Source organism: Anaerolineae bacterium (assembly GCA_011176535.1).
GTDB lineage: Bacteria > Chloroflexota > Anaerolineae > Anaerolineales > DRMV01 > DUEP01.
Genome location: DUEP01000012.1, coordinates 1 through 43,480, shown reverse-complemented (window position 1 = coordinate 43,480; position 43,480 = coordinate 1). Strand labels below are relative to the sequence as shown.

Sequence of the window (43,480 nt, the reverse complement as noted above, 5' to 3'; positions counted from 1 at the left end):
GGCCGCCGACGCCGGGCAGGCCGTGGCCCTGGCCGAGCGCATAGGGTATCCGGTGGCGCTCAAGGTGATTTCGCCCGACCTGCCCCACAAGAGCGAGGCAGGCGGGGTGCGGCTGAACCTGGGCGACGCCCAGGCCGTGCGCGAGGGGTTCGCCCAGATGATGGCTGCCGTGCGGCAGGCGCACCCCGAAGCGCGCATTGAGGGCGCCCTGGTGCAGCAAATGGCCCCGCCGGGGCAAGAGGTCATCGTGGGCGTGGTGCGCGACCCGCTCTTCGGCCCGCTGGTCATGTTCGGCAGCGGGGGCGTGGAGGTGGAGGCCCTGGGCGATGTGGCCTTTGCCTTAGCCCCGCTGACCGCGCCCGACCGCGAGCATCTGTTGACCAGCACCTGGGCCGGCCGACGCCTGGCCGGGTTCCGGCACATCCCCCCGGCGGACAGGGAGGCGGTGGCCGAGGTGCTGGCCCGGTTGGCGCAACTGGCCGCCGATTTCCCACAGATTGCGGAGATGGAAATCAACCCCCTGCGGGTGCTCGCGCCGGGCCGAGGCGCTGTGGCGCTGGATGTGCGCGTGCGGGTGGGGGAGGGAGGATAGACCACGGATGACACGGAGAGCCCGGATGGACACGGATTGGAGAATTTTTTCGGATTTCTCAGGGGAAAACCGTCGTAGGGCGGTTTTGTGAATGTGGATGCAGTTTCAACTGCCGAGATCCCCCAACGCTTGCCCCCCAGCGGCTGAAGCCACGGGCCCACTGAGCGTAAGCGAAGCGCCGCCTGCGCGGCCTCCCCCTCGCCAAGCCCCACCCACCAACCAGGCAACCAGGTAACCAAGGAACCAGCGACCCACGACCCAACGACTCACGCTCCCCACCCCACTTCCCCTTTCGTCAAAAATATGGGACAATAGGCGTAGAAAACCCATGCACGAGGTGACCCGATGACTGCTCCTTACACCCCCACCCCCCTCAAACGCCGTTCCCCTGTCCCCTCCGACATCGAAATCGCCCAGGAGGCTGACCTCAAGTCCATCACCCAGATGGCCGCCGAGGCAGGCATCCTACCCGTCGAACTGGAACTCTACGGCCCCTACAAGGCCAAGGTGAGCCTGAGCGTGCTGGAGCGCCTGGCCGACGTACCCAACGGTAAGTACATCGATGTGACCGCCATCACGCCCACGCCCCTGGGCGAGGGCAAGACCACGACCACCGTGGGGTTGGCCCAGGCCCTGGGCGCCCATCTGGGCCAAAAGGTGTTCGCCTGCATCCGCCAGCCCAGCCAGGGGCCGACGTTTGGCATCAAGGGCGGCGCGGCCGGTGGAGGCTATGCCCAGGTGATCCCCATGGAGGATTTCAACCTCCACCTCACCGGCGACATCCACGCTGTGACCGCGGCCAACAACCTGCTCGCCGCCGCCCTGGATACCCGCATGTTCCACGAATGGCGCCAGAGCGACGAAAAACTCTTCGAGCGCCTGTTCCCCAAGGGGAAAGACGGCAAGCGCCAGGTGGCGCGGGGCCTGCGCTACCGCATGGCCAAACTGGGCATCACCGAAGACGACCTGGATCGCCTCACCCCCGAACAGCGGCGCAAACTGGTGCGCCTGGATGTGGATCCCGCCACCATCACCTGGCGCCGGGTGATCGACACCAACGACCGCCTGCTGCGCGAAATCGAGATCGGCTTAGGTCCCGACGAAAAGGGCTTTACCCGCCGCACGGGCTTCGACATCAGCGTGGCCAGCGAAATCATGGCCATTCTGGCCCTGACCACGGGGCTGGCCGACATGCGCGAGCGTCTGGGCCGGATGGTAGTGGCCCTGAGCCGCGACGGGGAGCCCATCACCGCCGAGGATTTGGGCGTGGCCGGGGCCCTGGCCGTGCTGATGAAGGACGCCATCAAGCCCACCCTGATGCAGACCCTCGAAGGCACGCCGGTCTTCGTCCACGCCGGGCCTTTCGCCAACATCGCCCACGGCAACAGTTCCATCATCGCCGACCTCATCGCCCTCAAACTGGTGGGGCCGGACGGCTATGTGGTCACCGAATCGGGCTTTGGCGCCGACATCGGCATGGAGAAGTTCTTCAACATCAAGTGCCGCGCCTCCGGCCTGAAGCCGGACGCCGGGGTCATGGTGGCCACGGTGCGGGCGCTGAAGATGCACGGCGGCGGCCCCAAGGTGGTGGCCGGCAAGCCCCTCGACCCGGCCTACACCCAGGAGAACCTGGACCTGCTGCGCAAGGGGTTGGTCAACTTAGAGCACCATATCGGCGTAGCCCGCAAGTTCGGCGTCCCCGTGGTGGTGGCGGTCAACCGCTTTCCCACCGACACCCCGGCCGAGTTGGCGATGGTGCGCCAAGCCGCGCTGGAATTCGGCGCGTTCGACGCCGTGGTGGCCGAGCACTGGGAAAAGGGCGGCGAAGGCGCGGTGGACCTGGCCCATGCCGTGATGCGGGCCGCTGAGCAGCCTTCCGACTTCCGCTTCCTCTATGACCTGGATTTGCCTATCAAAGACAAAATCGAAATCATCTGCCGCGAGGTGTACGGCGCCGACGGCGTAGACTACGAACCCTTGGCCGAGAAGCGCATCGCCGAATACACCCGCTTAGGCTACGACAGGTTACCCATTTGCATGGCGAAGACCCACCTGAGCATCAGCCACGACCCCACGCTCAAGGGGGCGCCGCGCGGCTTTCGCGTGCCCATCCGCGACATCCGCCTCTCGGCCGGCGCCGGGTTCCTCTACCCCCTGGTGGGCAAGATGCGCACCATGCCCGGCCTGCCCACCCGCCCCGCCTACCTTAATGTGGACCTCGATCTGGAGACCGGCAAAGTGGTGGGCCTGTTCTGAGAGGAACCGCCTTGCCCCTCATCGATTCAGGGAAACCTTCCATCCTCCTGCCAAGAGGTCGCCTTATGTTCAGACCTTCGAAATGGCTTCCACCCCATCCCCGACTGATTCGCCTGTTGAGCAATCTGGAAGATTTGCTTCAATTCCTGGTGGGTATTCTGCTCACCGTGGCCGCGCTGGTGCTGATCGGCTACACCCTCCTCGCCCTGCCTTCCTTCTTCACCGGTGGGCTCAGCGAGGGGGTATCTACCTTCATCCATGACCTCATGCTGGTCATGATCGTGCTGGAGTTGCTCTGGACGGTGGTTACCTACCTACAAGAGCATTCGGTGCCGCTGGAACCCTTCCTCTTTGTAGGCATCATCTCCAGCGCGCGCAAACTTTTGCTCATCAGCGCCCAGATGTCTCTGACCGAACAGGCTACCGAAGTGGCCCGCCTCCAGATGCAGGAATTGATGATCCACGGCGGGTTGATTCTGATCCTGGTGATCGCCCTGGTGCTGGTGCGCTGGACCCGCACCTGGTACCGCCGTCCGGGGAAGCCGCCCAAACCTCCCTCATCCGAATCCAGGACCTCAAGGGCTTAACGCAAACCTCGGGCAAGCTCTCCCGCCCGAGGTTTTTCTTATTGAATACAGCAGATGGCTTGAAAGGGCGAACTATTCCAACGACTTGGCCATCATAGCAGCCAGGTCCGCCGTGCGGCAGGAGTAGCCCCATTCGTTGTCGTACCAGGCCACCACCTTGATAAAGGTGCCATTGAGCACCCGCGTGGAAAGCGCGTCCACGATGGAGGAGCGGGGGTCTCCCTTGTAATCCGAGGAGACCAGGGGCTCCTCAGAGTACCCCAGAATCCCCTGCAAGGGGCCTTCGGCCGCCTTTTTAAAGAGGGCGTTCAAGGCCTCGACGGTGGTGGGTTTTTCGATCTCGGCCACAAAGTCCACCAGCGACACCGTCGAGGTGGGCACACGCACGGCCATCCCGTCAAACTTGCCTTGCAGATCGGGGATCACCTTGCCCAACGCCTTGGCCGCCCCCGTGGTGGTGGGGATGATGTTGATCGCCGCGGCGCGGGCCCGGCGCATATCCTTGTGGGCCAAATCCAGAATGCGCTGATCGTTGGTGTACGCATGGATGGTGGTCATCAGGCCCCGGAGGATGCCCAGATGGTCATGCACCACTTTGGCCGCCGGAGCCAGGCAGTTGGTGGTGCACGAAGCGTTGGAAACCACATGGTGCCTGGCCGGGTCGTACTGGTCGTCGTTGACGCCCAGCACCACCGTCAAATCCTCGTTTTTGGCCGGCGCCGAGATGATCACCTTCTTGGCCCCGCCGTGGGTGATGTGGGAGCGTGCCCCGGGGTCGCTATCCGCATCGCGGAACACGCCCGTGGCCTCGATGACGATATCCACGCCCAGATCAGCCCAGGGCAATTTGCGCGGGTCGCGCTCGGCAAACACCTTAATTCGCTGGCCGTCAATCACCAGGTCCCCATCCACCACCTCCACGGTGCCGGGGTATTTCCCATAGTTCGAATCGTATTTGAACAGATGGGCGTTGGTCTCCGGCGGGAACAAATCGTTGATGGCGACCACCTCCAACTCATCTGGATAGCGCTCGATGATGGCCTTCAACACCTGACGCCCAATGCGTCCGAAACCATTGATACCGACACGCACTTTGCTCATGGCGAACCTCCTCTGTAGCAAAGTAAGAAAGCGCTTCGAGGGACAAAAACACGCTCATGCCAAAGGCCCAGTGCGGCCTTCCAACAACCGGATCAACGCGCGGGCCAATTTGTCCGGATCATGGCGCCATGGGTGAGCTTCCTCCACCAGGTCGGCGCAATGGACCGGATAGGGCATGGGGCGCTGCGGATCCTCGCGCACCCATTGAATTGTACCAGGCAACGCGCCCTCGATGTGCTGGTTGACCAAAACCAGATCGAACAGGCCCTGCCCCACATGGGTTTCCAGCACGGCCAGATGATCCTGGCAGGAAAAACCGTCCGTTTCGCCCACCTGGGTCGCCACATTGCACACATAAACCCGCAAGGCCCGCGTGGCGCGCAGCGCCCCGGCAATATCGGGCACCAGCAAATTGGGCAACAGACTGGTGAACAGACTACCCGGGCCCACCACGACCATGTCCGCCGCCAGGATGGCCTGAATGACCGCCGGATAAGCCGGCGGGTCGTCGGGTTCCAGCCACAGCCGACGAATGCGGCCCGGCACTTCCGGGATGCGGCTTTCCCCTTTGACTTTCACCACCTGGCCCGGCTGGTTGGGCAAAGCCTTCTCGGCCACCAGTTGCACCTGGCGCAGTGTGGCCGGGTATACCCGGCCATGCACGGCGAGCACCCGCCCCGACTCGGCGATGGCTTCCTCAAAACTGCCGGTCAGCGCCGTCAACGCCGTCAGGAAAAGATTGCCAAAGGAGTGCCCCTGCAAATCACCCGCCTGATCTGAAAAGCGAAACTGGAACAATTGGGAAAGCAAGGACTCGTCTTCGGAAAGGGCCGCCAGACAGTTGCGAATATCACCCGGCGGCAGAATGCCCAAATCGCGGCGCAAACGCCCCGAAGAGCCGCCATCGTCGGCCACCGTGACCACGGCGGTCAGGTTGTGAGTGTACGCCTTGAGCCCCCGTAACAGGGTGGAAAGGCCATGCCCGCCGCCGATGGCCACGATGTGCGGGCCGTGCTCCCGACGCCGGTACTCTGCCAGGGCCTGAGCCACCGAGCGGTTGGGCCGCAGAAAGGGGGCCAGCAGGGAACGGTGGAGCCCCCACAGGCCCAGGCCCAGCAGACCCACGCCGATCCCGCCAAAGATCAACGCCCGCAAAGGCCGGGGCAGGAAACGCAGCGAAGCCGTGGAAAGCAACGGCAGCCACCAGGTTTCCGGCGCCGTGCGGTAAACCTGCAACACCAGCACGGCCACCCCCAGACCGAGGAACATGGTGCCCAGCAGGATCAGGCCCAGCCAGCGCTTCACGCCCAGACCCGGTGTGAGCCAGCGCCGCAATTCCCGCGCCCAGGTCCACAACACTTTCTTCGTCGCTTTCATACCTTCATCATACCATCACGGCTTATAGTTTACCTGCCGTCAGCCCCCAGGTGCGTCTCCAACGGCAGGGAAAAGCAAATGCGCGCCCCCTTTTCGGGCGTATCGGCCCAAATGCGACCGCCGTGGGCCTCCACCACGGCCCTGGCCAGGTAAAGGCCCAGACCGGCCCCTTTGGTGCGATTGGTGACCTCTGAGGCCCGGTAGAAACGGTCAAAAATGTGCGGCAGGTCGGCGGGGGCGATGCCCGGCCCCTCATCGCTCACGCAGACCACCACCTGCTCTCCGCGCACCTGCCCCGACACGACGACCTTGCCCCCGGGGGCGTATTTGATGGCATTGGAGAGCAGGTTGCTCAGCACTTGCTCCAGGCGGCGCTCGTCGGCCCACACCAGCGGGAACCCTTCGGGGAAGTGCACCTCAAAGGTATGCCGATCGCTCTGGGTGGCGAAACGCTCCACCAGCCGACGGGCCAAAGCCGGCAGGTCCACCTCGTTTTTTTCCAACGCCACGCCGCCAGCCTGCAACCGTGAGGCCTCGAGCAGATTTTCCACCAGTTCGGCCAGACGGTCGGCCTCTTCTTCAATGATGCTCAGGCTCTCCTGGACGAATTCGGGGTCCCAGGTAGCGTCCTCGCGGCGCAGGGTGCCCACATAGCCCTTGATCAGGGCGATGGGCGTCTTCAGTTCGTGGCTGACGATGGAAACAAAAGTGGCCTTGAGTTCATCGGCCTCCCGAAAGTGGGTGATGTCACGCACGCTGGCGATGATGTTGAGTAGCGAGCCTTCTGGGTTCAGCAGAGGGGCATAGGTGATCCCCACGGGAAGGGGAGGCTCCACGGCCCGGAGCAAATCCCCCTGGGTGTAGAAGGTGGCCTGAGGGGTCAGCGGCCATCCCCCGGCCACGGCCTCTTCCAGGGTCATCCCCTGCTCGATGCGTTTCCAGCGGATGATCTCCTCGTGCCGACGCCTCACAATTTGCGCCACGGGCAGGCCGTACATCCGGGCAAAGGCCGGATTGCAGCGCTCGATGCGGTGATCTGCCCGCAGGATGAGGATGCCGTCCGCGACGGCGTCGAGCAGGGCTTCGGTGCGGCGCTTTTCGCGCCACAACTGGGTGTAAAGGCGGGCGTTGCGCACGGCCACGGCGGCCTGGTCGGCAAAACTCTGCAACAAAGCCTGCTCGTTGGGGGTAAAAAGGGCCGGGAAGGAACGAAAGACGAAAATGGCCCCCATGGCCTGTTCCTGCACCTGCAAGGGCAGCCCCACCACGCGTAGCAAGCCCAGACTGGCCACATGGGTCAGGGTTTCCATGCGCCGTTGGAGTTCGGGCAACTCGTAGCGCGCGTCCTCGTGAGGAGGCACATCGCGCACCAATCGCTCCAGTGAGGAACGGAAAGCCTCCGGGATACCCTGCACGGTGGCCAGGGTCCATCCCCCTTCCTCGCCCCGCAGCACCACCAGGCCCGCCTGCCCGGCCAGCAACTCCACAGCAAAGCCCAAGATCTGCTCCAGCACCCGCTCCAGGTTGAGTTCCTGGGTCAGGATGCGAGCGATGGCCAGCAGGGCGTCTCGTTGGCGTACGCGATAATCAGGCAGCATCATGCTTTGGGGGCTCAACATCGGGGAAGGTTCCACAGTCCATCCAGCCAGGCGCTTCCTCAGGGAAAATCGTCCGCCAGGCCTGGATGAAACCGCAACAGAAAAGAAAACCCCGCCCCCGCCTCGCAAAGCAGGTCGAGGGCGGGGTGCGGATGGGTGGCTACAGCATCTCTTTCTCGGCCAGGGTGATGGCCTCATCCAGAATCTTCAGCCCCTGGTCTATCTCTTCCCTGGAGACACAGAGGGGCGGCGCCAGACGCAGCGCGCTCTTGCCGCAGCCCATGGTCAACAGCCCCATGCGGAAGGCGTTGAGTTCCACGGCGCGGCGCAGTTCGGGGAAGGGTTCGCGCGTTTCACGGCTGCGCACGAAGTCGATGCCGATCATCAACCCCTTGCCGCGCACAATGCCGATGGAGGGATGGCGGGCCTGGAACTCCTGCAAAGCGTCCAGGGCATAGGCGCCCACCTCGGCGGCGTTTTGCATGTACTCCTTCTCCACCAGTTCCAGGGTGGCCAGAGCGGCGGCGCCGGCCACCGGATTCCCGCCATAGGTGTTGCCGTGGGCACCGGTAGGCCAGGTCATCACGCTCTTGCGGGCGATCATCGCGCCCATGGGCATCCCCGAGGCGATGCCTTTGGCCGAGGTCACAATGTCGGGTTGCACGCCCCAGTGCTCGATGGCCCACCACTTGCCCGTGCGCCCGATGCCGGACTGCACTTCGTCGGCGATGAGCAGGATACCGTACTTGTCGCACAGGGCACGCAGGGCCGGGAAGAAGCCGTCCGGCGGCACCACATACCCACCCTCGCCCTGGATAGGCTCCACGATGACCCCAGCCACCTCGTCAGGCGGCACCAGGCGATCCAAAATCTGCTCCTCAATGTAGCGCACTACCGTCTCGCCGTAGTCCTCACCGGGGCGGGAAGCCAGCACCGGGCGATAAGGGTCGGGGTAGGGCACATGAATCACCCCAGGCATCCAGGGGAAGAAGTCGGCGTGGTATTTGGCCTTGCTGGCCGTAAAGCCCAGCGAGCCCATAGTGCGCCCATGAAAGGCGCCGAGGAAAGCGATGAAGAACTTGCGTTTGGTGTGCGCCCGGGCCAGTTTGATGGCCGCCTCCACGCTCTCCGTGCCCGAGTTGGTCATGAACGACAACCCCGGCTCATCACCAAAGGGGGCGATCTGGCTCAACTTCTCGCCCAGTTCCACCCAGATGGGGTGATAGTAATCCGAGGAAATGTGGAGGAACCTCTCCACCTGTTCCTGAATGGCCTTCACCACCTTGGGATGAGCGTGCCCCGTGGCGACCACCGCGATACCCGCCACGAAGTCCAGATACTCGTTGCCATCCACATCCCACACATGGACCCCTTTGCCATGGTCCATGACGAACTCATAAGCCCGCGGGTACGAAGGAGAAATGACCCGCTTGTCCCGTTTGATGATGGCTTTGGCCTTAGGGCCAGGGAGATTGCGCAATGCCATGGTCTGCCTCTCCTGATAGGGAAGATGATATGCGCCTGCAAGGGAAGGTTCAGCGGGGGTTGCCCTGGACGGGTGACAGGCCGTGAGGCCGTGGGATACCCATCGCCAGATGCATCGCCCAATGTGATTATACATCACTCCGGGGGGATTTTTTAAGGTGCCTCAGGTTGCGCTCCTGGCGAGTTCCGCTAAAATTAAAGAAGGTGCTTTGAGGAGGTGCCCCCCTGTCCCCATCGCTTTCAACACCGTCCCCGGGACAACCCTTGACCGAGGAGGAAAGCCGTGAAAACCTGGTGGCGCGTAGGAATCGTGTTCCTGGCGCTGGTGCTGGTCCTGGCCGCCTGTGGTCCCAAGGCCACACCAACGCCCGAAGCCCAGGCCAAACCCTTTGTCTTTGGCATGCTCCTGGTCGGCCCGTACAACGACCACGGCTGGAGCCAAGCCCATTATGAGGCCGGCAAGTATGTCGAAGAGAAACTGGGCGCCCAAATGCTTTATGTGGACAAAGTGAACCCCGCGGACCGGCCGGGCACCACCCCTGAACAACTGGCCGAGGACCTGGTGAGCAAAGGCGCCAAGGTGATCATCTTCAACTCCGACGACATGAAAGACGCGGCGCTGGCCTTTGCCCAGGCCCACCCCGACATCTATGTCATTCACGCCTCGGGCGACCACTCCTGGAAAGAAGGCAAGGATTACAAGGAGGTGGCCAACCTGTCCAACCTGATGGGCCGCATGGAGTACGGCAAGATGATCGCCGGCTGCGCCGCGGCCCTGACCACCCAGACCGGTCAAATCGGCTATCTGGGGCCCCTCATCAACGATGAAACCCGCCGTCTGGCTTCCAGCGCCTACCTGGGCGCCAAATACTGCTGGACGCACTACCTGGGCAAGGACGCCGGTGACCTCAAATTCAAGGTTACCTGGATCGGCTTCTGGTTCAACATCCCCGGCGTGACTTCGGACCCCACCCAGGTGGCCGACGACTTCTTCAACAGCGGCTACGATGTGGTCATCTCGGGCATCGACACCACCGAGGCCCTGGTGGAAGCCAAGAAGTTCCACGACCAGGGGAAGGCGGTCTGGGCCGTGCCCTATGATTACAAGGGCGCCTGCGAGGAAGCCCCCGATGTGTGCCTGGGCGTGCCCTATTTCAACTGGGGCCCGGGCTACCGCGACATGATCCAATCGGCCATGAACGGCACCTGGCAGTCCCAATTCGTCTGGGCCGGACCCGACTGGAAGGACATCAACAACCCCGACACCTCGGCGGTGGGCTTCATCAAGGGCCAGGGGTTGAGCCAGGAGGCCTCCGCCCAGGTGGACAAGTTCATCGGCGAACTGGCCAGTGGGCTGAACCTGTGGGTAGGACCCCTGAACCTGCAAGACGGCACGACTTACCTCAAAGAGGGCGAAGTCGCCACCGACCAGCAAATCTGGTATCTGCCCCAACTGCTGGAAGGCATGGAAGGGCAAAGCGTCCCCAACGAGTAAACACCCGGGGGGCCTCCCGCTGCGTCGGGCAGGCCCCCTGTCCGTATCCGCCGGGGCACCTCCTCCCCCCTGAACAGCGGCTGCGTTCCCACATCTCCTTCCACAGGTAACGGCTCATGCACATCGAACTACGCCACATCCATAAGCACTTCGGTCCGGTTCATGCCAACAACGACATCACCCTGACCATCCCTTCGGGCACCATCCAGGGGCTTCTGGGGGAAAACGGCGCAGGCAAAAGCACCCTGATGAAAATCCTCTCGGGATTCATCCACGCCGACAGCGGCGAGATTCTTTTGGACGGGCAACCGGTGGAGATCCACTCCCCCGCCGACGCCCTGCGGCACGGCATCGGCATGTTGCATCAGGACCCCCTGGACTTCCCGCCCATGCGGGTGCTGGACAACTTCATGGCCGGATACCCCAAAGGGCTGCTCCCCCCACGGGAGGAGGCCCTACAAGCCCTCACCCGCTTGAGCCGGGAGTTCAGCTTCGATCTAGACCCCAACGCCGAGGTGGGCACCCTGACCGTGGGCGAACGCCAGCAACTGGAGATCCTGCGCCTGCTCTGGTTGGGCGCGCGGGTGCTCATCTTCGACGAACCCACCACGGGCATCAGCGCCCAACAAAAGGAGCGCCTGTTTGCCACCCTGCGCCGGTTGGCCGACGAAGGGCGCGCCATCATCTTCGTCACCCACAAACTGGAAGAGGTGCAGGTGCTATGCGACCGCGTGGCCGTGCTGCGGGCCGGGCGACTGGTGGGCGAGGCCGAGCGGCCCTATGACCTGGACGAACTGGTGCGCTGGATGTTCGCCAAAGACATTCGCATCGGCGAGCGGCAAGGCATCCCTCTGGGCAAGCCGGTGCTGCGCCTGCGCAACCTGGCCCTGGAAGACCACCGGTTGCGCATCGAAGGGGTCAACCTGGAGGTGCGCGAAGGCGAGGTTATCGGCCTGGCGGGCATGGAAGGCAGCGGGCAGCAGCACCTACTGCGCGCCTGCGCGGGGCTGACCCGCCCCGTGGAGGGGGAAATCTGGGTGGACGGGCACAACCTGACCGGCAAACCCTATCTCACCTTCATGCGCCACGGCGTGGCCTACCTACCCGCCGCCCGCCTGGAAGAGGGGCTCATCCCCACCCTGACCCTGATGGAGCATTTCGTGCTGGCCCGCGAGCAGACCGGGCTGGTCATCGACCGCCAATGGGCCCAGCAGATCACCCAGGATGCCATCGCCGAGTACCACATCCGGGGATATCCCGAATCGCCGGTGGAGGCCCTTTCCGGCGGCAACCAGCAGCGCGCCCTGCTGGCGCTGCTGCGCGCCAACCTGCGCCTGCTGCTCCTGGAACATCCCACCCGGGGGCTGGACATGGAGTCGGCCATCTGGGTGTGGCAGAAACTGAAAGAACGCTGTCGGCAGGGCACAGCCATCTTTTTCATGTCCTCGGACTTGGAAGAACTGCTCCACTATAGCGACCGCATCCTGGTGTTCTTCGGCGGCAAGGTGTCGCCGCCCCTGGATGCCCGGCACACCACGGTAGAGCAATTGGGCCAACTCATCGGGGGGCGCGGCTTTGAAGAAACCTTTACCCCAGCGAAGGAGGCGAGTCCGTGAGGCAACGCAGCGACGCCAGCATCGCCTGGCTCTTCCGCTTGGGCGCGGTGGTCATGGCTTTGCTCCTGACCACCCTTGTGCTGTGGGCGGCCAGCACATCGCCCGCGCTGGCCTACCGTCATCTGGTATTGGGCGCCATTGGCTCTTGGACCAAGGTAGCCGACACCTTGGTGGCCTGGGTGCCTCTGCTTTTGGCCACTTCCGGGCTGCTTATCACCTTCAGCGCCGGGTTGTGGAACATCGGCATCGAGGGCCAAATCGTGCTGGGGGCCATCTTCACCACCTGGGCGCTCCGCCTGATGCAGGATAGCGGGTGGGCCCCGGCGCTCATCCTCGTTCTGGCCATCCTCGCCGGAGCCCTGGGCGGCGCGCTCTGGGCGGCTCTGGCCGGCCTGCTCAAGACTTTCGGCGGGGTCAACGAAATCTTCGGCGGCCTGGGCCTGGACTTCGTGGCCATGGCCCTCACCCTGTGGTTGATTTTCGGCCCCTGGAAGCGTCCGGGGATCGGCTCGATGAGCGGAACCGAACCCTTCCCCCGGGAGCTGTGGTTACCCATGGTGTCCGGTTCGCGCCTGAGTTTGTGGGCCCTGGGTCTCGGCCTCCTGGGGGCCATGGTGGTGTACTTCCTGCTCCAGGGCACTTACTACGGCCTCAAACTGAAAGCCGTGGGGCGCAATCCCAAAGCCGCCCATTTGCTGGGCATCCCTACCCAGCGCATGATGATGGGGGCTTTCCTGGCCTGCGGCGCGCTGGCCGGGCTGGCCGGAGCCGTCCAGGTGACCGCCGTCTATCACCGGCTGATCCCGGCCATCTCCAGCGGCTACGGCTGGCTGGGGCTAATGGTGGCCATGCTGGTCAATTACCAGGCCGCCTGGGCTCCGGCTGTGGCGCTCTTCTTTGCCGCGCTGAACATCGGCAGCATTCAACTGCCCATTGTGCTCAAACTGGACTCGTCCCTTTCCGGCGTCATCCAGGGCACGCTGGTGCTTTCCTTCCTCATCATGGAAGGGGTGCGGCAATGGTGGGAGGAGCGCCGCGAGGCGTTGCAGGAAATCCGGGCCCACGCAGGAGGTGAGGGATGACCCTGGAGCAAATCCTCTTCGGTCTGGCCGGCGTGCTGGCGGCCGCCGCGCCGGTCATCTTCGCCACCATTGGCGAAACCCTCACCGAGCGCGCCGGGGTGATCAACCTCTCGGTCAACGGCACCATTCTGCTGACCGCCATGGCGGGCTTTGCCGTGGCCGTACGCACGGACAACCTCATCCTGGGCTTCGTGGTGGGAATGCTCATCGGGGCCCTGGTGGCGACCATCATCGCCTTCGCCAGCATCTCCCTCAAGGTCTCTCAGGTGGCCGTGGGCTTCGTGCTCACCCTGACCACCCGCGACCTGTCCTACTTCCTGGGCAACCCCTACATGGGCCTGCAAGGGCCGCGGGTCGGCCAGTGGCCCATCCCGGTTTTGAAAGACATCCCCATCCTCGGCCCGCTGTTCTTCACCCAGGATCCACTCACCTATCTCAGTTTTCTGCTCATCGGGCTGGCCTGGTGGTGGGTGTTCCGCACGCTGCCGGGGCTGACCCTGCAGGGCATCGGCGAACGCCCGGCCGCAGCCCACGCCCGCGGGGCCAATGTGCGCCTGCAGCGTTACCTTTACACCCTATTGGGCGGCGCCCTGGTGGGTCTAGCCGGTCCTACCTACTCCCTCAGCGTCAAAGCCGGTTGGAAAGGCACCATCTCGGGCCTGGACGGCATCGGCTGGATCGCCCTGGCGCTGACCATTTTCGGCGGCTGGAGCCCCCTGCGGGGCGCTTTGGGTGCCTACTTCTTCGCCCTGCTCCAGTGGCTGGGGCTGGTGTTGCAGCCCTACCTGCCAGGCGTCCCCTCCCAGGTGCTGCAGGTGGCTCCTTTCCCGCTGATGATCCTCACGCTGCTCTTCGTGAACATCGGCAACACCGAGTGGGTCAACCGCACCCTGACCGGGCTGCCGCCCGACCTGCGTCACTTCCTCTTGCGACTGCTGCGGGCCATGCAGGTCACCCCTCCGGCGGCCCTGGGCACCCATTTCGAGGAAGAATAGCCGCTCGACCCCATGCCTTCAACCGCCAGGGGAAGGCCTTCCCTGGCGGTTTTCCATCTTGGTAAAGGAGAAGTTGCCCCATGCCCATCACTTTGATCTGGGGTTTGCTCGTCCTCCTGCTCTTCATGGTCGTGCTCACCCTCTATCGACGCCTGCGCGCCGCCGAAGCGCGCTATCGGGAGGAACTGGAGCGCATTCGCAAGGAGCGCTTAGGGCGCAGCCGCGCGGCTTTACGCGGCCAGGTGGCCGAGCGCCTAGCCCCCTGGCTGCCGGGCTTCGCGTACTCGCCTTCCGACGCCCACTTTTTAGGCGATCCGGTGGACTACATTTTGTTTTCCGGCTATGCCGACCTGCGCGACGGCATCGGCCATCCCGATAGCCTGGAGGTGGTGATTCTGGACATCAAGCGCGGCCCCAACGCCCGTCTGAGCGCCACCCAGAAAGCCATCGCCCGCGCCGTGGAAGCCGGACGGGTGCGCTTCGAGGTGCTGCGGGTGAGCGAGGAGGGCATTGTTCAGACCCTGGAGTGGCGGAAGGGCAAACTGCGCCGCAAGGCCACCCCACCGCTTTCCTCCCCGGCGGGCAGTACCGCCCCAGGGGCGAAACCGAACCCCCGAGACGCGGCCCGGAAAAGCCATCCAGACCGGCACCCCCCGAAAAAACAGGAGCGCCCTGCGCGCAGCGGGCTCCCCTGGGATCCGCGCGAGGAGGCCTACCTGCTGCGCAAAATCCGCCAGGGGGCATCCTACGAAACCCTGGCCGACATCGTGCGCCGTACCCCGGAAGAGGTCCGCACCCACATAGAAGCCCTGCTGCGCCGGGAAGAACCCTCTGTGGGCGGGAATGGGGTATGATTAGACCAAGGCAGGTCGAATCGAGGAGAAAACGCCATGTTTGCGAAAAAAACGATCCGTAATGTGCAAGTCAAAGACAAAAAAGTGTTGGTGCGGGTGGATTTCAATGTACCCCTCAAAGAGGGCCGCGTGAGCGACGATACGCGCATTCAAGGGGCGTTGCCCACCCTGCGGTATCTGCTGGAACAGGGCGCGGCGGTGGTCTTGATGAGCCACCTGGGCCGCCCCAAAGGAAAGGTGGTGCCCGAACTTTCGCTGCGGCCGGTGGCGGAGCACCTAAGCCAACTGCTGGGCCAGCCGGTGGCCTTCGCACCCGACTGCGTGGGACCGGAAGCCCAGCAAGCCAAGGCCGCCTTGAAGCCCGGCGAGGTGCTGTTGCTGGAAAACACCCGCTTCCATCCTGAGGAAAAAAAGAACGACCCCGACTTCGCCCGGCAACTGGCCGCCGGATGCGACCTCTTCGTCAACGACGCCTTTGGGTCGGCCCATCGGGCCCATGCCTCCACCGTGGGGGTGGCCCAATACCTGCCTGCGGTGGCCGGCTTTTTGATGGAAAAAGAACTGCGCTACCTGGGCCAGGCCCTGGAAAGCCCCGCGCGCCCCTTCGTGGCCATCCTGGGCGGGGCCAAAATCAGCGACAAAATCGGCGTGGTGCGCAACCTGTTGGGCAAAGCCGATCGGGTGCTCATCGGCGGAGGCATGGCCAACACCTTCCTCGCCGCCCTGGGCTACGCCATGGGCGATTCGCTGGTGGAACAGGAGGCCATCGAGACGGCCAAAACCCTGTTGCAGGACGGCAGCGACAAACTGCTGCTCCCGGTCGATCTGGTCATCGCCGAGGCCTTTGCCCCCGATGCTCAGCGCCGGGTGGCGCCCGTGGGCGACATTCCGGCGGGCTGGCGGGCCTTAGACATTGGCCCCGATACGGTGGACGCCTTTGCCGAGGTCATCCGTGAAGCGCGCACGGTGGTGTGGAACGGACCGATGGGCGTCTTCGAGATGGCCCCCTTTGCCCAGGGCACTTTCGGCATCGCCCGCGCGGTGGCCGAGAGCGACGCGGTGAGCATCGTGGGCGGCGGGGATTCCGTGGCCGCGGTCAAGCAAAGCGGCCTGGCCGACCACATCACCCACTTGAGCACCGGCGGCGGCGCCTCGCTGGAAATGCTGGAAGGGAAAATGCTCCCCGGCGTGGCAGCCCTGCTGGACCAATAGCACCCTTCAACCTGAAAAAGCAACGCCGCCCTGGCAAGTTCTCTTGTCAGGGCGTTTTTGTTTCAAATCTCGTCCCATTCGGCGGGGAAGGGGAGATTGGGGCCGCGCAGGACCACCTGGGCCAGCACCCCAGCCTCGGAGGGCTGCTGGACAGGCCGGCCCTGGGCTTCCTCCAGTTCCTGGCGCATACCCAACTCCTCGAAGAGAGAAGTGGCCCGAAAGTGACAATCCACCGCCCAGGCAATTTGCCCTGCCCGGTCGTAAAGTCGTCGCAGGGCCAGATAGGTTCGCGCCAGGTCGGGCCGCGCCCGTACCCGCCGCAGGACATGCATGGACTGAATGAGCAACATCTCCACCTGCTCCCAGGGCGGCTCAGGCTGGCGAGACAGAATGGCCGCCCGGACCCGCAACGCCACGCCGTAGGCCCAACGATTCCCGGCCTGCTGCGCCTCGTCCAACGTACGCCGCGCCTCGCGCTCGGCCTGAGCCCACTCCGCGGCCAACGCCAGCGCCTCGGCGTAGAACAGGCGCGGCAGGTAGTGGAACACCCGATAGTCCACCGTCTCGGCCCAGGCCAGGGCATGGGTGATGCGCTGCAGGGCTTCCTGGAGGCGGCCCAAATGAGCCAGCGCGCGGCCCTGCAGGCCCAACAACATGAAGCCCCAGGGCGTCAACGGCTCGTCTTGCGTCAACGGGTCGGGGACGGGGGAAGTGGCCTCCAGCACCTGTTCCCAGGCGCGCGCGTCGGCGTGGACAAAACCCAACTGCATCCGGGCGAAGGCGATTTCCTCGGCCACGCCCCGCGCCTCGGCCAGAGCCACCCCTTCTCGCGCGGCCTCCAGCGCGCGGGCGAAGGACCCCACGCGGGCATAGGCCACACCCAGATAGCCCAGCACCGCCGGGCGTTGAGGAGGCGGCGGCGTGTGCTCCAAACGCAGATAGCGTTGCAAATAGGCAATGGCATCGTCGAACGCTCCGGTGGCGATGCTCACCCGCCCCAGCATGCGCAACGCCGCCTGCAAAAGCGTAGGGTTGCCCGTCTCCTCGGCCACACGCAGGGTGCGCCGGGCGTAGTCCCCCGCCACCCGGGGTTCGCCGCGCAGCCAGAAAATCTGCGCCGAGCGATAGAACACCCGCCCCAGGCGCTGCTCATCCTCCAGGCTGGCGGCCAGGTCCTCGGTCTGGGTGAGGATATCCAGGGCGCGGCTCAAATCCCCGGAGAAGGCGTACGCCTGAGCCAGTTGCAGGTTGAGGTCCACCCGCTGGGCACGTTCCCGGGGGCCAGGCAGACGCCCCAACAGCCGAATGGCCTGCTCGCCAAACTGCCGCGCCTCGTGATAGGAACGCACCCGCAGGGCCTGTTCTCCGGCGTGGGTCAGGTAAGGCAGCGCCTTCAACGGTTCGTCCGAGCGGGCGTAATGGTAGGCCAGGGTGGCCGCGTCGGCCGGGGGGACGGCGGCTTCCAACACCTCGGCCACGCGACGATGGAGGATCTGCCGCCGCGCCCGGCTCAGGCTCTGATAGGCCACCTGGCGGATTTTGTCGTGACTGAAGGCAAAACCCAGGGCCTCCTCGCGCACCAGCCCGCGCTGCATCCAGGTCTCGATGGCCGCCACCAGGTCCTCATCCTCGGCCTGCGTCAAAGCCCGCAACATGGGCAGGGTGAAACTGTGGCCCAGCACGGCCGCCGCGCCGATCCACTCGCGGTAGGTTTCAGGCAGGCGAGAAAGGCGCGCCTGAATGACCTGCTGCACCGTGCGGGGCAGCCAGGGGCCATCGGCCGAGGCCAGCATCTTGGGGGCTTCCAGGGCTGCCTGCGTCATCTCGATGATGAAAAAGGGGTTGCCCTCGGTCTCGCGGTAGAGGCGGTCGAAGAAGTGAGGGAAAGGCTTTTTGCCGGCCAGTAACTGGCGAGCCAACGAGGCGCTCTCCTCCGGGGTCAGGCGGCGCAAAGGGAGTTCCACGGCCAGCCGGTCGCGGCGCATGATATGTAGCATCCGCGCCCGGGGCATGGGCAAATCCTCCAGGCGGAGCAAACCGACGATCAACAGCGGTACATCCCGGGCCCGGCGGGCCAACTGGGCCAGCAATTCCCAGGTAGGGGTATCGCTCCAGTGCAGGTCGTCCAGCACCAGATGCAGGGGGCCGTTGGGCAGGGAGGTCACCAGGTCCAGCAACATGCGATACAGCGCCTCCCCCAGCCGCTCCGGCGGAGGAATTTCACCGGGGGCGGGCAGGCTGAACTGCACGGCCAAATCTGGGGCCAACCCCAACAGAGGCAACAACCAGAGGGGCGGCGGTTCCAGCATCCCCGGAGGGAACAGGGTCAGGGCCCGTTCCACCATGTGCCGCAGCGGCCCGTAAGGCACCAGGGCCTCCAACTCGCTGCACACTGTGTCCAGCACGGGCACCTCGGGGTGGCGCCGGCGATACTCTTGCAGCAAACGGGTCTTGCCAATGCCAGCCTCGCCCAGGATAAGCACCCAGCGGCCTTGCCCCTGCTCGGCCTGGGCCAGCATCCTTTCCAGAAAAGCCAGCTCCTCCTCCCGGCCCACCAACGGAATGCGCGGGGCCGCCCCCAAAGGGGAAGAAGCCCTGGGCCTGGGCGGCGTCACCGGCATCGAGCGCGGGCGTCCCCCCTCCCCGGATTGCAACTCCGCGGCCAGAGCCTGGGTCTCTGGCGAGGGGGCCACTTGCAACTCCCGCTCCAACAACTCGGTGAGCAACCGATACTGTTGCAGAGCACGGCTGCGGTCCCCCATCTCCAGATACAGCCGCATCAGCAGCCGGTGGGCCGCTTCGTCCAGCGCGTCGGCGGCCACCCAGCGCTGGGCCCAGGTCAACGCCTCGGCCGCGGCACCTTGGGCCGCATAGCCGCGGGCCAGCCGCTCCAGGGTGCGCAGGTAGCGCTCCCGCAGTTCGGCCCGCGGCTCCTCTACCCAATCCTCGTACACATCCTGCAGCAAATCTCCCCGATACAGGGTCACCGCCTGCTGCAACAATTCCAACGAGGCCTGCGCCCCCGTCTGCCGCCGGAACTGCTCCACATCCACCCACAATGGGAAGTCCGGCTCCAGCATCACATAGGAGCCGGTGGCCTGCACCAGGTTCGGCGCCACATCTTCCAACGCCCGCCGCAGGCGGTGCAGATACTGGCGCAAATTGCGCCGGGCCGCGGCCTCGGTCCCCCAGGGCCAAAAAGCATATGCCAGCCGCCGACGATCCAGCGGCTGGCCGCGATGATACATCAGATAGGCAAACAACGAACGCGTGGTGGGCGATCCCAGGTCCAGGGGCTGGCCCTGAGCATCGGTGAGCAACAGATCGCCCAACAGGTGCACCCGCAAGCGCTCGGCCATCATCCCATGGGATAACGCATCTTATGACCGCCCAGCAAATGCATGTGCAAATGGAACACCACCTGCCCTGCATGGGGGCCGGTGTTCACGATGAGCCGATACCCGTTCTCAGCAATGCCCTGCGCCTCGGCAATCTGACGGGCCACCACGAAAAGGTGCCCCAGCAGGGCCTCCTGACCCAGCTCCACCTCGTTCACCGAGGCGATGTGCTCATTGGGCACGATGAGGATGTGCACTGGCGCCACCGGATTGATGTCGTGAAAGGCGGTCACCCTCTCATCCTGATACACCTTTTTGCTGGGGATCTCGCCAGCGATGATTTTGCAGAAAATGCAATCCTCACTCATGGCAACCTCCTCCTCTTGGATAGCCCGGGCGACAGAGGACTTCGCCCACTTCCCCAAGGGGCGGTCTCCTCATCCGGCCCATCGGCCCTGGCCGGACCCAGCCCCTCAGGGGATGTTCAGCAAATGACCTTCCAACACCTCGCCCTGTACCCGCTCCAGACGCACCGGGGTCAGGCGATTCCACAGGTTCTTCGGGGCCACGGCCCGCACGCGCAGGTAATTGTCCGTCATACCCACCAAAGTCCAACCTCCCGGGCCCAGCGTAGTCGTGCTCTCCCAAAGCACCTGCAGGGTGCGACCCACGAAGCGCCGCCGATAACGGCGGGCGCCCTCCTCCAACACGGCACGCATGCGGGCGTTACGCTCCTTGCGCACGGCGTGCGGGACGGGGTTAGGCATCCGCGCGGCGGCCGTGCCGGGACGCTCGGAATAGGTGAACACATGGCCCCCAGCAAAATCCATGGCGCGCACAAAGGCCAGGCTCTCCTCGAACTCGGTTTCGGTTTCGCCGGGGAAGCCCACGATGATATCGGTGGTGATGGCCACCTCGGGGATGAGACGGTGGGCGCTTTCCACCAGGCGGGCAAAGGCCTCGGGGGTGGTCTTGCGGGCCATGCGGCGCAGGGTGGCCGCGCTGCCCGATTGCAACGGGAGATGCAGGTGCCGCGCCAAACGGGGGTCCTCCCACAACGCAAAGAAGGCCTCATCCAGGTCCCATGGCTCCAGCGAGGAGAGGCGCAGGCGAGGCACATCGGTTTCCCGCAGCACAGCCTCGACCAGATGCCGGAGGTGCAGGGGCGGGTTGAAATCCTGGCCCCAGGAGCCCAGATGAACGCCGGTGAGCACCACCTCCTGGGCCCCGCCTTGCAACGCAGCGCGCACATCGGCCAGCACTTCGGCCAGCGGGCGACTGCGGCCGGGCCCGCGTGCGATGGTAGTCACACAAAAAGTGCAGCGATTGTCGCAGCCGTCCTGCACTTTGATGAAAGCGCGGGTGCGCAAACGCGCTCCAGGTAGGGGTTCGCGGGCCACCGGCTCCAAATCGAAGGCCTCCGCCGGAAGCCCCAACACCCGGAAGACCAGGGCGTCCTTATCCGGGTTGGGCACCACCTGGGCCACCCGCGGCAAAGCGGCGGCTCCCTGCGGTTCCAGCGTGGCCCAGCACCCGGTGAGCACCACCTGCCCGGCCCCGGCGCGGGCCGCCTGCCGGGCCTTCTGGCGGGAATCGGCCACCGCCTTCTGGGTCACCGCGCAGGTGTTCAACACCACCAGATCCGCCTCTCCCGGGAAGGCTACCAGGGTATGCCCCGCCGCGCGAAACTCGCGGGCCATGCGCTCGATCTCCGCCTGATTCAACCGACAACCGACCGTATCCAGGTAAACCTTCATCGCTCATCCAAACCAGGGGGTGCAGGGTACAGACTTCATTTTACCATCAAGGCGCGGGGCGCGAGGCAAACCCGGGCCAGACAAGGCCCGCTGGCCTCCCTCACTTGGCGGCAAAGCCGGTATAATGAAAAAAGCCCATCCCACACTCAAGAGGAGGATACCATGAACATCCAGGATGTGTTCCAGACCGCCGATTGGAAAAAAGAGAAACACACGCCGGTCATTGAGTGCCCGGACGCCGTCAAGGCCAACGAGCCTTTCACCGTGACCGTCAGCATCGGCAAGGAAATCCCTCATCCCAACACCACGGAGCATTTCATCGCCTGGATCGATGTCTTCTTTGTGCCCAAAGGCAGCCGCTTCGCCCACCATGTGGCGCGCTTTGACTTCCGCGCCCACGGGGAATCCACCAAAGGCCCCAACAAGGGTCCCGTGTACACTCATCCCATCGCCACATTCTCCATGCAGATCAACCAGCCGGGAACCCTGCTGGCCACTTCGCATTGCAACATCCACGGTCTGTGGACCTCCCAGAAAGCCATCCAACTGGCCGAGTAAGGGAACATAAACCAGGGGCGGGATTGCTTCCCGCCCCTGGGCTTTTTTGCCGGGCAGAGGGCTCATGGGGCTTGCAGCGTGTAGGTATCAATCACCTCACCCTAAATGTTGATGAACTGGAAAGTGATGTGGGAGACGTCGCCCTCCACCAGCATGGCACCGTAATCTCCATTGTAGCGCACCACGCTGCCGGAGCCATTGCGCCTGTTTGGAGTTGGCCCCGATACCGCCGGGTTCGTGCCAGTTGCTGTCCAAAACGAGCAGGTGCACCGGGCCCCAGACCACATCGTAATACCGCTCGTTGCCCGGGAGGTCAAAGATCGCCAGATGAGGTTCGATGCCGCTACGCCAGTCGTGGTTGCCCAGGGGCGGAAAAAAGCGCCGCTGCTCCACATCGTCGCCGTAATACTGCAGCACATTGGCCGCCATGACGGCCATGGCGCCGTTGGGGTAGTTGTTGTCGCCCGTGGTGACGACGAAATCGGGATGCCAGGAATCCACCAACGCGGCCACGGCTTGCTCGTGAGGCCCAGCCTGACCGAAATCCCCGATGACGGCAAACCGTACCGGGGGCCCCAGGGTGGGCGAAGGCTGCGGGGACGGCGTGGGCGAGGGAAGGATGGGAGGCAAAGGCACCAACGGCGACCAGGTCGGCGTCACCCTCGAAGCCGCCGCAACCGCCTCCGCCGTAGCGGGGGAATCCAAGGCAGGGCGCGGCCCCTGGCCCACGCAGGCGCTCAAGACGACCAGCCCAATCCATCCAACAAGAAGCCATCGTTTGGACAAGGATTTCACGGACGCTCCAGCAAACGAGGAGCTATGTTCTCTGCAAAGGGGTTAGGAAGGGCGCCTTTCCAGCGCGGCTTCAACAGCCGACGGGCAGGCGGAAAGGTCAGGGAAGCAAATCGGCGTCTTCCGGATGCCGTTTGATGTAAGCCGCCACAAAGGAGCACAACGGCACAACCTTGTAGCCCTCACTCCGGGCGTAAGTCAGTCCCTCTTTGACCAGGGCGCTGGCAATGCCCTGCCCTTCATAAGCCGAGGGGCACGCCCGTGTGCGTAAACACCAGGCACCCTCCCTGGGGCATGTATCCCAGCACCACCACCGCGTCCCCCAAATCCACCTCAAAACGCTGCTGTTCCGGGTTATGTTTGACCTGCCAGGCCACAAAACACCTCCTCGTTTTCCTTTTCCAGATCGGCAAGTGCCCCTATCTACCAGGATTTGCCCCAGCCCCACCCCGCGCCAAAAAAAGCCTTGCTCCTCAGACACCAGGTGGGCTTTCAACCCTGCTCTGTCCGGGCCCTGACCCCCTCCACGATCTCCGCCACCAAATCATAGCGCCGGAACTGGGGCATGAGATACACGCCCTGGGCCCAGGAGCGGATACGCTCGATAAGTTCCAGCGCGATGCGCACGCCCTCCCAGGGCGCGCGTTCGCCAGCCTGCTCCAGACGGCGCATGATGGGCTCAGAGATGGTAATGCCGGGCACCTCGTGGTGCAGGAACGCAGCGTGGCGCGGGTTGTTGAGCGGCAGGACGCCCACCAGGATGGGGATCTCCACAGGCCCGTAGCGTTCTGCGTAAAAGTCCAGGAAGCGCCGTGCCGCTTCGGGATCGTACACCGGCTGGGTGAGGGCGAAGTCGGCCCCGGCGCGAATTTTGCGGCGCAGCACCCTGGCCTCGCGCTCCGGGTCCTTAGGGTTGAGGTTGAGGGCACACCCAACGAAGAAAGAGGTGGGCTGCCCGATGTCGCTCCCGGCATGGTCCACCCCAGCGTTGAACTTTTGCTTAATGAGTTTGATCAGGCCGGAGGGCACCAGGTCGTAGTTGTCCATGGCCTCGGGATAGTCGCCAATGGCCGTAGGATCGCCCATGACCACAAAGACATTGCGCACCCCCAAAGCGTGGGCGGCCAGCAAATCCCCCTGCACCCGAAGCAGGTTGCGCCCCCGTGTGGGGAAGTGGAGCACCGTCTCCACGCCGACTTCACGCTGGATAAGGTGACACACCGCCCAGGGGCTCATGCGCATACGGGCCATGGGGCTATCGGCCACATTGATGGTGTCGGCCCCGGCCTCGGCCAGGAGATGGGCCCCGGCCAGCACCTTGTGGGCCGACAGACCGCGGGGAGGGGTCATCTCCACGGTGATCACAAACTGCCCATGCTGCAGTTTCTGGGCCAGTTGGGTGGGTTCGTCGGGGGGCGGCAGTTGCTCCCGCCGTTGGGAAAGGCTGACAGTGAGGCGCGGCAGGGCCTCGCGCGGGGGCGCCTGTTCCAGGCTGTGGTGCATCGCCGCGATATGCTCGGGCGTGGTGCCGCAACAGCCTCCAACCAGCGTGGCGCCGGCCTGGTAAAAGGCCAGGGCGTACTCGCCGAAGTAAGCCGGCCCGGCGGGGTACATGATCCGCCCACCGGGGAGCCGCTCGGGCCACCCGGCGTTGGGTTTGACCCAGAAGCGCGCCTCAGGCGCCACGGCCCGCATGTGCTTCAGAATGCGGAGCAACTGCGCCGGGCCGCCGGAGCAGTTCACACCGATGACATCCACTTCCAAATCACGCAGGGTCTCGGCTACTTTTTCCGGCGCGTCGCCCAGTAGGGTGCGGTCGTCGCGGGTGAAGGTGACCGAGGTGACGATGGGCAGGTCGGGGGCGACTTCCCGGGCGGCCAACACGGCCTCGCGCACCTCGTAGAGATCGCTCATGGTTTCGATCACGATGAGATCAGCGCCCGCTTCGGCCAGAACGGCCATTTGTTCCCGGAAGGCAGCACGGGCCTCTTCCGGTTGCACCCGCCCAAAAGGGGCCAGCCGAACGCCCAGGGGACCCACATCCCCGGCCACGAGCACCTCGCGAAAGGATGCCAGCACCACCCGGCGCGCCAGTTCCACCCCGGCGCGGTTGATGGCAGCGACTTTGTCCTCCAGGCCGTGTTCGGCCAGGCGGTAGCGGTTGGCGCCAAAGGTGTTGGTGAGGATGACCTGGGCCCCGGCTTCAATATAGCCCCGGTGCACCTCGGCCACCAAAGCAGGGTTCTCCAGATTGAGGGCGTCGAAGCATTGGTCAAAGCCGATACCTTTGGCGTGCAGCATGGTGCCCATGGCACCGTCCAGCAGAATAGGGCGCTCGGCGCGGGTGATCAAGTCGAGAAAGCGTTGGCGGGGTGTGGTCATCGACTCCCTCGCGGCTGGAAGATGGTGGTACAATCGGTTATACCCGAGTAAACACCAAGAGGAGGACAAAGGATGACCGTCAAGACGGCGGTATCTTTGCCTGAGGAGTTGTTCGCCGAAGTAGATCGGCTGGCAAAAGAGATGGGCGTGCCTCGGAGCCGGGTGTTTGTCATGGCGTTGGAGTCTTTTTTGGAACGGAAGCGCAATCAGGCGCTTCTGGAGGCGATCAACCAGGTCTATGCCGAGGACCTGACAGAAGAAGAACAACGTCAACTGACCGCGCTCAAACGCCTACAAGGTGAGGCGGCTGACCCATGGTGATCCGCCAGGGCGACCTGTACTGGGTGGATCTGGACGAACCGCGCGGTGCAGAGCCAGGGTATCGACGCCCTGTGGTGGTGATCCAGAACAACCTGTTCAACCAAAGCCGCATCCGCACGGTGGTCGTCTGCGCCATCACCAGCAACCTGAAGCGGGCCGCAGCGCCGGGCAATGTGTTGCTCAAGGCAGGGGAAGGCGGCCTACCCAAAGCCAGCGTTGTCAATGTGAGCCAGATCTTCACCCTGGACAAAAAGGACTTGAGCGATTACATCGGCACACTTTCGCCTCGGCGGGTGCGGCAGATCCTGGACGGCGTGCGGTTGGCGCTGGAGCCGCGGGATGTGTAGGCGCACCCAGTGAGCGAAGACGCCGACGCTGCTCCAAAGCAGTGCCGAGGCACCACACTCCGCAATTTACCGCACGGCGAAGTATTTGGCCTGGGGGTGGTGCACGATGATGGCCGCTGTGGATTGCTCTGGCACCAGTTGATAGGCCTCGGTGAGCCGCATACCCAGGGCTTGCTCGGCGGGCAGCAGGCGGAACACCTCGGCGTGGTCTTCCAGATCGGGAATGGCCGGATAGCCCCACGAGTAACGTTTGCCTCGTCCGGGAGGCAGGCCCAACTCGCGGCGGATATGGCGGTGCAGGTACTCGGCGGCGGCTTCGGCGGTCTGGACGGCCAGGCCGTGGAAAAAGTAGGCTTCGGTGTACTCCCCAGCCTCCTGCAGCGCCTCGAAGCGCGCGGTAGCTTCCTCGCCCACGGTGACGATTTGCAGGGCGACCACATCCATCACGCCAGAATCCACGGCAGCGAAGTAGTCGGCCAGGCAAAGCCCCTCGCCGCCCGCCTGGCGTGGGAAGGTAAAGGTGACCAACACCTCAGGCTCTCCGGCCGCGACCGAGGCCGGGTCATAAACCAACAGCGTCTCGCCCTGGGATTGACAGGGCCAATAGCCGTAAGCGCCCCGCGGACGAAGCCAGCCGTGGCGCAGCGCCTCCCGTTGCATACGGGCCAGGCGTTCCTCGAACTCGGCCTGCAGGCGCTCCCATTCTTCACCGTGGGCGTTCTTGGCGCCCCAGGAGAGGCGGAACAGGTCTTTCTTGAACAGGTGTTGGAACACCGCTTCCAGGGGCATCTCCCGGACCACGCGGGGGCCCCAGGAGGGCGGTTGGGGGATATCCGGGGCCGGGGGCACCTTTCGGGACCCCGCAGGCCGTCCTCGGGGTCCGGAGGGGCGTTGCCGCCCCAGGGCGCGGGCCGCTTCCCGGAGCAGGCGTTCCAGCAGGCGCTCCCGTTCCCGGGTGTCCATCAACGCGTCCATGACTTGCAGCCCCTCAAAGGCATCCTTGCAGTAAAAGACGCCCGGTTCGTAGGGTTTGCCTTCCTCCGTGAAGAGGGTGCGATAGCCAAAGCGGCGGTTGATGGCCGCGCCGCCGATGAGCACCGGATAACGCAACCCGCGCCGATGGAGTTCGTTGACGATGAGGGGCATTTGCTTGCTGGTGCTGACCAGCAAGGCGCTGAGGCCGATGGCATCGGCGCGGTGCTCTTGAGCGGCCTGAATGATGGTTTCGGCAGGGACCTGTTTACCCAGGTCGATGACGGTGTAACCGTTGTTGCTCAGGATGGTTTTGACCAGATTCTTGCCGATATCATGCACATCGCCGTAAACGGTGGCGAGCACGATGGTGCCCTTGGTCACCCCTTCCTGGCGCAGCAGGTAGCGCTCCAGGTGAGCTACGGCGCGCTTCATCACCTCAGCCGATTGCAACACGAAGGGCAAGATGAGTTCGCCGGCGCCGAATTTGTCGCCCACTTCTTTCATGGCCGGGAGCAGCACCTCATTGAGGATGCGCACCGCGGCCCGATGGGTGGCCGGGGTGGGGGAAGTGCCCTCACCCCCTTCCCCTCTCCCAGTGGGAGAGGGGAAGGGGGGCTGGGGGGATGGGGTGAGGGTGAGGGCGGGATCGGCCGACCATTCGGCGACCAGGGCGTCGATGTCCCCTTCCAACCCCAACCCCTCCTTGTGGCGGTGGAGGATGCGGGCGTGGAGGCGTTCGGGCAAACTCAACCCGGCCAGCGGGTCCCGCTGGGTGGCGGAGGGGCGGGCCTCGCGCCCTTCGTAAAAAGCGATCACCCGCTGCAAGGCGTCAGGGCGGCGGTTGAAGATGAGGTCTTCCGCCAGTTGGCGTTCCTCTTCGGGGATGTCGGCGTAGGGGGTAATATGGGCCGGGTTGACGATGGCCATATCCAGCCCGGCCTGGACGGCGTGGTAGAGAAACACGCTGTTGATCACTGGGCGAGCGGCCTTGGGCAAGCCGAAGGAGATGTTGCTCACCCCCAGCGAGGTGAACACACCCGGCAGCGCCGCCTTGATGCGCCGGATGCCCTCCAGGGTCTCTACGGCGGCGTTGGCAAATTCGGGGTCGCCGGTGGCCAAAGTGAAGGTTAGCGGGTCGAAGACCAGGTCGCCCGGCTGGAGGCCGTGCTCCTCCACGGCCAGGCGATAAAGCCGTTGGGCCACCTCCAGTTTGCGCTCGGCGGTCTTGGCCATATCCTGCTCGTCGATGGTCAGCAACATGACCGCGGCGTTGTGCAGTTTGGCCAGGTGGAGCACCCGGTCGGCCTTCTCGCGCCCCCCTTCCAGATGGGTGGAGTTGAGCACACAGCGCCCGGGGGCGGTTTTGAGCGCGGCTTCCATGACTTTGGGCTCGGTGGTGTCGATGACCAAAGGCACCTCCACGCCAGCGGTGACCAGTTTGTGCACCACCGTGCGCATCAGTTCGGCCTCATCGCTGCGCTCGGTGACGGCCACTGAGATGTCCAGCGCGTGGGCGCCGGCGGCCACTTGCTGGCGGGCCAGGGCCACGATGCCATCCCAGTCTTCGGCCAGAAGCAGGCGCTTGAACTTGCGGCTGCCCTGGGCGTTGCAACGCTCGCCGATGAGCAGCGGGGGTGGGTCTTGCTTCATGCTGTAGGCGCGCACCGCGGAGGCCAGACGAGGCAGGTCGAGGATGGGGCGCGGGGGGCGTGGGCGGCCGTGGAGCCGCTCGACCAGGGCTTTGAGATGGGCCGGGGTGGTGCCACAACAGCCGCCCACCACGCTGATGTGATGCTTTTCCACAAACTCGGCCAGGGCCTCGGCAAAGGGTTCGGGTTCCAGTGGGTAGACGGCCTCACCGTCCACATTGAGCGGCAGCCCGGCGTTGGGGATACAGGAGACGGGCAAGGGGGCGTGTTGCCCCAGGAACTCGATAGGCTGGCGCATGTGCTCGGGGCCGGTGGAACAGTTGAGACCGATGACATCGATGGGGAGCCCTTCTAAAATGGTCAGGGCGGCCTCGATGTCCGTGCCCAGAAGCATCCGTCCAGTGGTGTCCAGCGTAACCTGGGCCTGAATGGGCAGCCATTCCCCTGTTTCCTCGAAGGCGCGGAGTATACCGTGGATGGCGGCTTTGACTTCTAAAATGTCTTGTGAGGTCTCGATGAGCAGCACATCCACGCCGCCCTGGATGAGGCCCACCGCCTGCTCGCGGAACACATCAGCCAGTTCGTCGAAAGTGATATCGGAGAGATCGGGGTCGTCGGCCGAGGGAAGTTTGCCCGTAGGGCCCATCGAACCGGCCACGAAGCGCGGTTGGCCGGTGCGTTGGGTGTATTCGTCGGCCAGGCGACGGGCCAGCGCGGCGGCGGCGCGGTTGATCTCCAGGGTCTTTTCGGCCACGCCGAATTCGGCCAGGGTGATGCGGTTGGCGCGAAAGGTGTCGGTTTCGATGACATCGACCCCCACCTCTAAAAAGGAGCGGTGTACCTGCTCCACGGCCTGAGGGTAAGTGAGCACCAGTATTTCGTTGAGGCCGACGAAACGCTCGCCGCCGTAGTGTTCTGGCGCAAGGTTCAACTTCTGCAGGTTGGTGCCCATGGCGCCGTCGTAGATGAGCACCCGTTCTTCTAAGGCGTCCAGATAACGACGGTTGGTGTATTTGCGCTGGGGTTTTGGCATAGCGTCCTCGTGTTATGGTTGAAGTGGTTATTGCTTGGTTACTTGGGCGCTTGACCGTTGGATACGACCAAATCACCAGACAACCAGGTAACCAGATAACCAAAACAAAAAACCTTCCCGGAAGAGGAAGGCTGAGCGAATGCATCAACCCTCATCTTCCAGGCCAAATCAGGCCTGCCGGAATTGGCACCTGGGCCCGTCCCCGGTCGTGGTGCAGACCGGAGGACGCGACCTGGTTGCCGAGGCTTCACAGGGCCGGTCCCTCCGCCTCTCTGGATGAGGTGGGGCGCAAATGCCCCAAAGTCATCTCACCTATGCCATTGTGGCGCTAAGTCTACCAAAGAGCCTAAGGGCTGTCAATGGCAAAATCAAGACCCAATCCAAATTTTCCTGGACAACCCTTGCACCTCTGGCTATAATTAAAACGAACAATCCAGAAAGCCAACGCCTTGCACGGAGACCAGTAACCGCAGGGCAGACCCTTCAGAGAGCCGTCGGCTGGTGCGAGACGGTGGGTCGCTGCGGCGAATCCCCTCCGTCGGCCCGGAGAGACACAACCGCCAGGCCGGGTGCCCCCGCAGGGGCGGCAGGACTGCCGTCGTAAGGGTGGCCGGGTTCGCCCGTTAGCGCGACGAACGAGGCCCGTCGCACCTTTTGCCCATGGGGTGGCGGGCGAAAGCAGGTGGCACCACGGGGCGCCCCCCTCGTCCTGCACGCAGGGGGGCGCTTTTGCGTACCAGGATGCGATGGATTTTGGTGGCTTCGCTACCAAAATCCATCATCCCATCGTGAGGAGGTCACCATGTTGGACATCCATTTGTTCCGGGAACAGCCCGACCTGATTCGCGAAGGCCTTCGCCGCCGCCGTATGGACGATGCGGTTGTGGATCAGGTCCGCGCGCTGGACGAACAACGCCGGCGCATCATCCAGGAGGTCGAAGCCCTGAAAGCCGAGCGCAACCGCACCTCAAAGGAAATCGGGCGGACGAAAGACCCCGCCGAGCGGCAGGCGAAAATCAAGGCCATGCGCCAGGTGGGCGACCGCATCAAAGCCCTGGACGCCCAACTCGACCAGGTCGAGGCCCAACTGCACGACCTACTCATCAGCATCCCTAACCTGCCCGACCCCGATGTGCCCGACGGCGAAGACGAAAACGACAATGTGGTCGCGCGTCAGGTGGGCGACATCCCGCAGTTCGACTTCGAGCCTGTACCCCATTGGGAATTAGGCCCGCGCCTGGGCATCATCGACTTCGAGCGGGGCGTCAAACTGAGCGGGACCCGCTTCTACCTCCTGCGTGGCCCTGGCGCTCGGCTGGAGCGCGCCCTCATCGCCTGGATGCTCGACCTCCACACCCAGAAGCAAGGCTACACGGAAATCTACCCTCCCTTCATGGTCAAGGGCGAAATCCTCTACGCTTCAGGGCAATTGCCCAAGTTCGCCGATAACCTCTACAAGGACCATGAAGAGGACAAATGGATGGTCCCCACCGCCGAAGTCCCGCTCACCGGGATACACAAGGACGAAATCCTGGACGAAGAGGACCTGCCGCTCTATTACACCGCCTACACGCCCTGCTTCCGCCGCGAGAAGATGAGCGCCGGCCGCGATGTGCGCGGCATGAAACGCGGTCACCAATTCGACAAGGTGGAGATGTACATCTACACCACCCCCGAAGACTCCCCGGCGGCCTTGGAGCGCATGTTGGCCCACGCCGAGGAGACCATCCGCCTGCTGGGGCTGACCTACCGCGTGGTGCAACTGTGTACCGGCGACCTGGGGTTCGCCGCCCGCAAGACCTACGACCTGGAGGTCTGGGCCCCCGGCAGCGGGGAATGGCTGGAAGTGTCCTCAATATCCAATGTGGGTGACTTTCAGGCCCGACGGGCCAACATCCGCTATCGGCCCAAAGAGGGCGGCAAACCGCGCTTCGTGCACACCCTCAACGGATCGGGGCTAGGCCTGCCGCGGGTGTACATCGCCGTGCTGGAAACCTATCAACAGCCCGACGGCTCGGTGGTGGTGCCCGAGGTGTTGCGGCCCTACATGGGCGGGCTGGACATCATCAGGCCGGAGGGCTGAGGATGGACTGGCTGGGCCTCTCCTTTCGCCTGTTGGTCTTCCTGGTCATGCTGGTGGGCCTGTTCGGCCTGGTGGTGCCCATCTTTCCCGGCATTGTGGTCATCTGGGGCGCGGCGTTGGTATACGGCCTGGTGCAAGGCTTTGGCACCATAGGCGGCTGGATTTTCGCCGGGCTCACCGTGCTCATGCTCCTCGGCGTCACAGTGGACAACATCGCCATGGGGGCCGGCGCACGCAAAGGCGGTGCCTCCTGGTGGAGCATCGCCCTCGCCATCGTGGCGGCTTTAGCGGGCACCTACGTCTTCCCTCCTCTGGGCGGCCTGGTGCTGGCCCCTCTGGCGCTGCTGGCCGCGGAGTATCTGCGCCAGAGAGACTTCCACAACGCCTGGGAGGCGGCGAAAGGCTACCTGGTCGGCTGCGGCTGGGCCTTCGTGGTTCGCTTTTTCCTGGGCGTGGTCATGATCAGCCTATGGGCCTACTGGGCCTGGTACTGACTCCCTGGCACCAGAAACCGGGCCCCGCGCGGCGGCAAGCGCGGGGCGTTTTCTTTGTCCTTTGCCTGGATTACAAACGGCCTACCGCCCCTCTTCCTGTTCGGCCAGATAGTCCAGCACCTCTTCCAGGTGCTCATCCAGGGCCTGCAGCCGCTTCTCCACCCGCTCCAGGCTTTGCTGGACTCCCAACATCCAGCGGTAAACGAAAAAGAGCAACACCAGCGGCAGGCCCACGGACAGGATGAGGTTGAGAATCTGGACAAGCAGATAACCCAAACTCAGTCCTAAAGAGTCCATGATAGCCCTCTTTTGCTAAAGTGTGAGCAAGGCTTGCGCCCAGGGTGGGCGCATCCCGTCAGTTGGGCGAAAAGAAGACCATGCCGATCCCTAAGCGCTCCAGGCCCTCCTCGGCGTAAGCCGTGGCCAGAGGCGAGGGGTCGTCGAGCAAGGCGAACAGGGTGGGGACGGCGCGAAGGTCGCCGATGGCGGCCAGGGCCCGTGCGGCGGGAACCCGTCCGTGGGCCGGGCCCTCTTCGATGGCCTGGATGAGCGCCGGCACGGCGTCCGTCCCGATGGCGATCAGCGCATCGGAAGCCAGTCGGGCCAGCAGGCGGTCCGGCCCGGCCAGCAAGGCGATGAGGTCGTCCACAGCCTCGGCGGTGGGCTGGTAACGCAGCGCCAGGGCGGCCACCTGGCGCACGGTGGGGTCGGGGTCGCGCAAGGCGGCCCCCAGGCGCGGGGGCACCTGGGGGGCGGGGATCTCGGCCAGGGCACGCAAGGCCCACCAGCGCAGGTCCGGGTCCTCCTCGTGGGAGAGATGCAGCAACTGGGTCAGCGCGGCCTCAGGGGTCCGGAGTAGGGCCTGCACAGCCTCCTCGGCCGCGGCGTCGTCCCCCTGGGCCACCGCACGGCGCAACGGGGTCAGGATGTCCACCACGATCACTTTTCCGGCACGGGAACGGGCAGGTCGTCCACCGGGGTCTCGCGCCACTTGTCCCCTTCCTCAATGAGCATCACAGGGATATCGTCGCGGATGGGGTACTTGCGGCCACAATCGTAGCACACCAGCCAGGTCTCCTTCACCAGTTCCAGTTCGCCCTTGCCTTCCTGCACGCACACGGGGCAGCGCAAAATCTCCAGCAGGTCTTGATGTACCATCTCATCTCTCCTCAAAATCTTGCAGGCAATCAAAGCGTTGCGGACTGAGGTCCCACGGCTTGACCAGGGCTGAGAAGCCCCAGGCGTTGGCCTGAGGGCAAAAAGCCGCCGGGCTGAGTTCATATTCTATCTCAAAAACGGCTTTGCCGGCCCGGATGAAGGCCAGCAGCGGTTCGCATTCGGCATAGGTGAAGCATTCTTCGTCCACAGCGAAGTCAAAGGCAGCCACCAGGTCAGGGATTTGCGGGCGGTCGTTCTTCAACCCCACCCCCAGGCCGCGGGCGTGGGCCTCCCCGGCCAGCCAGAGGTTGAAACGCAACTGATCTTCAGAGGAAAGAGCGAAGCCTGTGGGTTCCTGGAAGTTCTGCACATTGTCGGGATCCACGGCGTCGCACCCTTTTTCCACGGCCAGGTCCAGGCGGTCTTGCAGGATAGGGCCCAGGATGTCCAGGCGGCGGATATCCAGATAACGCTCGCCGGGCCAGTCTTCCAGCGGCTGACCCACGATGCCGTAGCCGAGAAAACGGTCGGCGTCGGGCCGCCAGTCCTCGTACGTGCCGGCGCTGAAGTAGCAAATGACCTTGCGCCCCATGCGGTGGAGTTGGGCGATGGTCTCGGTCGGGGTGTCGAAGAGGTCCACATCGTACACCTGGGCCTGGTAAGAGAGGTCGATCTGACCGCCGTTGATCTGGATCTGCCAGGTGGTGCGGGGTTTGGGCTGCCACCAGGACCGCGCCGTGGGGGAAGGGGGCCTCCCGGGGGTAGTGGTGATGGTGACCGTGGGGGAAGGCGCCACCTCAGCGGTGAAGGTGGCGGTGGCCACAGGCGCATAGGAGGCAGTCTCCGTGGCGGGAGGCAGGGTCGGCGTGAAGCGAGGCAACCCCGCCGTCGCCGTAGGGGGCGGCGCAGGTTGAGACGGGCCTCCACAGGCTACCAACAGGGCCAGAGCCCCCACAACCACGGCTCTCAGCATCCAGCGATGGAAGTCCGCAAAACGAAAGAAACCATCCATCAGCCACCCTCAACACATGTTTCGCGATCGGCGTCCCGCCCACCGCACGAGGGCTATTTTACCATGGGGGAGGGATTGGATGTGGCGGGCAAGGGAGGACAGCCCCCCGCCTACGCCGCCCCCGCCCGGAGCAGGAGGTGGTAAAATGCCACTACGCAGTTGTGATCTTTTGCCCCTCAGGAGAAGATGAGATGGATCGTCAACCTGAGCGCTCCAATGAAATTCCCGGGCGTCCTGCCAACACCGGTGGTCGGCAGGCGTTGTGGGCCCTCGTCGGCGTGGCGGCAGGGATGTTGTTGCCGGTGTTGGCTTGCGGGTTGTTGTTCGCGCTGTTTACCCTGGTGGGCGCGGTAAGCGGCATGGCCTCCGGCCCGGCGGCGCCGACGCCCAGGGTCCAGCAGGTGCATGTGCGGGGGCCGCTCAGCGGCCCGGCAGTGGCCATCATTGAGGTCAACGGCCCCATCGTCAACGGTCGGGCGCCGCTCCCCTCGTTGAATGAGGTAGCCGCGGCCGACGACATCCTCGATATGCTGGCCGACGCCCGCCGCGACCCCAGCATCAAAGCCGTGGTGCTGCGCATCAATAGCCCCGGGGGCGGGGTGGTGCCTTCGGACCGCATTCACCAGGCCTTGCAGGAACTGCACAAGCCCGTGGTGGTGGTGATGGAGGATTTGGCTGCCTCGGGGGGGTATTACATCGCAGCAGGTGCGGATTACATTATCGCCAACCCGGCCACGCTGACCGGTTCCATCGGGGTCATCTCCACCTTCCCTGAGGCCAGCCAGTTGTTCGACAAGTTGGGCGTGCATTTCACCGTCATCAAGTCCGGGGAGGCCAAAGATTTCGGCAGCCTCTACCGCCCCATGACGCCGGAGGAGCAGGCGTACTGGCAGCGCATCATCGACGAAGCCTATGCCCGCTTCGTCAAGGTGGTCGCCGAGGGGCGGGGCATGAGCGAGAAGGAGGTGCGCAAGTTGGCCGATGGGCGGGTTTACACCGGCCAACAGGCGCTGGAACTGAGCCTGGTGGATGCGTTGGGCTATCTGGACGACGGGATTGCCAGAGCCGCCGACCTGGGCGGGATCCAGGATGTGCCCCGGGTGGTGCGTTACCGCCGGGTGAGTTCCTTTGCCGACCTGCTCATGGGCGCCCAAGCGTCCCTTTCGGGCGAATGGGCGCACTTCCTCGATCGTGCGTTGATGCCCTCCCTGGCGTATCGTTGGGTGCCTTGAGGGGGATGCCCATGCCCTCGGACGCCGCAGCAGAGGTGATGCGGTTTTGCCTGGTGCTCACCATCATGGGAATGACCCTGCTGGGCATGGCCGCGCTGCGCCGGCGGCGGCTTTCCCTGGCCGCGTTCACCTGGTGGGGGTTGCTGGCCGTGTTTGTCCCCCTGGTGGGGCCGTTTTTCGCCATCCTGTGGGGGTATCCTGCCGCGATGAAGCGTAGGGGACGACGATGAGCGAACGCCGAGCGTTTTTGCTGGGCAGCGGGATCGTGGTGCTTTTCGCCGTGGTGGCGGGGGTGCTTTTCGCCCGGCGGCGACCGCCCACCTACCCGCCGGACGACCCCCGCCGGGTGGTGCAGGCCTACCTGCAGGCTCTGGAGCAACGCAACTACCAGCGGGCCTACGACTACTGGGCTCCCCAGGCGTGGCTGGATGCCCAAAAGTTCGAGCATCACTTGCAGGAGACGGCCTCCTGGCGGCAACAATATGCCGTGAGCATTGGCGCGGTGCGCTTCCCTGGTCCGGACAGGGCGGTCGTCCTGTTGCATCTGACCCGCATCGCCTCACCGCCGTTGCTCTTCCCCGCCGAGGAGCAGGTGCTGGAGGCCGTGTTGACCCGCACGGACGGCAGCTGGCGGTTGGTAGCCCTGCCCCCGCCCTGGGGCGTGGTGGAGGGCCTGAAACGTTTACCACCCCCTCCCGCGCCGCCGTCGCCCACCCCTGGAGAGTAAGCCATGCAAATCATGCGTCGGCTTTACCTGTACGCCGCTTTTCTGGCCGGGCTGGCGGCCAGCGTCAACGGGATGATCCAGACGCTGAACGCGCTGTGGCAGCCGGGCTTTTCCCGCTCGGCCGACGTGCTGGCGGGCGGGCTGGCCTCGCTGCTGGTGGGCTTTCCCGTCATGCTGGGACACTGGCTGTGGGCACAGCGCCTGGCCCGCGAGCACCTGGAAGAGCGGCAGACCTGGATCCGGGCCGCAGCGTTGCACTTCGCCTGGGCCGTTCCCTGGCTGATCGCGTTGTACCGGCTGCTCGATCTGGCCCAGCAGGCGTTATGGCCGTATTTTGAAAAACCGCCCTATGGGGTGGTGGTGTGGCGCCAGGGGGTGCTGACGGTGGTCGTCAACGGCCTGGTCGGGGCGTTTTTCGCCTACCGCAACCGGAGGGAAACCGGCGCGGCCCAACGCGCCCTGCACCGCCTTCAAGGCTGGCTCTGGACCCTGCACGCTCTGGCCTTGGGCAGCCAGGGGCTGTTCGGGATCTCCCAGGCCTGGCTGGAACAAACGGATTATCGCTGGCCCCAAAGCATCGTCTGGGCCGCGGCGGGGGTGCTGCTGGGCGTGGCCGTGGCCCCGTGGTGGCGCCGATGGGGGCGGGAGAAGGAAGAGCGGCGTTCCGCCATCCATGCCACCCTGACGCTCCTGACAGGCCTCACCGGTCTGGCGGTGGTCGCCGCGGGATTGGTGGAGGCTTTGTGGGCGACCAGCGGGGCGGTTTTGGGGGTGATGGCCGGGGCGGAGGCCGGGCAGCGTCTGGGCGTGCTGCTGCTGGGCCGTCTTCTCCCCTGGGGGGCGGCGACCTGGTGGATGGGGCGCACCTGGCGGCGGCTGGAGGCCTCCTGGCCCACACCTAGGGGGCGCCTGCTCCGGGCCAGGGCCGAGGCCTTCGCCGGGTTGGGCGGGCTGTTCCTTTTCGGGTTGGGGCTGGCCATGCTGTGGCGGGCGCTGATGCAGGCGTGGCTGGAAGGCCTGGGCGCCCCCATCCTGGCCCGCGGCATTGGCTTTGCCGGGGTGGGCCTGCCCCTCTGGTGGAGCTGCTGGCGTGTGCTTCAGCGCGACGCCTTGACGCCCTCGGAAGTCGGGGGCGCAGTACGGCGCTCTTTGGGCCGCCGGGGGTTGCTCTATGCCGCCTTGCTGGGCAGTGTGCTCACGCTGATGGGCACCCTGGGGGCTCTGGTTTACCACGGGCTGTTGCTACTTCTGGCGGGAGAGACCTGGCCAGCGGTGGAGTGGTGGACCGCGCTGGGCAGCGGTGCGGTGGCCCTGGGGCTGGGCGCGTTTCACTGGTCCTGGCTACGCCAGGACCAGGCCTGGGAGACTGCCCAACAAGCGCAACGTCTTTCCGCCTTCCATGTCTGGCTGCTTTCGGACGGCACCTCGCCCGTGCTGGGGTTGCTGCAGGAACGCCTGCGCTCCTTGGTACCCCAGTTGCCCCTTCATTGGCACGACCTGGGCCGGGGTCTACCGACGCCGGACCAGCCAGTGCAGGCGGTGGTCTTGGTGGGGCATACCCTGAGCACCTTGAACGAGATGTGGCGCCTGTGGTTGGAGCGGTTTACAGGGGCCAAACTGGTGTTGCCTGTGGGCGGCCCCTGGCTGTGGGTGGGCATGGGCGACGCATCCCCTGAGGCGCTTTTGGAGGAAACGGTGCATCGCCTCCGGGCCCTGGCCCTGGGCGGCAGCGTGCAGGGGTGGGAGAGGCTGACCTGGCGGCAGGCGCTCCCCGCGGCCTTCGGGTTATTCGTCTGGTTTCTGTTTTGGGCGGCGTTCCTGGTGGGGTAGTCAAACTCAAGCAAGGAAACCGCCTGGGGACTTTTCCTCCCCAGGCGGTTTTTGTTTGCCGCAGGACAGGCCCGTTTCCGGAGAACAGCCTTTGCTTCAGGTCACCTGGGCCGGGGGAAGGGTGGGCGAGAGGTCGGCGGCGCGCAACACGCGGTGCACAAAGGCCGGCTGGGTCACCCGTTGCCTGACACGCTCAATTTCCGGACCCCATAGGGCGTCCCCCGCCTGATAGAGGACGACCTCCCGGATGGCCTGCCAGGCCACGGCCACGCCCCGGCCCAAGCGCGCTTCAGGGGCGGCCCGCAGCCGCAGGTCCAGCGCCCGGGCCGCGGTGTAGGCCTCGGCCGCCAGCACATGAGCGGTGTTGGCGACCACCCGGCGGGCGTGGCGGGCCGCGTTCATCGCGTTGGCGTTGTGATCCTCCTGCTCGCCCGAAGTAGGCAGAGAGCGCACACTATCGGGGCTGCTCAGGGTCTGGTTCTCCAGCACCAGAGAGGCCGCAGTGTACTGCACCAGCATCAGGCCGGAGTTAAGCCCGGCGGCCTCCGGCGGGTCGACCAACATGCCGGGGAGGCCATCGTTGAGTTTGCCGTCGGTGAGGCGGAAGAGCCGCCGCTCGGCCACGGCGGCCAGTTCGGTGAGGGCGATGCTCAAAAAGTCGGCAGCCATGGCGGTGGGCTCACCGTGAAAGTTGCCGCCCGAGAGCACGGCATCGAGGCCGAAAAGCAGCGGGTTGTCGGTCACGGCATTGATTTCGCGGGTGACCACCTCGCTGACAAAACGCCAGGCGTCCCTAGTCGCGCCGTGCACCTGAGGAGCGCAGCGCAGGGAGTAGGCGTCCTGCACCCGTCCGGCCGCGTCCAGGAGCGTGCTCCCGGCGGTCAGTTGGCGCACGCGACGGGCCGATTCCATCTGGCCGGGGTGCCGCCGCGCCAGATGGATGCGGGGGTCGAAGGCGGCCGAGACGCCGCGCAGCGCTTCCAGGGTCATGCTCAGGGTGATGTTGGCCAGGTCGAGCAGGAGGGCGGCATCGTGCACGGCCAGGGCCAAAAGCGCCGCTGAAAAGGTGGCCCCATTAATCAGGGCCAGGCCTTCTTTGGGGCCCAGCACCCAGCGAGACAAGCCGGCAGCCTGCATGGCCGCTTTGCCGCGCATCCGTCGGCCCTGATACCAGGCCCAACCCGAATCCTCCACCCGGTCGGCCTCGTCGGTGGTCAGCACCAGAGCCAGGTGGGCCAGGGGGGCCAGATCCCCCGAGGAGCCCATGGAGCCTTGCGACGGCACCTCGGGCGTCACGCCCCGGTTGAGCATCTCGAGCAGGGTCTCCACCACCTCGGGGCGGATGCCCGAATGTCCCAGGGCCAGGGTGTTGGCCCGGATGAGCATGGCCGCCCGCACCACCTCTTCGGGGAGGGCCGGCCCGGTGGCCACGGCGTGGCTGAGGATAAGGTTACGACTCAGCCGCGCCGAGGTTTCATTGGGAATGCGGCGCTCGGCAAAGACGCCAAAGCCGGTGTTGATGCCGTACACCGGCTGGTCTTGCCGGACGATGTGCTCCACCCAGGTGTAGGATTGGGTCATGCGCGCTTTCGCTGCGGGAGCCAGGCGCACGGGTTCGCCGTGGCGTGCCACGGCCACGACTTCCTCAATGGTGAGATGGTGCCCATCGATGAGCAGCATAGGCCTCCTTGAGAGAACAGAATCAAAAGGGTGGCCGTCGCGAGCCACCCTTGGGGTCCGGTCTTACCACGGAAGATCCGGCGGGCAAGTTTGCACCCCTGCATGTTTGCCCACCCGTTTGTACATGGTCACGCCAGTGAAGGGGGCGCCCAGGATGCCGTCGTGGATGGCCCAGGAACGCAGGCGGATGCTGTGCACCGCTTCGGGGCGACGGAAGGGGGTGCAGCCGTCGAGTTTGGCGCGCAAATCGCCGTCCGGGGCAAAGCCGCGCTCGATGCGTTCCATCAAGGCCCGTCCGCTTTGGTAGGCGAAGCCGTAGCGCTCGAAAAGCACGGCGTTGTGGTAATACAGTGGCTCGGCGAAGAAGATGTCGTGCCCCAGGGACTGGACAAAGGCCTCGAACGCGGCAATGGCCTGTCCCAAAAGGCGCAGCCCGCGACGCACCTGGCCCGGAGCCAGACCGTAGCGCATGGCGGCCTCTTCGGCTTCCAGGTTGCGGGTCAGGGTGCCAAAGCGGGTGGGGGTCCCATCGGGCAAACGGTCCACATCAAAGCGCGGCGAATCCGGGTCGTTGAGGATGTAGAGCAGCACATGGATGCGCCCGTTGAGGGTATCTGTGAGGTGGCCGAAGAGCACCGGGTCGGGAAATCCGTACGCATGATAGACGGCCATTTCCACCGTGGCTGATCCGGCGGGGCAGCGCAGTTCGACCAGGTCCCGTCCCTGGCTGTCGTAGAGAAAAGGGCTGAGATGAAAACGCTGCAACAGCGCCAGGGGCACCAGTCGCAGATAGATGGCCCGCTTTTCCGGATAGGGCAGGCGGTTGATGCTGCCGATAGAAGAGGGACCGCCAGGCTCTGTGGAAGGCATGGTTACTTCCACCGTCGCAGTTCACGCTGGATTTCACGCTCCATCTCGCGTTTGGCGATGGCGGCTCGTTTGTCGTATTTCTTCTTCCCCCGCGCCACGGCGATTTCCACTTTGGCGCGACCGTTCTTCAGGTACATCTTCGTGGGGATGATGGTCACGCCCTTTTCGCGCACCTTTTGCCACAGACGCAGAATCTCCCGTTTGTGAAGCAGCAACTTGCGCGGGCGGCGGGGATCGTGGTTGAAGTGGCTGGCCGCGTCGTAAGGGGCGATGTGAGCGTTGATCAGCCAGGCTTCCAGGTTGTCGTCAATGCGCACGAAGGCCTCGCGCAGGCTGACCTTGCCCGCGCGGATGGATTTGATTTCGCTGCCCTGAAGCACGAGGCCCGCTTCCAGGGTTTCGTCCAGGAAGTAGTCGTGTTGGGCTTTGCGATTGGTAGCCACGATTTTGATGCTCATGCTTTGATTTTATCATGTTCACAGCCCCATAAAGCCAGAACGGCGGTGTTTTCACCGCCGTTCCACCACAGGGGGGTGCCGGAGGGTTACTCAAGGCGCGGGGAGGGCCTGCACGGCCTGTTGTGCGGCTTCTTCCGGCGAGGACCCCTGAAGCACCTGAGCCAGGGCCTCCTGGAGCACAGGCCCCAGGGTGGTCAACAGGTCCATGGAAGGCAAAGGTGTGGCGTAGGAAGCGATGGTTTCCAGCGTCGTCGCCCGGTCGTGTTGTTGCCACTGGGCTAGGGTGGCCTGGTTGGGCGGCAGGAGCCCCAGGGCTTCAGTCCAGGGGGCCAGGAAGGCGGGGTCGTTCATCTGGGCCAGCCAGCGCCCGGCCAGGGCCAGGCGAGGCTGTGTCTGTCGGGGCACGGCCCAGAGGTAGCCGTCGGCCCAGGCCCATCCCCGTACTTCTGCGCCGGGGATGAGGGCGATTTGCCATGGGGTTTCCTCGCGGAGGGCATAGGTTTGAGGCAGGAAAAGCAGCGCGCTGGGGCTTTGCCCGTAGTATTCCCAGGCCGCCTGGTCCGTGGTCAGGTCGAGCAGCGCCGGGACGAGCAACCCGCGTTGGGCCAGTTGAGCAAAATCGCCGAGGATGCTGGTAAGTACCGTGGGGTCCAGAGTGGGGCGGCCCTCGGCGGTGCGGAGCGGCCCGCCCGCGGCGCGGTACGCGCCCAGCAGCAACCGGGCTTGCGGGTCGCCGGCAGCCCAGCGCCAGGGCAGGCTGGCGTTGGCCACTAGGTCGTCCCAGGTGGCCGGAACCCCCTCGGCAAAGGCGTCGGGAGGATGGAGCATGACGAAAGCCTCTCCGCCGACCAGCAACCCATAGGTCACCCCCTGCACCTGACCCAGCCCGACGGCAAAAGGGCACATCGCTCCCTGGCCTCCAGAAAACGAGGCCTGGGGCAAGAGGCCAAAGGGGGTGAGCAAGCCCTTCAACGCAGCGGATTCCAAAGCCCAGCGGGGGAGGAGCAACACCGTAGGCACGGCGTCGGGGGCCACCAACTCGGCGTCGGTCAGGGTGGGCAACATACCTCCGGGGCCATCCACCCGCTTGAGGCGCACATCCAGGGCGAGGCCTTCCGCATGGGCGAACGCTTCCAAGCGCTCGCGGAGCAAGTTCGCCGCCGGATGGTCGGCGTTGGGGTCGAAGGAGGGCGGCAGCCAGACCCGAAACACGGTGGGCGGCGCCGGGGTGGAAGTGAGGGTGGCCGGGGCCTGCGGGGGCGTGACGGTGATGGAAGGGCTCGGCGTGCTCCCCACAGGTCCGGCACAGGCCCCCAATCCCAAGGCCAGGAGGAGCAAGGGGATCAGCAACCAGCGTGGGGTCCAGGTCATAAGTCCGCCGGATGGGTCAGCAGTTCCACCAGGAGTTGCACGGCCCCCTGAACATCGTTGTAGTCCACCATTTCCGAGGGGCTATGGACATAGCGACAGGGGATGGACACGGTGCCCGCCGGGACCCCGGCGCGGGAGAGTTGGATGGCCTTGGCGTCGGTGGTGCCGCCGGGGAGCACTTCACGCTGGTAGGGGATGTGGGCCTTTTCGGCCGTGCGCACCATCCAATCCACCACGCGGGGGTCGGCCAGCATCCCGCCATCGCGGACCTTGATGGCCGGGCCCTGGCCCAGTTCGACGGCCATTTTGATGCCTTTGGGTGTGTCGCCGGAGCCGGTGACATCCACGGCAATGCCGATGTCGGGCGCCACGCTGTAGGCGGCCGTGGTGGCGCCCCGCAGGCCGACTTCTTCCTGCACGCTGAAAACGAAGTACAGTTCGTGGGGCGTGTCAGTGAGGCGACGCAGAGTTTCAACGAGCACGGCCACGCCGATGCGGTCGTCCATCGCCTTGGCGACCAGACGGTCGCCCAAATCGGCAAAGGGGCGCTCGAAGGCGGCCACATCGCCCACATGGAGGGGCGCGCTACCCGCATCGAGGTAGAGATGGTCGAAGGCGGGCATCTTGTTTTGGCGGAGGATGTCGCCCTCGACGCCGATGACGCCGACGCGGCCGTCAAGGAAGCGCACACGCCCGCCGATGCAGGTCCAGGGTCGCACGCCACCGATGGGCACAAAGCGGGCGAAGCCCTTTTCGTCAATGTGGCTGACCATGATGCCGATTTCGTCCATGTGGGCGGCCAGCATGATGCGCTTGCCGCCGTCGCGGGCTGTGCCCTTGCGCACGATAAGGTTGCCCAAGGCGTCGGTGCGGATCTCGTCGGCGTAGTCGGCGACCAGGGTTTTCACCAGGTCGCGTACCTGGTCTTCGTACCCCGAAGGGCCGGGCGTCTCGGTGAGTTGGCGGATGAGTTGTTTCATGGGTACCTCGGTAGTCGTGGGATCGTGAAGTCGTGAGAGTCGTAAAGTGGATTGGTTCCTTGGTTGGGTGATAGGACTCACGCATGGCGAGGTGTTCTTCCAGGCGTTGCAGGCGCTTACAGATCACTTCACGGCGGCCCATCATGGTTCAGCAGCCTTTCTTTGTAGGCCTGGCGTACAATG

Annotated in this window: 37 protein-coding genes, 1 pseudogene and 1 riboswitch; of the genes and pseudogenes, 18 read left to right on the top strand and 20 right to left on the bottom strand. The window is 64.9% G+C overall.

Annotation, left to right across the window (positions count from 1 at the left end; genetic code table 11):
- The 3 genes from G4O04_02645 to G4O04_02635 form a co-directional block, all read left to right on the top strand.
- Nucleotides 1-592, top strand: a 592-nt coding sequence (locus tag G4O04_02645; GenBank protein ID HEY57435.1) for a CoA-binding protein, incomplete at its 5' end; no start/stop codon positions are given.
- 345 nt (nt 593-937) lie between these two features.
- Nucleotides 938-2,848: a formate--tetrahydrofolate ligase gene (locus tag G4O04_02640; GenBank protein HEY57434.1), complete on the top strand. Its 1,911-nt coding sequence runs from the start codon at nt 938-940 to the stop codon at nt 2,846-2,848.
- A gap of 65 nt (nt 2,849-2,913) precedes the next feature.
- Nucleotides 2,914-3,435 (top strand): phosphate-starvation-inducible PsiE family protein, encoded by a 522-nt coding sequence (locus G4O04_02635; GenBank protein HEY57433.1) that lies wholly within the window; start codon nt 2,914-2,916, stop codon nt 3,433-3,435.
- 72 nt (nt 3,436-3,507) lie between these two features.
- On the opposite strand, the gene gap is transcribed toward G4O04_02635, so the two are convergent.
- The 4 genes from gap to G4O04_02615 form a co-directional block, all read right to left on the bottom strand.
- Nucleotides 3,508-4,536 carry a type I glyceraldehyde-3-phosphate dehydrogenase gene (gene gap / locus G4O04_02630; GenBank protein HEY57432.1) on the bottom strand — a complete coding sequence of 343 codons (1,029 nt, stop codon included), beginning with the start codon at nt 4,534-4,536 and terminating at the stop codon, nt 3,508-3,510.
- Nucleotides 4,537-4,590: 54 nt separating this feature from the next.
- A complete protein-coding gene (locus G4O04_02625) occupies nt 4,591-5,913 on the bottom strand; it encodes a YvcK family protein (GenBank protein ID HEY57431.1) in 1,323 nt (440 codons plus the stop codon).
- A gap of 29 nt (nt 5,914-5,942) precedes the next feature.
- Nucleotides 5,943-7,514: a PAS domain-containing protein gene (locus G4O04_02620; GenBank protein ID HEY57430.1), complete on the bottom strand. Its 1,572-nt coding sequence runs from the start codon at nt 7,512-7,514 to the stop codon at nt 5,943-5,945.
- 157 nt (nt 7,515-7,671) lie between these two features.
- Nucleotides 7,672-8,997 (bottom strand): acetyl ornithine aminotransferase family protein, encoded by a 1,326-nt coding sequence (locus tag G4O04_02615; protein ID HEY57429.1) that lies wholly within the window; start codon nt 8,995-8,997, stop codon nt 7,672-7,674.
- Between the two features lie 399 nt (nt 8,998-9,396).
- On the opposite strand from G4O04_02615, the gene G4O04_02610 reads away from it, so the two are divergent.
- From G4O04_02610 to G4O04_02585, 6 genes are all read left to right on the top strand, one after another.
- Nucleotides 9,397-10,491 (top strand): BMP family ABC transporter substrate-binding protein, encoded by a 1,095-nt coding sequence (locus tag G4O04_02610; GenBank protein ID HEY57428.1) that lies wholly within the window; start codon nt 9,397-9,399, stop codon nt 10,489-10,491.
- A gap of 116 nt (nt 10,492-10,607) precedes the next feature.
- A complete protein-coding gene (locus tag G4O04_02605) occupies nt 10,608-12,107 on the top strand; it encodes an ATP-binding cassette domain-containing protein (GenBank protein ID HEY57427.1) in 1,500 nt (499 codons plus the stop codon).
- 53 nt (nt 12,108-12,160) lie between these two features.
- Nucleotides 12,161-13,189 (top strand): ABC transporter permease, encoded by a 1,029-nt coding sequence (locus G4O04_02600; GenBank protein ID HEY57426.1) that lies wholly within the window; start codon nt 12,161-12,163, stop codon nt 13,187-13,189.
- Nucleotides 13,186-14,184 (top strand): ABC transporter permease, encoded by a 999-nt coding sequence (locus tag G4O04_02595; GenBank protein HEY57425.1) that lies wholly within the window; start codon nt 13,186-13,188, stop codon nt 14,182-14,184. Before G4O04_02600 ends, G4O04_02595 begins: the two co-directional genes overlap by 4 nt.
- 80 nt (nt 14,185-14,264) lie before the next feature.
- Complete coding sequence (locus G4O04_02590; GenBank protein ID HEY57424.1) at nt 14,265-15,038, top strand: hypothetical protein; 774 nt, start codon at nt 14,265-14,267, stop codon at nt 15,036-15,038.
- A gap of 36 nt (nt 15,039-15,074) precedes the next feature.
- Nucleotides 15,075-16,250 (top strand): phosphoglycerate kinase, encoded by a 1,176-nt coding sequence (locus G4O04_02585; protein ID HEY57423.1) that lies wholly within the window; start codon nt 15,075-15,077, stop codon nt 16,248-16,250.
- Between the two features lie 62 nt (nt 16,251-16,312).
- Here G4O04_02585 and G4O04_02580 read toward each other — a convergent pair whose 3' ends face one another.
- From G4O04_02580 to mtaB, 3 genes are all read right to left on the bottom strand, one after another.
- On the bottom strand, nt 16,313-19,612 hold the full coding sequence (locus G4O04_02580) for an AAA family ATPase (protein HEY57422.1): 3,300 nt from the start codon (nt 19,610-19,612) through the stop codon (nt 16,313-16,315).
- Entirely contained in the window at nt 19,609-19,956 is a 348-nt protein-coding gene (locus G4O04_02575; GenBank protein HEY57421.1) for a histidine triad nucleotide-binding protein, read from the bottom strand. The genes G4O04_02580 and G4O04_02575 overlap by 4 nt, the downstream gene beginning before the upstream one ends.
- A gap of 105 nt (nt 19,957-20,061) precedes the next feature.
- Nucleotides 20,062-21,345 carry a tRNA (N(6)-L-threonylcarbamoyladenosine(37)-C(2))-methylthiotransferase MtaB gene (gene mtaB, locus G4O04_02570; GenBank protein ID HEY57420.1) on the bottom strand — a complete coding sequence of 428 codons (1,284 nt, stop codon included), beginning with the start codon at nt 21,343-21,345 and terminating at the stop codon, nt 20,062-20,064.
- 162 nt (nt 21,346-21,507) lie between these two features.
- On the opposite strand from mtaB, the gene G4O04_02565 reads away from it, so the two are divergent.
- On the top strand, nt 21,508-21,903 hold the full coding sequence (locus tag G4O04_02565) for a Neelaredoxin (GenBank protein HEY57419.1): 396 nt from the start codon (nt 21,508-21,510) through the stop codon (nt 21,901-21,903).
- 96 nt (nt 21,904-21,999) lie between these two features.
- On the opposite strand, the gene G4O04_02560 is transcribed toward G4O04_02565, so the two are convergent.
- The 3 genes and pseudogenes from G4O04_02560 to G4O04_02550 all read right to left on the bottom strand — a co-directional run bounded on the left by G4O04_02560 (nt 22,000) and on the right by G4O04_02550 (nt 25,077).
- Nucleotides 22,000-22,698 (bottom strand): hypothetical protein, encoded by a 699-nt coding sequence (locus tag G4O04_02560; GenBank protein ID HEY57418.1) that lies wholly within the window; start codon nt 22,696-22,698, stop codon nt 22,000-22,002.
- Between the two features lie 97 nt (nt 22,699-22,795).
- Nucleotides 22,796-22,991, bottom strand: a pseudogene (locus G4O04_02555) (N-acetyltransferase).
- Between the two features lie 196 nt (nt 22,992-23,187).
- Entirely contained in the window at nt 23,188-25,077 is a 1,890-nt protein-coding gene (locus G4O04_02550) for a bifunctional homocysteine S-methyltransferase/methylenetetrahydrofolate reductase (protein HEY57417.1), read from the bottom strand.
- 72 nt (nt 25,078-25,149) lie between these two features.
- Between G4O04_02550 and G4O04_02545 the strand changes: the two genes are divergently transcribed.
- Together G4O04_02545 and G4O04_02540 are read left to right on the top strand one after the other, a co-directional pair.
- Nucleotides 25,150-25,398, top strand: a complete 249-nt coding sequence (locus tag G4O04_02545; GenBank protein HEY57416.1) for a ribbon-helix-helix protein, CopG family — start codon at nt 25,150-25,152, stop codon at nt 25,396-25,398.
- A complete protein-coding gene (locus tag G4O04_02540) occupies nt 25,392-25,745 on the top strand; it encodes a type II toxin-antitoxin system PemK/MazF family toxin (GenBank protein ID HEY57415.1) in 354 nt (117 codons plus the stop codon). Before G4O04_02545 ends, G4O04_02540 begins: the two co-directional genes overlap by 7 nt.
- Nucleotides 25,746-25,811: 66 nt before the next feature.
- Here G4O04_02540 and G4O04_02535 read toward each other — a convergent pair whose 3' ends face one another.
- Nucleotides 25,812-29,402: a dihydropteroate synthase gene (locus tag G4O04_02535; GenBank protein HEY57414.1), complete on the bottom strand. Its 3,591-nt coding sequence runs from the start codon at nt 29,400-29,402 to the stop codon at nt 25,812-25,814.
- Nucleotides 29,403-29,550: 148 nt separating this feature from the next.
- A riboswitch (SAM riboswitch) is annotated at nt 29,551-29,685 on the bottom strand.
- A 519-nt stretch (nt 29,686-30,204) separates the two neighbouring features.
- Here G4O04_02535 and serS point away from each other — a divergent pair.
- Nucleotides 30,205-31,485 carry a serine--tRNA ligase gene (gene serS / locus G4O04_02530; GenBank protein HEY57413.1) on the top strand — a complete coding sequence of 427 codons (1,281 nt, stop codon included), beginning with the start codon at nt 30,205-30,207 and terminating at the stop codon, nt 31,483-31,485.
- Nucleotides 31,486-31,487: 2 nt separating this feature from the next.
- A complete protein-coding gene (locus tag G4O04_02525) occupies nt 31,488-31,979 on the top strand; it encodes a DUF456 domain-containing protein (GenBank protein ID HEY57412.1) in 492 nt (163 codons plus the stop codon).
- Nucleotides 31,980-32,060: 81 nt separating this feature from the next.
- On the opposite strand, the gene G4O04_02520 is transcribed toward G4O04_02525, so the two are convergent.
- From G4O04_02520 to G4O04_02505, 4 genes are read right to left on the bottom strand one after another with little or no spacing between them, the layout of a single operon-like run.
- Nucleotides 32,061-32,276 carry a hypothetical protein gene (locus tag G4O04_02520; GenBank protein HEY57411.1) on the bottom strand — a complete coding sequence of 72 codons (216 nt, stop codon included), beginning with the start codon at nt 32,274-32,276 and terminating at the stop codon, nt 32,061-32,063.
- Nucleotides 32,277-32,334: 58 nt separating this feature from the next.
- A complete protein-coding gene (locus tag G4O04_02515; protein HEY57410.1) occupies nt 32,335-32,916 on the bottom strand; it encodes a hypothetical protein in 582 nt (193 codons plus the stop codon).
- 2 nt (nt 32,917-32,918) lie between these two features.
- Nucleotides 32,919-33,137, bottom strand: coding sequence for a Trm112 family protein (locus G4O04_02510; GenBank protein ID HEY57409.1), 219 nt, complete (start codon nt 33,135-33,137; stop codon nt 32,919-32,921).
- Between the two features lies 1 nt (nt 33,138).
- The gene (locus G4O04_02505; protein HEY57408.1) at nt 33,139-34,149 is read right to left on the bottom strand and encodes an endo alpha-1,4 polygalactosaminidase; all 1,011 of its coding nucleotides are present in this window, start codon (nt 34,147-34,149) and stop codon (nt 33,139-33,141) included.
- A 191-nt stretch (nt 34,150-34,340) separates the two neighbouring features.
- Between G4O04_02505 and sppA the strand changes: the two genes are divergently transcribed.
- From sppA to G4O04_02485, 4 genes are read left to right on the top strand one after another with little or no spacing between them, the layout of a single operon-like run.
- The gene (gene sppA, locus G4O04_02500) at nt 34,341-35,381 is read left to right on the top strand and encodes a signal peptide peptidase SppA (GenBank protein HEY57407.1); all 1,041 of its coding nucleotides are present in this window, start codon (nt 34,341-34,343) and stop codon (nt 35,379-35,381) included.
- 5 nt (nt 35,382-35,386) lie between these two features.
- The gene (locus tag G4O04_02495) at nt 35,387-35,611 is read left to right on the top strand and encodes a hypothetical protein (GenBank protein ID HEY57406.1); all 225 of its coding nucleotides are present in this window, start codon (nt 35,387-35,389) and stop codon (nt 35,609-35,611) included.
- Entirely contained in the window at nt 35,608-36,108 is a 501-nt protein-coding gene (locus tag G4O04_02490; GenBank protein ID HEY57405.1) for a nuclear transport factor 2 family protein, read from the top strand. Before G4O04_02495 ends, G4O04_02490 begins: the two co-directional genes overlap by 4 nt.
- A 3-nt stretch (nt 36,109-36,111) precedes the next feature.
- Complete coding sequence (locus G4O04_02485) at nt 36,112-37,938, top strand: hypothetical protein (protein HEY57404.1); 1,827 nt, start codon at nt 36,112-36,114, stop codon at nt 37,936-37,938.
- A 96-nt stretch (nt 37,939-38,034) separates the two neighbouring features.
- Here the strand turns inward: G4O04_02485 and hutH are convergent, their stop codons facing one another.
- From hutH to G4O04_02460, 5 genes are all read right to left on the bottom strand, one after another.
- On the bottom strand, nt 38,035-39,618 hold the full coding sequence (gene hutH / locus G4O04_02480) for a histidine ammonia-lyase (GenBank protein HEY57403.1): 1,584 nt from the start codon (nt 39,616-39,618) through the stop codon (nt 38,035-38,037).
- A gap of 63 nt (nt 39,619-39,681) precedes the next feature.
- A complete protein-coding gene (locus tag G4O04_02475) occupies nt 39,682-40,488 on the bottom strand; it encodes a hypothetical protein (protein ID HEY57402.1) in 807 nt (268 codons plus the stop codon).
- Nucleotides 40,489-40,490: 2 nt separating this feature from the next.
- On the bottom strand, nt 40,491-40,946 hold the full coding sequence (smpB, locus tag G4O04_02470; protein HEY57401.1) for an SsrA-binding protein SmpB: 456 nt from the start codon (nt 40,944-40,946) through the stop codon (nt 40,491-40,493).
- A gap of 90 nt (nt 40,947-41,036) precedes the next feature.
- Nucleotides 41,037-42,317, bottom strand: a complete 1,281-nt coding sequence (locus G4O04_02465; protein ID HEY57400.1) for a hypothetical protein — start codon at nt 42,315-42,317, stop codon at nt 41,037-41,039.
- On the bottom strand, nt 42,314-43,297 hold the full coding sequence (locus tag G4O04_02460) for a M42 family metallopeptidase (GenBank protein HEY57399.1): 984 nt from the start codon (nt 43,295-43,297) through the stop codon (nt 42,314-42,316). The genes G4O04_02465 and G4O04_02460 overlap by 4 nt, the downstream gene beginning before the upstream one ends.
- Nucleotides 43,298-43,480 lie beyond the last annotated feature (183 nt).

What these genes read in the sequence shown, in the direction of transcription:
- G4O04_02640 (HEY57434.1), top strand. Translation starts at nt 938, where the DNA reads ATGACTGCTCCTTACACCCCCACCCCCCTCAAACGCCGTTCCCCTGTC.
- G4O04_02635 (HEY57433.1), top strand. Translation starts at nt 2,914, where the DNA reads ATGTTCAGACCTTCGAAATGGCTTCCACCCCATCCCCGACTGATTCGC.
- gap (HEY57432.1), bottom strand. Translation starts at nt 4,536, where the DNA reads ATGAGCAAAGTGCGTGTCGGTATCAATGGTTTCGGACGCATTGGGCGT.
- G4O04_02625 (HEY57431.1), bottom strand. Translation starts at nt 5,913, where the DNA reads ATGAAAGCGACGAAGAAAGTGTTGTGGACCTGGGCGCGGGAATTGCGG.
- G4O04_02620 (HEY57430.1), bottom strand. Translation starts at nt 7,514, where the DNA reads ATGATGCTGCCTGATTATCGCGTACGCCAACGAGACGCCCTGCTGGCC.
- G4O04_02615 (HEY57429.1), bottom strand. Translation starts at nt 8,997, where the DNA reads ATGGCATTGCGCAATCTCCCTGGCCCTAAGGCCAAAGCCATCATCAAA.
- G4O04_02610 (HEY57428.1), top strand. Translation starts at nt 9,397, where the DNA reads ATGCTCCTGGTCGGCCCGTACAACGACCACGGCTGGAGCCAAGCCCAT.
- G4O04_02605 (HEY57427.1), top strand. Translation starts at nt 10,608, where the DNA reads ATGCACATCGAACTACGCCACATCCATAAGCACTTCGGTCCGGTTCAT.
- G4O04_02600 (HEY57426.1), top strand. Translation starts at nt 12,161, where the DNA reads ATGGCTTTGCTCCTGACCACCCTTGTGCTGTGGGCGGCCAGCACATCG.
- G4O04_02595 (HEY57425.1), top strand. Translation starts at nt 13,186, where the DNA reads ATGACCCTGGAGCAAATCCTCTTCGGTCTGGCCGGCGTGCTGGCGGCC.
- G4O04_02590 (HEY57424.1), top strand. Translation starts at nt 14,265, where the DNA reads ATGCCCATCACTTTGATCTGGGGTTTGCTCGTCCTCCTGCTCTTCATG.
- G4O04_02585 (HEY57423.1), top strand. Translation starts at nt 15,075, where the DNA reads ATGTTTGCGAAAAAAACGATCCGTAATGTGCAAGTCAAAGACAAAAAA.
- G4O04_02580 (HEY57422.1), bottom strand. Translation starts at nt 19,612, where the DNA reads ATGATGGCCGAGCGCTTGCGGGTGCACCTGTTGGGCGATCTGTTGCTC.
- G4O04_02575 (HEY57421.1), bottom strand. Translation starts at nt 19,956, where the DNA reads ATGAGTGAGGATTGCATTTTCTGCAAAATCATCGCTGGCGAGATCCCC.
- mtaB (HEY57420.1), bottom strand. Translation starts at nt 21,345, where the DNA reads ATGAAGGTTTACCTGGATACGGTCGGTTGTCGGTTGAATCAGGCGGAG.
- G4O04_02565 (HEY57419.1), top strand. Translation starts at nt 21,508, where the DNA reads ATGAACATCCAGGATGTGTTCCAGACCGCCGATTGGAAAAAAGAGAAA.
- G4O04_02550 (HEY57417.1), bottom strand. Translation starts at nt 25,077, where the DNA reads ATGACCACACCCCGCCAACGCTTTCTCGACTTGATCACCCGCGCCGAG.
- G4O04_02545 (HEY57416.1), top strand. Translation starts at nt 25,150, where the DNA reads ATGACCGTCAAGACGGCGGTATCTTTGCCTGAGGAGTTGTTCGCCGAA.
- G4O04_02540 (HEY57415.1), top strand. Translation starts at nt 25,392, where the DNA reads ATGGTGATCCGCCAGGGCGACCTGTACTGGGTGGATCTGGACGAACCG.
- G4O04_02535 (HEY57414.1), bottom strand. Translation starts at nt 29,402, where the DNA reads ATGCCAAAACCCCAGCGCAAATACACCAACCGTCGTTATCTGGACGCC.
- serS (HEY57413.1), top strand. Translation starts at nt 30,205, where the DNA reads ATGTTGGACATCCATTTGTTCCGGGAACAGCCCGACCTGATTCGCGAA.
- G4O04_02525 (HEY57412.1), top strand. Translation starts at nt 31,488, where the DNA reads ATGGACTGGCTGGGCCTCTCCTTTCGCCTGTTGGTCTTCCTGGTCATG.
- G4O04_02520 (HEY57411.1), bottom strand. Translation starts at nt 32,276, where the DNA reads ATGGACTCTTTAGGACTGAGTTTGGGTTATCTGCTTGTCCAGATTCTC.
- G4O04_02510 (HEY57409.1), bottom strand. Translation starts at nt 33,137, where the DNA reads ATGGTACATCAAGACCTGCTGGAGATTTTGCGCTGCCCCGTGTGCGTG.
- G4O04_02505 (HEY57408.1), bottom strand. Translation starts at nt 34,149, where the DNA reads ATGGATGGTTTCTTTCGTTTTGCGGACTTCCATCGCTGGATGCTGAGA.
- sppA (HEY57407.1), top strand. Translation starts at nt 34,341, where the DNA reads ATGGATCGTCAACCTGAGCGCTCCAATGAAATTCCCGGGCGTCCTGCC.
- G4O04_02495 (HEY57406.1), top strand. Translation starts at nt 35,387, where the DNA reads ATGCCCATGCCCTCGGACGCCGCAGCAGAGGTGATGCGGTTTTGCCTG.
- G4O04_02490 (HEY57405.1), top strand. Translation starts at nt 35,608, where the DNA reads ATGAGCGAACGCCGAGCGTTTTTGCTGGGCAGCGGGATCGTGGTGCTT.
- G4O04_02485 (HEY57404.1), top strand. Translation starts at nt 36,112, where the DNA reads ATGCAAATCATGCGTCGGCTTTACCTGTACGCCGCTTTTCTGGCCGGG.
- hutH (HEY57403.1), bottom strand. Translation starts at nt 39,618, where the DNA reads ATGCTGCTCATCGATGGGCACCATCTCACCATTGAGGAAGTCGTGGCC.
- G4O04_02475 (HEY57402.1), bottom strand. Translation starts at nt 40,488, where the DNA reads ATGCCTTCCACAGAGCCTGGCGGTCCCTCTTCTATCGGCAGCATCAAC.
- smpB (HEY57401.1), bottom strand. Translation starts at nt 40,946, where the DNA reads ATGAGCATCAAAATCGTGGCTACCAATCGCAAAGCCCAACACGACTAC.
- G4O04_02465 (HEY57400.1), bottom strand. Translation starts at nt 42,317, where the DNA reads ATGACCTGGACCCCACGCTGGTTGCTGATCCCCTTGCTCCTCCTGGCC.
- G4O04_02460 (HEY57399.1), bottom strand. Translation starts at nt 43,297, where the DNA reads ATGAAACAACTCATCCGCCAACTCACCGAGACGCCCGGCCCTTCGGGG.